Genomic DNA, 43,202 nt, shown 5'->3' on the forward strand with positions numbered 1-43,202 from the left:
GGCATGGTCGGGCTCGGGGCGTGGGACGCCGCGGGCGTCGGGGGTGACTCCGTGCAGGCCAGGCAGGCAGCGAGGAGACAAGCGGATAGCAGGGGAGCGCGGTTCATGTCCCCGGGTCTAGTCCATCACAGCGGGCAGACGGGGAGGGGGCGCGGGTCCTCTGTGCAGGAGCCATCACGCGGGCCCTGACCGCCCGGCGACGCTCCAGCGGGAGGTCAGGATTGCGTGCTTGCGTCGTCTGGGGACTTCGGTTACTCCTCCGGCACCGGAATTGGTTCTGCGCGATTAGCTCAGCTGGATAGAGCGTTGGCCTCCGGAGCCAAAGGCCGCAGGTTCGAATCCTGCATCGCGCGCAGATGGAAGGGCCCGGAATCACTGGGGAAATCCCAGAGGTTCCGGGCCTTTGCTTTTGGCGGCCAGGGCCCTCGCGACAGTATGCAGGCGGGGGATGGACGTTCCAGGTGATGGCTTTTCCCCAGCCCACCAGGCGTCTGGATCATGAGCCCCCAGAAGACGTCGTCGCCCCGTGCGGTCTGCCTGCTGGCCATCCCTGGCCTGCTCTTGACGGGCATGGGCTGCGCGGCCCAGCGCCAGCAGGCCGCGCTGGAGGATGAGGTTCGCGAGAGCCGGACTTCGCCCAATCCCTCGCGGCGAAACAGTAGGGATGCAGGATCAGCCGGTCGGAGCGGGCCAATCCCAGGTCCGCCCGAAGCGGGCCACGCAGTGCCACAGCTTCTTGAGTGGCTGGGGCTCCACCGTCGTGTCCGAACGCGCCCTGCCAAGGACGAACGGCGTGAGCCTTGCGTCGTCCGCGATCCGCTCCGCGAGCCGGAGGATGTCGTCACCCCGGTAGCCGGGGTGCTGGCTCAGCACGTCCAACGTGACGGCGTAACCCGGATGCCATTCCAGGCGGATGCCCAGCGCGTGGGCTTCACCTTCGACGAGGGTCCCACGGTAGCTGGGGTCCAGGACCAGGGCCTCCACGTCGTCCGGAAGGCGGAGGTCTCCGTGGACGTGGGCTTCGACATACCAGTCCAGTGGATCCGCGAACGCCGTGGCCTCCGCCAGGCCCATGAGCGCCATCCGTCCGGAGGTCCCGAAGGACGTGGGCTCGAAGACGCTGTCCGGGAAGCAGAAGCTGGAACGGTCCAGCACCTCCTCCGTCAGCCGGAAGTAGCTGGAGCCGAAGCGCGGCGAGCCGCCGTAGGCATCACCGCGGAAGTTCAGCGAGCCGTACTTGGGACGCTCGCTGCCGTCGCGCTGATCATAGAACCCGTTGAAGAGACGGCTCTCCCACTGCCACCGCGCTCCCTGGGGAAAGGCCGTGAGGCCGCCATTGCTCGTGCGCGTCTCGAACTGGGAACGGTACCTGCCGTCACGCCGCATCGCGGCCAGGATGCCGCCGCCTTCGAAGCGGGCATCCGGATGGAAGTGCAGGGTGACCCGGAGCTGGCGATCCATCGGGCCGCCCCGGGCCTGCTGGTGGACATGCTCCAGGGCGGGATGGCGCGAACGCATGTCCCGCTCAGACCCCCGTTACCTTCCGGATGAACGCGAGCATCCGCGAACACGTCGTGTCCAGGTCCATGTGGGCCTCGGCCATCCGGCGGGACTCCTGGCCCATGGCCGCCAGCGTGTCCGGCTGCTGCACCAGCGTGTCCAGCGTGTTCGCCAGCGCCCCGTAGTCACCCACCGGCACGATGCGCCCGTCGACACCGTCGCGCACCAGCTCCCCCACGCCGCCCGCGGGCGTCGACACCACCGCGAGGCCCGCGGCCTTCGCCTCCGCGATGGCCCAGGAGGACATGTCCGCCATCGTGGGCAACACGAAGAGGTCCGCCGCCTGTGCCAGGCCAATCAGCTCCGGCGAGTTCGGCTGCACGCCCACGTGCACGCGCACCCCCGGCGGTGCCTCGAAGGGCGTGGACGTCACCAGGTCCAGGTGCCAGTTCTTCCGCCGCGTCTCCCGCGCCCAACGCAGGAGCAGCTTGCCGCCCTTGCGCCCCAGGTCGCCGCCCACGAAGAGCAGCCGCACCACGCCGTCCCGGGCCTTCTTCTCCGGCGCGGGGCGCCACAGCGCCGTGTCCACGCTGGGCCACACGACGTGCACGCTCGCGTCGGGCACGCCGTACTCCTCCACCAGTGAGCGCTTGGTGAACTCCGAGAAGGACAGCATCCCCTTCGCGATGGCGTACGTGCGCCGGTGCAGCGCGTTCTTCGCCCGGCCCATCCAGCCCGCGTGCTGCGTGCGCAGGCCGTAGTAGCGCAGGTAGTCCTCCAGCCCGCTCGGCGTCGCGTCCGTGGAGATGACGCTCGGCACCCGTCGCATGAAGTCGTGCGCCAGGTGCGCCATCCGCTGCGTGTGCACCACCGCGGCCCGCACCGGCTCCCGGGCGAAGGCCTGGTTCAACGCGCTGCGGGCCCGCAGGCCTCCGCGCACCGACAGCCGCGAGCGCACCAGCGGCAGCTGCTCCCAGACGTCATCCGCGTGCTCGTCGATGGGCAACCACACCGGCGTGATGTCGTTGCGACGCGCCATCGCCCGCTTGAGGTTGTCCAGGAACACCGCGTTGCCGAGCGTCGTCTCGATGGCGAACGCAATGCGTGGGGCTGGTGACGACATCCGCTGCGCGATCCTCCCGGGGCCGTGGCGTCCCTGCCGGGTTTATAGCGACCCGTCGCGTCATCACCAACGACGCGATGGGTCCCGTCCGGATTCGCACGGAGGGGGGCACTCCGGGCCGGAGTCACGCCTCGGGTTGCGTGGCCGGTTCCGGCAGGAGGAAGCGCACCTCGCGCACCCGGCGCGGCGACGCTTCCATCACCTCCAGCACCGTGCCGTCCGGCAGGGACAGCTTCGCGCCCGGCTCCGGGATGGCGCCCCCCGCCAGCGCGATGCACAGGCCCGCGACGGTGGAGTAGTGCTCGCTCTCCTCCAGCTCCAACCCCAGCGTGCGGTTCACCGCGCGCAGGCTCGCCTCGCCCTGCACCACTGCGATGGAGGGGCCCTCGCGCCGCACGAGCTCCTCGGGCGTCTCGGACTCGCTGAGGATGTCCCCCACGAGCTCCTCCACCAGGTCCTCCACCGTCACCAGGCCCACCACGCCGCCGTGCTCGTCCACCACCACGGCCAGCTGCATCCGCCGGCGCTGCAGCTCCTTCATCGCCGCGATGGCGCGCATGGACTCCACCAGGAACAGCGGCGGGCGCAGCACGTCCTCCAGGACAATCAGGTGCGCCTCCCAGGCCACGCCCAACAGGTCCTTGGCCACGATGTAGCCCACCACGTTGTCCAGCGTGCCTTCGTACACCGGCATCCGCGAGTGCCCGTGCTCCAGCAGCACCTGGCGGATCTCCTCCGTGTTCGCGTGGCGGCGCAGCGCGACGATGTGCTCGCGCGTCACCATCACCTCGCCCAGCGTCAAATCCCCCAGCGCGAAGGCCCGGGACGCAATCTCCCCCGCGCGCGGATCCAACGTGCCCTGCTTCGACGCCTCCTCCACCAGCTGGAGCAGTTCGTCCGGTGACAGCCGCGACTCGGAGAAGTTCGTCCGGTCCCCGAAGAGCTTCAGCACCAGGTTGGAGCTCGCGGTGAGGAACCACACCAGGGGGCGCATCACCCACGCCAACGCCTTGAGCGGACGGCCCAGCGTCAGCGCGTACTGTTCGGAGTAGCGCAGCGCCAGGGACTTGGGGACCAGCTCCCCCAGCACCAGCGACAGGTACGACACCAGCGCGACCACCAGCGCGAACGACACCTGGCTCGCGGTGGTCTCCGGAATGCCCAGCCCGGCCAGCACTCCGGCCAGCCGCAGCGCGATGCTCGCGCCACCGAAGGCCGCGGCCGTGGAGCCAATCACCGTGATGCCAATCTGCACCGTGGCCAGCAGCCGCTCCGGATCATCCCGCAGCGCCGACACCGCCTTCGCGGACTTGCTGCCCTGCTCCAAGAGCTCCTTCAGCCGCGTCTTGCGCACGGACAGCAGGCCCAGCTCGGCGCCCGCGAAGACGCCGTTGGCCAGCACCAGCAGAAGGATGATGACGAGCTCCGTGACGATGGCGGACCTCCGGGCTGGACCCCCCCCGCCTCGGGGGCGGCGGGTGACGCCTCTGTCCTACACCCCCAACGATTGCAGGAGGAGCGACAATTGATCGCGGCTCGCTCCCTTGGGCAGGTAGTAGTGGGGACCGGACATGAGCGCGCTGCCCACGTCCTGGGCCGCCGCCGAGGTGAGGAAGACGATGCGCGGGTTGGTCGACGCGCGCGGCAGCTTCTCCACCACCTCCAGGCCGCTCATGCCCGGCATGTTCAGATCCAGCAGCATGACCCCGAAGCGCTCGCCCCGCTTGAGCGAGTCCAGCGCTTCCTGGCCGTCCGCCGCCTCGGTCGTCTCATAGCCGAGGTCCTCCAGGCTCACCCTGAGGAATTCCCGCCAGTCCGCGTCGTCGTCCACGACCAGGACCTTCCGCGCTCCATCATCCACCGCGAGTCGCCCCAAGCATCCTCCTGACCTGGGGAGAACCTTCCGGGGCCCCGCTGGCATTCGCGACACCTGCGTGAAGCCTTGTCAGCGAGCAGGCAGCCAGACAGGCCCTAGAACAGCGCCATGCCCAGCTGGCCCACCAGGTACTGGAGGGCGGGCCTGACGTTGTGGACCGCCGTGCGCGGCTTCGCCGGCTCCGACGCCTGGCACCACGCGGGCTCGCCCACCAGCTGGCCAGCCATGTGGCTGAAGACGCGGAAGCGGCCCAGGTCCGTGCTGCTGCCTGAGTTGTAGACGCGCATCGCGCGCTCACCCGGGCGGCCCAGATCCGCCGCGCTCGGGATGTGACGGTGGCCGTGCAGCACCAGGTCACACCGGCCGCCCACGCGCTCCAGCAGTTGCCTTCCCAACGCGAGCTCCGACGCGTGGGGCAGTCCGACCTTCGTGGCGATCCACTCCGGGAAGCTCTCCAGGGGCAGCGGCAGCACGTGGTGGTGCAGCAGCACCGCGACCAGCGTGTCCCTGGGGGCTGCGTCCAGCGCGCGGTCCACTTCGTCCACGACGCCTTCCGTCAGTTCTCCATGGCTGTGGAAATAGTTGCGGTTGTGTTCACCGGTGGAGTCCACGCACACCAGGAAGAGTCCCGCCTTCTCCACCGTGTGGACCTTACGGCCCTCCATGAACCCGCTGCCGACATCCTCGCCGGGCCGGTCATGGTTGCCGGGGATGAAGGTGAGGCGTCCAGTCTCCATCCAGGGCGCGAAGTGTTCACGGAAGCGCTGGAACTCGGCGTGGGATCCGCGGTGCGTGAGGTCTCCCGTCACCACCACGTGATCCACTGCCTGCGCCGCCAGGGCCTTCACCAGGGAGGACGCGGAGGCATCGCTCTCACGGCTCATGTCCAGATGAAGATCCGAAAGATGTGCCAGCTTCAGGGAGGCCATGCTGAAGGAGATAGGCATCGCGTCTTCGGGCGGCGAGGGTTGGCGTACGAAGGATCGTCAAAAGTTGGGCCAGCGTCGTTCACCCCACCCCGTTGCTGGGGATCCACTCCGCCGCGGTCGTGTTGCGAGCACGCATCGGTACCAGGCGCGTGCCTGACACCACGCGCAACCGCGTGCCGCGCCAGTCCACCGTGCGCCTGAACGCGCCGTGCCACCATGCGGCGAAGAGCAGCGCGTCCTTCACCAGCACCGCGGGCGCGGCGCGCAGGCCCACCGGCTGGGGCCGCAGCGCGCGGAACACCGCCACGTCCACCCAGACCTTGCCCAGCGCCACCGCCAGCGCCGCCAGGCCCGTGAGGGCGGACGGGTGGATCAGCGCGCCCAGCACCGCGAGCGGAACCGGGTTGAGGAGCGCCTGCGCCGCGTACGTCGAGGGCGATACCGCTGTGCGGTGGATGACGCTCCAGCGCAGGTAGCGCTGGAAGAAGGCGTCCACGCTCTTGCGCAGCGACACGTTGAAGACAGGGGCGTGCGCCAGCACCACGCGCTTGCCCAGCTTGCGCGTCACCCACTGGCCAATGACGTAGTCCTCCGCCAGCACGTCCTTCACGGAGAAGAAGCCGCCCAGCGCCTCCACGTCCTCGCGGCGCAGCGCCATGGACTTGCCCACCACGATGTCCCGGTCCGCCACGTGCTTCGCGGCGATCATCCCCGCCGCCGCGCTGGAGGACAGGTGCAGGTTGTCCAGGAGCGAACCGAAGGTCTGCTCACCCAGGCCCGCCACCGGGTGCGTCACGCAGCCCACCGTGGGGTCCTCGAAGGCGGCGGCGATCTCCTCCAGGTAGCCGTCCCCCACGCGGGTGTTGCTGTCGCTCACCACCCAGAGGTCGAAGCGGGCCTCCGCCGACAGCGTCACCAGCTGGTTCACCTTGGGGTTCAGGCCGGGCTCGCCCTCCTGGAGCACCACGCGCATGACGTGGGGCCACCGCGCCTCCGCGGCCCGGGCCACCGCGTAGGCCGGGTCGCGGGCGTCCTTCACGCCCAGCAGGACTTCGTAGTGGGGGTAGGGCAGCCGCGCGAACTGGGCGAGGTTCGCCTCCAGGTCGTCATCCACGCCGCACAGCGGCTTGAGGATGGACAGGCCGGGGCGCTGCGTGGGGCCCGCGGGGACGGTGCGGCGGTGGCGGCGCACGAACAGCGCCTGGAGGAGGAGGGCGACGAGGCCCACTGCGGACGCGGCCAGGAGGAGACTGGAGGCGATGAGCATGTCGCCACCCTAGAAGCCCCACAAGGCGGGACCGGGGCGGCGGGACGGCGGGAAGGCCAACTCGCCGTGACACGCCGGTGAAGCCGCCCGGCGCTCGTCGCCGGACGGCTACTCCAGGTCGCGGCTTCGCGGGTGGCGCACGTCCTTGCCGCGCACCATGTAGATGACCATCTCCGCCACGTTGAGCGCGTGGTCGCCAATGCGCTCCAGGTGCTTCGCGATGAACATCAACGCCGTGGCCCGGCGGATGTTGCGCGAGTCCTCCATCATGTAGGCCAGCAGCTCGTTGAAGATCTTGAGGAAGAGGGCATCCAGCAGGTCGTCCCCCTTGAGGACGTCCTCCGCCTTCGCCGCGTCCCCGGACACGAACGCGTCCAGCGCCTTCTTCACCTGCTGCTGCGCCAGCTCCGCCAGCTTCGGCGTGTCCACGTAGGGCGCCAGCGGCGGCACCTGGTTCAGGTCCATGGCGCGCTCGGCGATGTTCACCGCCAGGTCCCCGATGCGCTCCAGGTCGGTGACGATCTTCAGCGCCGTGGTGATGAGGCGCAGGTCGCTGGCGGCCGGCTGGCGCAGCGCGAGGATGCGGCGGCACAGGTCGTCGATGTCGACCTCCAGCCGGTTCACCTCGCGGTCCGCGCCCACCACCTGCTCCGCCAGGGCGGAGTCGCGGTCGGTGAGGGCGCGGGTGCTCTGGGCGATGAGGGTCTCCACCTTGGCCCCCATGGCGAGCAGCTTTTCGCGCAGGTTGCGCAGGTCCTGCTCGAATGCCTTGTCCGTGTGCGTGGCCGCCATGTCGTCCTGTTCCGTCGCGCGGGCGTTCAGCCGAACTTCCCGGTGACGTAATCCTCCGTGCGCTTCTCGTGGGGGTTGGTGAAGATCTGCTCCGTGGGGCCGCACTCCACCAATTCCCCCATGTAGAAGAAAGCCGTCCGGTCGCTCACGCGCGCGGCCTGCTGCATGTTGTGGGTCACGATGGCGATGGTGTACGTGGCCTTGAGCTCGTGGATGAGCTCTTCGATCTTCGCCGTCGCGATGGGGTCCAACGCGGACGCGGGCTCGTCCATCAGCAGCACCTCCGGCTCTATCGCGAGCGCCCGCGCGATGCACAGACGCTGCTGCTGGCCGCCGGACAGACCCAGGGCGCTCTCCTCCAGCCGGTCCTTCACCTCGTCCCACAGCGCCGCGCCGCGCAGGGACTTCTCCACCCGCGCGGCCAGCTTCGCCTTGTCCTTGAGGCCGCCCACGCGCAGGCCGTAGGCGACGTTCTCGAAGATGGACTTGGGGAAGGGGTTGGACTTCTGGAACACCATGCCCACGCGCCGGCGCAGGTCCACCACGTCCAGCGAGCGGTCGTGGATGCTGCGGCCGTCCAGGAACACGCTGCCGTCGTGGTGCGCGCCCGGGATGAGGTCGTTCATCCGGTTGAGCGAGCGCAGGAACGTGGACTTGCCGCAGCCGGACGGGCCGATGAGCGCCGTCACCTTGTGCTCGGGGATGGCCAGGCTCACCTGCTTGATGGCCACCTTGCTGCCGTAGCGCAGGGTGAGCTCGCGGGCTTCCATCTTGTTGCGCGGCGTGGCGGAGGGGATGGGCATGGGCGGAGGGACGAGCGTCAGTGGCCGGCCGCGGCCTTGCGGCGCGTGCGCGTGCGGATGAGGACCGCGACGAGGTTCAGGGCGAAGGTGAGCAAGAGCAGCACCAGCACCGTCGCGTACAGCAGCGGGCGGGTGGCCTCTACGTCCGGCGACTGCGTGGCCAGCACGTAGGTGTGGTAGCCCAGGTGCATGAACTGCGAGTTCAGGCTCGTGGGCAGGTCCGGCAGGAAGTAGGCGGCGCCGGTGAAGAGGATGGGGGCCACTTCGCCCGCGCCCCGGGAGATGGCCAGCACCGCGCCGGTGAGGATGCCCGGCAGCGCGCCCGGCAGCACCACCCGCGCCAGCGTCTGCGACTGGGTGGCCCCCAGCGCGAGGCTCGCGGTGCGGTGCTCCTGCGGCACGGCGCGCAGGGCCTCCTCCGTGGACACGATGACGACGGGCAGGGTGAGCACCGCCAGCGTGAGCGACGCCCAGAGGATGCCCGGCTGGGCCCAGTGCAACTGCTCATAGCCCAGCGCGTGATCCAACCCCTTGCCCACGAAGAGGATGAAGAAGCCCAGGCCGAAGAGGCCGAACACGATGGAGGGCACGCCGGCCAGGTTCGCCACCGCCACGCGCACCGCGCGGGCAAGGAAGCTGCTGGGAGGCGCGTACTCGTGCAGGTACACCGCCGTCAGCACGCCCACCGGCATCACCGCCAGGGTCATGAGCAGCGTGAGCGCCGCGGTGCCGAAGAGGGCGGGGAAGATGCCGCCGCCCATCATCCCGTCCGTGGGCGCCTGGGTGAGGAACTGCCAGGACAGGTGGCTCCAGCCGCCCCGGACGACGTCCAGGAGGATGAGGGCCAGCATGGCCACCATGATGAACGCGGCCAGCCCCGTGAGCGACACGAGCGACAGGCCCACGACCTTGCGCGTGGCGTGCTTCACCCCGCACCTCCCTTGAGCCGCTGGATGACCTTCTTCGTCCACACCCCCGCGAGCATGTTGAGCACGAAGGTGAACAGGAACAGCTCCACGCCGATGAAGAAGAGCAGCGCGTAGTGCGGGCTGCCCACCACCACCTCGCCCATCTCCGCGGCGATGGTGGCGGACAGCGAGCGCACGGAGTCCCCCAGGTTCGCGGACACGATGGCCGCGTTGCCGGAGGCCATGAGGACGATCATCGTCTCACCGATGGCGCGCCCGAAGCCCAGCACGCACGCGGCGAGGATGCCGGGGGCCGCCGCCGGGAGCACCACCTTCCACGCGGTCTCCCAGGGCGTGGCGCCCAGCGCCAGGGACGCCTCGCGGTAGCTGCGCGGCACGGCGGTGAGCGCGTCCTCCGTCACCGTGAAGATGACCGGCACGATGGCCAGCGCCAGGCCCAGGCCCGCCACCACCGCGTTGAGGCGGGAGGTGAAGCCGAAGGTCTCCTGGAGGAACGTGGCCATCACCATCAGGGCGAAGAAGCCCAGCACCACGGACGGGATGCCGGCGAGCAGTTCGATGGTGGGCTTGAGCACTTCACGCAGGCGCCGGGGGGCGAACTCCGCGGCGAACAGCGCGCCGAAGATACCCATGGGTACGGCCACCACCATGGACACGGCCGTCGTCTTCAGCGTGCCGATGAAGAGCGGAATCATGCTGACCTTGGGCACGCCGGACACCGGCTGCCACACGTAGGCCAGGGGCTTTCCCTTCCGCACCAGCTGCGGGAGGAACATCTTGGCGAAGCTCGCTTCTTCACGCGCCGACGCGTCGGTGACGAGCGTCAGCGCCTCCTTCGCCACGAAGACGAGGATGAGCACCAGCGCGGCGATGCCCGTGAAGGCCACCGCCGTGATGATCGCGGCGATGGCCTTCTCCTTCAGCTGCCGCCGCCGGGCCGCGGGCGACAGCATGGGCAGCGCCACCGGGGGCGCGAGGTCCTGCTCCTGCATGACGGCCTGTCTATCCAACATGGGACCCCCGCGCCGGGTGACAATCGTGTGACGCCGACTACTTCACAGGGAAGTAGCCGACCTGGGTGACGATGGCCTGTCCCTCGGCGGACAGCGTGAAGTCGATGAAGGCCTTGGCCTCACCGGAGGGCTTGTTGCGCAGGTAGAAGAACAGCTCGCGCGACAGCGGGTACTTGCCGCTCTTCACGTTCTCCGCGGTGGGGGCGAAGGCCTCATTGCCCTTCTTCACCTTCAGCTCCTTGATGCCCTTGGCGTACGCGGCACCGCCGTAGCCGATGCCGTTCTTCTCCTTGGACACCGCGTTGACGACGGCGGCGGTGCCCGGGAGCGTCTGCGCGGCGGAGGCGAAGTCGTCCCCGCCCAGCACGGTGTCCTTCACGAACACGTAGGTGCCGGAGGAGTTCTCACGCGAGTACAGGACGATGGGGGCATCCGCGCCGCCCACGGCCTTCCACGACGTGGTGTCGCCCAGGTAGATGTCCTTGAGCTGCTCCACGGAGAGCGCGTCCACCTTGTTGGACTCGTTGACGTAGAAGGTGACGCCGTCCTTCGCCACGGCCACCGAGGAGGGCGGGGTGTTGTAGCGGGCGCGGAGCTTCTCCTCCTCCGCCTCCTTGATCTCCCGGCTGGACATGGCGATGTCGGTGGTGCCGTTCTGCAGGGCCGCCAGGCCCGTGCCCGAACCGCCGCCCGTCACTTGAATCTTCGTGGCGGGGTTCTTCTTCATGAACGCCTCCGCCCAGCGCTGGGCGAGGATGACCATGGTGTCCGAGCCCTTCACCGTCACCGTGCCTGCCTGGGCGGTGAGCGGGAGGACGGCGAGCCCGAAGGCGACGAAGCTTGAGAGCAGAGTCTTCTTCATGGGGTGTCTCCTCTAGAAACGTGCCTGCATCTGCAGGGTGAACAGGTTGTCGTGCGGGTCCAATGCCTGGGCCACGGCGTGCGTCATGGGGATTTCGTAGACGGCGGAGACCTTCAGGTTCTCCCCGAAGTGGTGCTGGACGACGAAGCCCACGGTGTCGACGGCGTTGTCGGCGCCCGGCACCTCGCCCGCGGCCAGGTCCGTCTGGCCGTTGTGCGGGTCGAAGGTGTCGTAGCGAACGGCCACCGCGTCGTTGAGCCCGATGTTCTGGACGAGCAGCAGGTACCAGCCGTGCGCGGGCACATCCAGGTGGGTGGCGTTGTTGGCGGCGCCGTAGGTGCGGCCCGCGATGAACTCGCCCTTGATGGAGGTGCCGCCCAGGGGCACCACGTCGAAGTAGGCCTGGAGGTCCGCGCCGATGCGCGTGCGGTCGTACGCGTGGCGGAAGGTGTCCGTGGGCAGCCGGCCCATGTCATGGCCGTACCAGCCGGAGATGCCACCGGCGATCCACTTCAGGTCGAAGCCCAGGTGGCCGACGAGGTCCTTCTCCTTGTCGTTGTCCTGGGTGGTGCCGCTGTCCGTGCCGTTGCCGTCGAAGACGCCCACGGCGAGCCGCAGCCACTTGTAGCGGCCGTTCACCTTCGCGCCGCGGTCGCGCTCGCTGGGGAGCATGTTGCGCACCACGCGGCTGCGCTCGGGGAACTCGCGGTCGCTGGAGGACTGCGGGCCTTCGTAGCCGAAGGGCCACTTCATCTGGCCCAGCGTGACGGACAGCTGCTGCTTCGTGCCGGGGACGAAGAGGGTGGCCTCCGCGTCCTTGAGCGTCACGCCCGCGGGCACCGCGTCGATCTGCAGCATGAACTGCGAGAGGTCCGTGGTGTACGTGGCCTTCAAGCGGCCCCGGCGGACGCCGAAGCGGCTGTAGCCGCCCGCGCCGCTGTCATCCAGGTCCTGCTGGTACTGGTAGCGGGCCTGGATGTAGCCGGAGATGCGCAGCTTCTTGAGCGCGGACAGGTCGTTCTTCGTCTCCGTGTTCTGCTCCTCCAGCGCCTCCACGCGGTGCTCGTCGGCCGTGAGCCGCTCGTCGATGGAGGGCGACCCTTCCGGAACGGTGGGGGCGTTGGCGCGGGGTGGGAGTTGCTCGGAGGACTGCGGGGCCGAGGCCGTGGCGGAAGGCTCCACGGCCTCGCGCGGCTCGGAGGCCGGCGGGGTGGGGAGCGCTTCCTGGGGCGTGGAGGCCTGGGCCATGGCGGCGCTGGAGGTCAGCAGGGTGAGGGCAACGAGGAGTGGGCGCATAGAAGGTCGGCGGGTGTCTCGGGGGTGTCGAGAACGCGTGACGATCTACGGGGCGGAGATGGCTGTTTGACGGCCCTTGCGTGACAAATGGGTAACGGAAGGGGCGGCGCCTGCCTACCCGGCCGCTGGGTCCACGATGCGGTAGCCCACCCCGCGCACCGTTTCCAGGAGGGCGCGTGCGGGGCCCAGCTTGTCGCGCAGGCGCATCACGTGCGTGTCGATGGTGCGCGTCTCCAGCGCGCTGGACAGGCCCCAGACCTGCTCCAGCAGTTGCTCGCGCGTCTGCACCCGGCCCAGCCGGGCCATGAGGTACTCCAGCAGGCGGAACTCCAGCGCGGTGAGAGGCGTCTCCTTCTCCTCCACGAAGAAGCGGTGCTGGGTGACGTCCAGGCGCAGGGGGCCCAGGGCCAGGGGGGGCGAGCCCTCCTGGGGCGCGGACGTGCGCCGGAGGATGGCCTTGAGCCTGAGCACCAGCTCGCGCACGGAGAAGGGTTTGACGACGTAGTCGTCCGCGCCGACCTCGAAGCCGCGGATGCGGTCCGCCTCCTCGCTCTTCGCGGTGAGCATGACGATGAGCACGTCACGCAGGCGGGGGTTGGCGCGCAGGTGGCGGCAGACCTCGATGCCGGACAGGTCCGGCAGCATCAGGTCCAGCAGCACCACGTCCGGGGACTGCTCGCGCGCGGCGGAAATCGCCGCCTCCCCGGTGAAGGCCACGCGGGTGGTGAAGCCCGCGCCGCGCAGGTTGAAGTCGATGAGCTCCGCTAGGTCGCGCTCGTCGTCGACGATGAGTACGTGGGACATGGCGGGCACGTACTGTGCGCGCATCGCTTCGCGGCCACGTGACGCGCCGGCAACAAGTGCGTCACGTCCGTCACGCGCGTGCGGCGGTCATCCGACGCACCCGTCACGCGGCGCTGGAAGGCGCGGTCCCACGCGGAAGAATGCCCTGCGATACGACAGGCGCGGACGGGCCCCGGGAAGAGAGGGGACGGGGCCGTCCGCGCCGCTTGTCCTCGCCTGGGTTGCGCGAGGCCACCTTCGGCGTGCGCTCCAGCGCATCCGCGCCGGCGCCGCCATTCTGTCTGTCGGGCTCCACGAGCATCGCGGCGTCCACGTTGTGCCTCTGACCCTCCGCGAAGCCCGTGAAGGCGCTGGTGCGGTGCGGGCGGAAGTGGGCGGGGACGAAGACACAACGGGGAGGCCCGTCCCGTGCGTGCACGCCGGCACCGGCGGACACGCCGGAGACGAAGGAACGCGACGGAGGAGAGGGACCCGGTCAGGTCCAGACACCGCGCACGAGGGACCACGCCAGCGCGCCCGTGGCATCACGGGACGGCGTGCGGGCACTCACGCGCGGGGGACGGCTGAGGTCAGACGGCGGGATCTTCGTCCGGACCGCCGCGCCTGGGCAGCTGCTGCCGGCGCAGGGCGATGCCCAGCGCATCCGGTACGTCGGGCGCGGCCACGGGGGCCGCGTCGCGCGCGAGGACGGGCCGGAGGGAGGCGAGGAACGCGTCCAGGGTGCACGGCTTGGGGCTCCGCTCGAAGAGCAGCCCGCCCGTGCGCCGGTGCTTCTCCGCGAAGACCTTGAGCTCGACGTCCGCGCGGTGGGGGTCTTCCTCGAAGGGGCCCTGGTTGTCCTGTCCCTGGCTCAGGGGGACGACGGGCGCGAACGGCCGTGGCGGCGCCATCACCCCGGGCAGGAACCCGAGTCCGATGATGACGAGCGCGATCCAGGGCAGCCGCAGCAGGCTGGCCACACGCATCCCCACCCCGGCGCGCACGTCATCCATGCCGTGCATGGCGAAGGAGCGCGGAACGGCTGTGGCCTTGGGGGAACCCATGAGTCGCTGGAACAACGAACACGCTGACGCTCCGCATATTCGTGCATGGCCCCGGCGGGATTCGCAAGCCCCCGCGCATGGAACCGCGCCGCCTGGACACGGCGTCACCTGGTGGAAGCAGGGCCGCGTCTCCTCGCGCGCACCCCGTCATCCGCGAGGGTGAATCACGGGCGCCGCAGGGAGCGTCCCGGGGACGCCATCCATTGCAGGGAGAACTCGCGTCCCTCGGGCCGCAGGGCGACCGCGCAGCCCTTGCGGAGCTTGTCCGGCAAGGCATGGCCCAGCGCGAGCGCGGCGGCGCGCTCCAGGGAGGGGTTGTGCCCCACCAGGGCCCATCCCGGCCCGACGTCCCGCGCCAGCTTCAGCACGTGGCGGCCCGCGCCCTTCATGGGAACGAGCGCGGGGTGGACCTCCACGTGGGACAGGCCGAGCGCGTCCGCGAGCAGCTCCGCGGTCTGCACCGCGCGCACCAGGGGGCTGGTGATGATGCCCATGAGCGGCGTGAGGCGCGCCAGCTTCTTCGCGTGCTGACGGAAGGCGGCGCGGCCCTGCGGGGTGAGCGCGCGGGCCTCGTCGCCCAGGGCGTGGGAGTCCTCGGCCACGGCGTGGCGCACGAGGAGGAGGGGCAGGTCGCGGTCGGCCATGGGCGGGCCTTGTAGTGCGTTTCCGGGCCGCGTGGATGTGACGAACGGGTGGACTGCCGTGTGGATTACTCCACACCGCCCAGGAGGAAGGCGAGCAGGAGCAGCGCGAGCACGCTGGTGGTGATGGCCGCGAAGGTGCGGTCCTTCTGCGCGCGGAAGATGCCCAGCGACAGGGCCACGCGCAGCACGGGCACGGTGATCATCACCAGCAGTCCCGCCATCACGAAGGACTGGCCGCGCACGGCCATGACGCCCTCGAAGACGTCCGGCAGCCGGTGCGGCGCGGAGTCCGGAGAGGTGAGGCGCTGGAGCGCGTCCGGCGACGAGAAGTAGTCCGGGTGGCGGAAGAAGGTCATCACCATGCCGCAGATGACGAGCGACAGGCTGAGCAGCACGCCGCCGCGCAAGAGCTGGCTGATGAGCAGCTCCGGCGTGAGGGGAATCACCTCCGAAGGAACGGCGGTGGTGGCGGCGGCCGTCTCTTGGAGAGACGGAGGCTCGGAGGGCGCTGGAGTCATCCGTGGATTCCCTTGGACAGCATCTCGTACGACACCCACAGCAGGACGGCGACGAAGAGCCTGCGCAGCGACCCGCTCTTGAGCTTCGTCATGTAGCGCGAGCCCGCGAACGCGCCCAGCGTGACGCCCACGCAGACGGGGCCGGCGATGAAAGGGTCGATGTCGCCGCGCGCGAAGTAGATGCCCGCGCTGGCCGCCGCCGTGACGCCAATCATGAAGTTGCTGGTGGCGGTGGAGACCTTGATGGGCAGCCCCATCGCCAGGTCCATGGCCGGCACCTTCAGCGCGCCGGAGCCGATGCCCAACAGGCCGCTCACCGTGCCCGCGATGTACATGAGCCCCAGGCCCGCGAGCGGACGGTGCACGCGGTACGCGACCTCACCGCCGGTGGACACGTCGTAGTAGCTGCCGTGCAGGCCCAGCCGGTCCGCGAGCGCATTGGGTGGCGGCTCTTCACGGGGGCTGCCGTCCTCGCGCAGCTTGCGCAGCATCGCGAGCGCCGAATAGGCCATCACCGCGCCGAAGAGGAAGTACAGCGCGCGGCCGCCCACCACGCCCGCGAGCATCGCGCCCGTGACGGCGCCCGCCACGGTGGCCAGCTCCAGGAACATGGCCACGCGCATGTTGGCCAGACCGTCGCGCACGTACGCCGCCGCCGCGCCGCTGGACGTGGCGATGACGGACACGATGGACGCACCCACCGCGTAGCGGATGTCCACCTTGAGCGCGAGCGTGAGGACGGGGATGAGGATGAGGCCACCGCCCAGGCCCAGCAGCGAACCCAGCAGGCCCGCACCGAAGGAGACGCACAGCACGATGGCGACGAAGTTGAACGGAGTGGCGTCCAAGGCGGCGGCCATCTTCCTCTTGGCCCTCCCGCATGCAAGCAGTTCGCTCGGAGCCCGTCTGGTTGCCTGCCCGTGACCGTCCCCGGAGGCTGAAAGGAAGGTGGACCTTCAACGTTGCCGGGGCGCGTCGGAGGGCTTCGTGTCCGGAGGCTGGGGCATGGGCCAGCCCTGGAATAGGGGCCAACCCCGGTATGGATTGCCCCGGGTGGGTTCTTCCACGGCTTCCGGCCGCTCTGGATGCGGGCCGGGGTGCGGTGGCGTGCGCAGCAGCACCCACGACAGCACGATGCACAGCAGGCTCATCGCGACGATGCTCCACGCGCGCGTCCGGGGCTCCAGCTCCATCTAGAAGCGCCCCCGCTTGAGCAGGTCGCCCTTGGAGAGCGAGCCCAGCAGGTGCCGGCGTCCGTCCACCACGGGCAGCCGCTCCAGCTCCGTGTGGCCGAACCGCGCGGCCACCTCCGCCAGGGACAGGTCCGGGGTGATGGGTTGCACGCCGGTGTCCATCACGTCCGCGGCCACGGTGGCCTGGAGCAGCGAGTGGTCCGGCAGATGGCCCTTGAGCGCGTCCAGGGTGATGACGCCCAGGAGGCGCCCCTCCGCGTCGGTGACGTACAGGTCCGCGCCCGCGGGCTGTTCCAGCAGCAGCACCACCACCTCATCGAAGGGCGCGGAGGGAGGCACCCGCTGCGTCGCCGGGGACAGGAGCGAGCGCACCCCTTCCTCCCGCAGCCAGTGCGGCACGGAGTCCGGCACGCGCACGTCGCGCTTCACGAGCACCGACGTGTAGAGCGACTCCGGCTCCAGCCGGCGGCTGACGACGGCGGCCACCACCGCGGCGAGCATCAGCGGGAGGATGAGGTCGTAGTCGCCGGTCATCTCGAAGATCATCAGCACCGCGGACACGGACGCATGCGTGGTGCCCGCCAGCACCGCGCCCATGCCGAGCAGCGCATAGGCCCCGCTGGGCGCCGCGCCGCCGGGAAGCACGTGCTCCACCAGCATCCCGAACGCACCCCCCAGGAGCGCGCCGAAGAAGAGGGACGGGGTGAAGAGCCCGCCCGGCACCCCCGCGCCCGCGCACAGCGACGTCACCGCCAGCTTCGCCAGGGGCAGGATGAGCAGCAGCGCCAGGGGCAGTGTCCCGTGCAGCGCCATGTTCACGGAGTCGTAGCCGTTGCCCATGAGGTACGGCCCCGCGATGGCGGTGAGGCCCACCACCGTCATCGCGACCAGCGGCATGAACGGCGTGAGCCACGCGGGCAGCTTGTCCAGCAGGTCCGAGGCGAAGTTGATGCCGCGCACGTAGAGCGCGGAGGCCCCGCCCACGAGCACTCCCAGCAGGAGCGCTAGCACCAGCTCGCGCGGGTGGGTGAGGGCGTAGTGGGGGATGACGTAGCTGGGATGATCCGCGATGAGGGTGCGCGACACGAGCGTCGCGACCACGCACGACACGACGATGGGGCCGAAGAGCTCCAGCGCGAAGCTGCCCAGCAGCACCTCCAGGCCGAAGAGGGCCGCGCCGATGGGGACGTTGTACGCGGACGCGATGCCCGCGGAAGCGCCGCATGCCACCAGCACGCGAGCCTGGCCCGGCCCCAGCCGCAGCCACCCGGACAGCGCGGATCCGCTGGCCGCGCCCGTCTGGAGCAGCGCGCCTTCGCGGCCCAGTGGAGCCCCCAACGCCACCGCGATGATGGACACGAAGCCGCGCAGGAGCGCGCGAGGGAAGGGCAGCCGGCCGGACTTCACCCAGATGGATTCGATGATGCCCGCGGTGCCGTGGCCGCGCAGGGGCTGGCCCACCACCAGGGACACCAGCGTCACCAGCGCGCCGCCCAGCACCGGCACCAGGAACCGGCGCCAGCCCGGCGATGCGAGCGCACCCTCCAGGAAGTGCTCGGTGTTGCTCTGCCAGAACAGGTGCTGGGTGAAGCGCAGCACCGCGAGCAGCGCCACCGCGCCCAGGCCGGAGATGAGCCCCACGCCCACCACCAGCACCCAGAACCGCCGCTCCTGCCCCAGCAGGCCCCGGAGGATCCGCCGCAGCCAGGGAGACGGCGCCCCCGTCCTCAGGTCGGGATGCACTGCGCCGGCTGCGGGTTCGGGCATGACCTCCACACCTGTCCAATGTACGGAGCAGGGAAGGGCCTTCCCGGGACCGCACGCCATTTCCCGGGCGTCCTCCGTCCGGCGGGCTGCTCTCCAGACGGGCTACCTGCCCGACGGAGTCCTGGCCGCCTTGCCCTGCGTGCTGCGCGCGGGCTGGCGTGCGCCGGAGTCGCGAGGCGGCGCGCCCGCCGCGGGGGCCTGTCCTTCCGGTTCACCCGAAAGCCCCAGGTGGATGCCAGGAGGGGGCGGATTCTTCAGCACGGATTCCGTCCGCGTCGCGGGCTCGGTGGTGTCCGGCGCGAAGCGGTCCGCCAGCTCCGCCGCGGTGTCGCTCAGGTCGCGGTGCGCGACGATGGTGCGCTCCAGCGTCTTGCCCAGGCGGGACGAGGTGTCGAAGGTCTGCCGGGATTCATCCGAGCCCGGCAGCGAGTCCTGATAGGAGAACGCGAGCGTCGCGTCCCGGCGCAGCGCATCCAGCAGCCGGGCCAGTTGCTGTTGCAGCTCCGCGTCCTGCTCCGCGCGCGGGCGCTCCAGCAGGCCCCGCTCGCCTCCGAACCAGACGCGCCCCACCTTCCCGAAGCCCTCGTCCGCGGAGGCCACGGGCAGGTCCTCCATCACGAGCAGCGGGTGCACGCGGCGCGGGAAGTCCTGCTCGTACAGCGCGAAGAGCAGCGTGCCATCCGCGCGCGGGAACACCGCCGCGGTGCGCGAGCCGAAGGGGAAGAAGGGCGTGGCGGACACCTCCGCGCGCTTCGCCACGCGGGCGCGGGCCAGCGCGTCCAGCGGCGTCGTGCCCTCCAGGGCGCGCTTGGGCGTGCGGCGCAGGTTGGTCATCAGGTCGCGCGCCTGGTCGATGCCCACCACCACGTTGAGCGCGCTGCCTCGCGAGTAGCCGGCGTGGTAGACGCCCACCAGTTCGAACTCGCCCGTCTTGCAGGAGATGGCGAGCACGGGCGACCCCGAGTTGCCCTGCGACAGGAGCGCGTCGATGACGAAGTCGTCGTGGTACCACTCCTTGTACTCGTCGCGGTCGTAGGCGGAGATGACCTTGCCCATGTTGGTGGCGTTGAAGACGCCCAGCGGGAAGCCGCGCACGTCCACCACGTCGCGCTCGCGCACGGCGGCGCTCCGGCCCACCTTCCACGGCATCACCGTCAGCGGCGCCTTGGTCTTGATGACGGCCAGGTCCAGCTGCGGATCCACCACCGCCTTGGACAGTGCGATGTCGTCGCGGTCGTACTGGTCCGCCTCGTTCTCCACGATGCTCAGGCCGTCCTTCACGCGCTTGCAGCCGGAAGGCACGCCGTCCACCGGGTGCGCGTCGCTGGTGACGTCCGGCCACTCCACGACGTGCTCGTTGGTGAGCAGCAGCGTCTCCCCGGCCTGCTGCCGGTACGCGAACGCGGTGCCGTGCGCGGACACCGGCGTGCGCGTGCGGCGCACGTTGCCCTCCGCGCCGTAGGACAGGCACTCGTACACGGCGGTGCTGCGCACGCAGTACGTGTACTTCTTCTGCATCGCCTGTTCGAAGGCCCGCGCCTTGGGGGACAGCGCGGCGTAGCTGTCCGCGTATTCGCCCTCGCAGTACGGCGCGGGCGGTGGCGCTTCCACCCCGGACGCTTCCGCGGGCGGCGGAGGTGAGGGGGGAGCTTCTGCTCCGGAAGCGGTGAGGGACACCGCCACCACCGACAGTCCGACCATCCACCCGACCATGGCCCCTCCCGCGTTGTCGTCGCCTGTGGTGTTGCTAAGGCCCGCCGCGCCCTCGTGCATCTGTGCGTGCGGGAGGGCAGGCGGATTTCGCGGTGCGAAAAGCCCGCTGTCCGTCAGAAGTGACGGCGCGCCTGTCCATTCCCGGACGGGCCAGCCTCACGCGCACGCACCGGGTGGGCGTGGGCCTCACCCGTCCAGGTCGTTGAGCGCGTCCGGCGGCAGCGGGGAAGCGCCCGTCACCGTGCCGTCCATGTCCAGGGGCAGCGTGGACGGATCGACTTCCGGCGGCGGGCTGTTCTCGAAGGGCGCGGCGTGCGTGGGCCGTGAACCCGCGGCACCCGGCGGCGGACGCAGCACGGGCCCCGGCGGAGGCAGCCCCGAGTGCCGCCGCGCGGCCTCCATCAGGGCGTTGTGGTGGCGGTATCGCGCCTCCACGAGCTTGTGGATGAGCAGCGGCCCTCCGGGCACGCGGCGCGCGGTGAGGGCCTGGGTGGCCTTGCGCACCGGGTAGCGCACGCGGCGGATCTGCACGCGCCAGCCCTTGGGGGTGAAGGTGAAGACGCCGTAGGCGGGGCGCAGGTCGCCGTCGCGAGGAATCCCGGCGCTGGCCACGTCCGCGATGAGCATCCGGCCCACGCGCCGCCGGTAGGGGAAGTGCAGGTGCCCGAAGGCGCACGCGGCCGCGTCCAGGTGCGTGAAGAAGCGGCGCACCGCGTGGTCGTCCAGCGTGGGATCCAACGACTCTTCCAGGTTGCGCGGGTTCGCGTGGCAGATGAACAGGTCCTGCCCCTTGCGCGGCGTGTAGCGCAGGGAGAAGGGCATCTGTCCCAGCTGCTGGAGCAGCGCGTCGCCCAGCTGGTCGCGCGTCCAGCGCAACAGCTCCGTCTTCCAGTGGTCGCGCTCGCGGTACGCACCGCCCAGGTAGTTGCCGGCGAGGTACGCGTCCGTGTTGCCCATGATGAGCGCGTGGCAGCGGCTGAAGAGCAGCTCCACCGTCTCGCGCGGGTGCGCGCCCCGCAGCGCCAGGTCTCCGGCCGCGACGATGTAATCCGGCGCCACCGATTTGGTGATGTCGTCCAGCACGGCCTCGCAGGCCGGAAGGTTTCCGTGAATGTCCGCGAGGATGGCGACCCGCATGGCCGCCCCCATCCTAGCCCGTCGCCGCCGTCGGGCCAGCCGCCGAGGGTAGAAAAATGACAAAGGTACTGCCTGCGTTCGGCTGGCTCTCCACCTTCACCTCGCCGTCCATCGCGCCCATCAGATGCTTCACGATGGAAAGGCCCAGTCCCGTCCCACCCATGTCCCGGCTGCGCCCCTTGTCCACCCGGTAGAATCGCTCGAAAATCCGGGAAAGATGCTTGGGCTCGATTCCCACGCCTGTGTCGCGCACGCGCACGACGCACCGGCCGCCCTCGTACGCTCCGTCCACATCCACCCGGCCCCCCGCGGGCGTGTACTTCACCGCGTTGTCGAGCAGGTTGAGGAGCACCTGCTCGATGGCCCGCCCATCCCCCAGCGCCACCAGCCCCGGCGGCACGTGCAACCCGATTTGCTGGTTCTTGCCCTCGGCCTTGGGGCGCACCCCTTCGGCGGCGCGGGAGACGGCCAGGGCCAGGGGCACCTCCGTGCGCTGGAAGGTCATCTCGCGCGCCTCCAGGCGGGAGAGCTCCAGCAGGTCCTCCACCAGCTCGGAGAGGCGCTCGGACTGGCGGTGGATGATCTCCACCATCTTGGGGGCTACCTGGGTGTCCTGGAGCGCGCCGCCCTGGAGCGTCTCCGCGTAGCCCCGGATGGCGGTGATGGGCGTGCGCAGCTCGTGGGAGACGTTGGCCACGAAGTCCTTGCGCACCTTCTCCAGCCGGCGCAGCTCGGTGACGTCGTGGAAGACGGCGGCGCTGCCGGGCAGGTCGCGCCCCACGGGCGTCACGCGCACGGCCAGGGTGCGGGAGTACAGCCCCTCGAGCGTCAGCTCCAGCCGCGTGGAGGCGCCCTCGTGGCAGGCCCGGGCCACCGCGTCGTTGAGGGCCTCGTTGCGGATGAGCGCGAGCGGCCGCTGTCCCACGATGGCGCCGTGCGCGGGCAGGAGCATCTCCGCGAGCGCGTCGTTGTGGCGCACCACGGTGCCCTCCGCGTCCGTCACCCAGAGGCCCTCCGCCATACCGTCCAGCACGGCGGTGAGGATGCGCGCCTCCTGGTTGAGCGCGGCGGCGCGCATGGACAGCTTGTCGTCCAGCGTGTCGATGGCGTCTTCCAGCTGCGCCAGGTCGTCCGTGCGCTCCAGGCTCGCGGGAGGCGCCACGTCCATGCCCGCCGCCAGCGACTGGGTCTTCTGGGTCAGCGCGCGGAGCTGCCGCTCCATGGCCACGCGGCTGGTGCCCAGCGCGAGCGCGGAGCCCGCCAACGTGACGAGCCCCGCGGCGAGCGCGCCCGCCGGATGCCCGAAGAGCACGAGCAGCGTCGCGACCAGGAGGGGAGGAACGAGCAGCGCCAGGAGCGTGAAGCGCAGGGGCATGACGGCCTCACGGAGGGCTGAGCTTGTAGCCCACGCCGCGCACGGTCTCGATGATGTCGCCCGCGGGACCCAGCTTCTCGCGCAGGCGCTTGATGTGCGTGTCCACGGTGCGCGTGTGGATTTCGGCCTGGATGCCCCAGACGTCGGACAGCAGCACCTCGCGCGTCTGCACGCGGTCGCTTCGCTCCAGCAGGGTGCGCAGCAGGCGGAACTCCAGCGCGGTGAGGATGACCTCCTCGCCCTTCACCCGCACCTGGTGGCGCGACGTGTCCAGGCTGATGTCGCCCGCGGCCAGCACCGCGGCGGGGCCTTCCTCCGCGTCCGCGCGGCGCAGCACGGCCTTCACGCGCAGGAGCAATTCGCGCACGGAGAAGGGCTTCACCACGTAGTCGTCCGCGCCCAGCTCCAGGCCCTGGATGCGGTCCGCCTCCTGGCCCTTGGCGCTGACGATGACGACCGCGGCCTTCTTCATCTCCGGGTCGCTCTTGAGCATGCGCAGGACCTCACCGCCCGCCACGTCGGGCAGCATCAGGTCCAACAGCACCAGGTCCGGAGGATGGGCCCGGGCCCGGGCAAGGCCGCCCGCGCCGGTGTTCGCCGTGTCCGTTTCGAAGCCCGCCGCGCGGAGGTTGTAGTCGACGAGTCCGGCCAGGTCCTGCTCGTCCTCGATGATGAGGATGCGCGCCATGAAGGTGCTCCCGCGAAGGGATGGAATGCGTGGCGTCCCGTAACAGATTCGTTCCGGAGCGCTCGGGACATCCATGTGACATCCATGCGCCGTGCCCGCCCGTCTCCCCTCCAGGGTACCGGCGCCCGGCGGATCAGCGCGGAAACACCGGGTCACAGGCCTGGGGGGTCAGCTCGATGGGGGCCGCCACCAGGGTCGCGTTGGTCCCGGAGTTCACCTCGCGCAGGTAGTTGCACGAGCTGCCCAGGAAGCGCGTCGGGGTGTCGGCCGTCAGCGCCTCGATGACGAGCGCGTAGTCCCGGCCCACCGGCACGTCCACCGCGAGCCCCATGGCCGCGCCACCGGGGGCGGAGGGGAAGCGCAGCGTGCGTCCCGTGTTGCCGTCCGCGTCCTTCAGCTCCAGCAGGTCGCCCGGATCCACCTGCGTGGACAGGCAGGTGCGCTGCAGCTCCGTGCAGTTGCGCTTCGCGCCGTCCTTCAGCACCGCCACCTGGTAGGCGCCCACCTGATTGGCGACGGCGCGGCTCAGGGTGAGCTCCAGCCCCAGCGGCAGGGGCGCTGGAGCAACGTCCGGCCCGCAGCCGGAGAGCAGCGCCAGAATCAGCAATGCCGGTCGTCTCATGGCGTGGCGTCCTCCACGCGGATGGTGATGGGCACGCGGCCGCGCTCCTCGGAAGAGGACAGGGCCACCACCCCGGCCGTGCCGCCAATGGCCACCGCGCCCACGGCCACCCAGAGCCAGGGGCTCTTGTACCAGGGGCGGCTTGCGCCCTCCGTGAGGGCCGTGGCGGGGGCGGTCCGCGACGCCACCTGGAAGAGGAGCGGATGGAACGGGTCCCCGCGTCCGGCGAGCCGCCGCTGGGCCGCGTCCACGACCTCGACGTAGTACTCCACTTCATAGGGCGTGCTCTCCACGGGCAGCTCGTACGCGGGAAGCACGGCCAGGTAGTGCTCGGTGCGGGAGCGGTCGCGCACGAAGTCCACTGACGAGAAGCCCTGCGCTCCGGCGCGCCGGTAGAACAGCCGGGCCCTCGCGCCCAGCGCCATGTCCCGGAGGACGGCGTCCACCTCCACGCGCTCGCCGGGCGCCGGGTCTGGGATGGGGTCCACCTCCAGCGTGACGGGGTGGACGCGGCGGTGGCGCAGGTCCTCCTTCAGCTTCGCGAAGAGGTCGCGGACCTTGGGCGGCGCGGAGCGGGGCAGCTCGAAGTCCGGCCGGGCCTGGAGCAGCTTCTCGTACGCCCCGCGCGCCAGGGCCTCGTCGCCCAGGTAGAGGGCGGTGAGCCCCTGCAGGCGGTAGAGCTCCACCAGCTCGTCATCCGTGACGTCGGGCGCATCCAGCCCGCTGCGCACCACGTCCAGGGCCTCCTGGAAGCGGCCGGCCTCCAACAGGCCCTTCGCCGCGTCGATGGCGGGGCTCGTCGGGCCCAGCTGGAAGAGGAGGGGAGACAGGGGAAGGGGCACACGGGCCTGCGCCGGCAGGGCGAGCAGCAGCCCGAGCCCCCAGACACAGAGTGCGCCCCGCGAACGTCGAGCGGGGGAGCGCATCAGATGGAAAGCTACCAGAGCGGTGTTGAGGGGATCCACGCGGCACGGCTCAGGAGTCCAACCCGGCGTGTTGACTGACGGGGGGAGTCCCTCTATGTTGCGCGCCCTTTTGCCGGGAAGCCTTGTAGATGGTCGTAAAGATTGAACAAATCAAAGAAGCGGGGCTGAAGCTCGATGAGCCCATCGCTCCGGGGCTCCTCAAGGAGGCCCTGGAAGGCCAGGCGTCCGGTAAGGACACCGGCTTCCAGGCGACCGCTCCGTCGACGCTCCAGGCCACCCTCCGCAAGGTCAGTGGCGGCGTGCTGCTGTCGGGCGGCTTCACGGTCCACGTGGGCGCGCCCTGCAAGCGCTGCCTCGCGGACGTGAATCTGGACCTTCCCGTGTCCTTCACCATCAACCTGGTGCCAGAGTCCCTGGCCCGGGGCGATGACTTCAAGGACGACGACGAGAAGGCCATGGAGAAGAAGGAACGCACCCAGGGTGAATCCGGAGGCACCTTCGAACTGGACGACACGGACGAGCAGCTTTTCGATGGGAAGACGATCGATCTGGATCCGATCATCCGGGAACAGGTATTGCTCGCGCTCCCGATGAGCGCGGTCTGTCGGGAAGACTGCCAGGGGCTCTGCTCGCAGTGCGGCCAGAACCTCAATGAAAAGAAGTGCGGCTGCGAGCCGAAGGTCGTGGACCCTCGACTGTCGCCGCTGAAGAACATCAAGTTGAACTGACGGTCCCTATGCCCCTCGCAGGTCGCGAGGGGGGACGGGTCCGATGCCGAGGTGAGCCGTGGGAGTTCCCAAGAAGCGGACGTCGAAGATGCGCCGGGACCGTCGTCGGGCCGGCAACAACAACCTGCGGACCCCCGTCCAGGTCATCAAGTGCTCCAAGTGCAAGGAGCCCGTGATGCCGCACCGCGCCTGCGCGGCCTGTGGCAACTACGGTGGCCGTGAAGTCATCGCGACCGCCGCGGAGTAGTTGAAAGCGGAAGGCTGCCGGTGCGGCTCGTCCTCGACGCGATGGGTGGCGACCACGCCCCCGACGCCGTCGTGGAAGGGGGCGTGCTGTTCGCGCAAGCGTATCCCGGGCACGAACTCGTGCTGGTCGGGGACGCCACGCGTGTACGTCCCGTCCTGGAACGCGCCGGCGCGCCTCCCAACGTGCACCTCCACCACGCGTCCGAAGTGGTGGAGATGGACGACCCCGCCACCGCTGCGTTCCGGCGCAAGCGGGACTCCTCGCTCCGGGTGGGCTTCGAGCTCGTCCGGCAGGGGGAGGCGTCCGCCCTCGTGTCGGCGGGCAACTCCGGCGCGGTGATGGCAGGTGGCATGTTGACGCTCGGCCGGATTCCCGGCGTGGAGCGTCCGGCCATCGCGGCCCTGTTCCCGGCCCTCAAGGGCGAAGGCCGCTGCCTGCTGCTGGACGCGGGCGCCAACGTGGACTGCCGGCCCTCGCACCTGGCCCAGTTCGCCGTGCTCGGCGAGGCGTACTCGCGCACGCGCCTGGGCGTGAAGCGCCCCCGGGTGGCGGTGCTCTCCAACGGCGAGGAGGAATCCAAGGGCACGCAGCTCACGCGGGACGCGAGCGCCCTCCTGCGCCGCTCGGACCTGGAGTTCGTGGGCTACGTGGAGGGCAAGGACCTGTTCTCCGGTGACGTGGAGGTCGTCGTCACGGACGGCTTCACCGGCAACATCGTCCTCAAGACCTCCGAGGGCGTGGGCATGGGCATCACCGGCCTGTTGCGCTCCGCCATCGAGAAGCGCGGCGGCCTGCCGGAGAAGCTGGGCGCGCTGCTGCTCAAGCCCACCTTGTTGGGGCTGCGCCGCGTCATGGACTACGCCGAATACGGCGGCGCGCCGCTCCTGGGCCTCCAGGGAGTGGGCATCGTCGCGCACGGCCGCTCTTCCCCCCGCGCCATCCACAACGCGCTCGTCACCGCGCTGCAGCACGTGCGCGCGGGCGTGCAGGAAGAGCTGACGCGCTGCATCGCCAATGCCGCCGCCTGGCTTCCTCCCCACCAGCGGGGAAGGAAGGCGGAAGGGGACGAAGGGGCCGATTAGAGCGCGCGCGCCGGGCGTTGGACTCCGACGACTCCGGAGGCCCCTTGGCACGCACGCACATCATCGGTACCGGTTCCTATGCCCCCGCGCAGGTCCTGACCAACCAGGACCTGGAGCGCCTGGTCGACACGAGCGACGCGTGGATCCGCGAGCGCACCGGCATCCAGGAGCGCAGGCAGGCCGCCCCGGATGAGGCGACGAGCGACCTGGCGGTGCAGGCCTCGCGCAACGCGCTGGAGATGGCGGGCGTGGACCCCGGGGACCTGGACCTCATCGTCGTGGGCACCGTCACCGCGGACATGCCCATGCCGTCCTGCGCCGCGCTGGTGCAGGCGAAGCTGGGGGCGAAGCGTGCCTTCGCCTTCGACGTGTCCGCCGCGTGCGCCGGGGCCCTGTACGCGCTGAGCGTCGCGGACCAGTTCGTGCGCTCCGGCCAGGTGAAGCGCGCGCTCGTCGTGGGCGCGGACGTGCTCACCCGCGCGGTGGACTGGACGGACCGCAACACCTGCGTCCTCTTCGGGGATGGCGCGGGCGCCCTGGTGCTTGGCGCGGAACCGGACGTGGAAGCCGACGCCATGGCGCCGCGCGGCATCCTCTCCACCCACCTGCGCACCGACGGCGAGCTCGCGAACCTGCTCTGCATCCCCGCGGGCGGCTCCCGCACCCCCGTCACCGCGGACAACGTGGATGCAAATCTTCACAAGCTCAAGATGAACGGGAAGGAGGTCTTCCGCTTCGCGGTGCGCGCGCTGGTGGAATCCACCCAGGCCTCGTTGGGTGTCCACGGGATGGACACGACGCAGGTGGACCACGTCATCGCCCATCAGGCCAACCTGCGAATCCTGGAAGCCGTGATGGAGCGGCTGGAGATTCCCAAGGAAAAATGCTGGCTCAACCTGCACAAGTACGGCAACACGTCGTCCGCCTCGCTGCCCATGTCGCTGGACGAGGCGCAGCGCGCCGGCCGCCTCAAGCGCGGGGACGTCATCGCGATGATGGCCATTGGCGCGGGCATGGCGTGGGGCAGCGCGGTGGTGCGCTGGTAGGCAGGACGACACAAGGAAGGACCGCAACATGGCGAAGGTCGCGTTCGTGTTTCCCGGGCAAGGCAGTCAGGCCGTGGGGATGGGCAAGGACCTCTACGAGCAGTTCCCTGAAGCGCGGGCCGTCTTCGACGCCGTGGACGACGCGCTGCACGAGAAGCTCTCCACCACCTGCTTCGAGGGCCCGGAAGAGGCGCTGAAGCTCACCGCCACCACCCAGCCGGCCATCCTCACGGTGTCGGCCGCGGTTCACGCGGTGTTCCAGAAGCGCGGCCCGGCCCCGGCGTTCGTCGCGGGTCACTCGCTGGGCGAGTACTCCGCGCTGGTGGCCGCGGGCGCGATGAACCTCCAGGACGCGGCGCGGGCGGTGCGCGCGCGCGGCACGTTCATGCAGGAGGCGGTGCCCGTGGGCACGGGCGGCATGGCCGTCATCCTGGGCCTCACGCCGGACGCGGTGAAGGCCGCCTGTGACGCCGCGGCGGAAGGGCAGGTCGTCGCTCCCGCCAACTACAACTCGCCCGAGCAGACCGTCATCGCGGGCGACGCGGCCGCGGTGGAGCGCGCGGGCGCGAAGTGCAAGGAGGCCGGGGCCAAGCGCGTGATGCCGCTGCCCGTCTCCGCGCCCTTCCACTGCTCGCTGATGGATCCGGTGAAGCCCCGCCTGGCGGAGGTGCTGGCGGGCATGCGCATCCAGGCGCCCTCCGTGCCGGTGGTGAGCAACGTGGAGGCGAAGCCCAACGCGGACGCCTCCCGCGTGGTGCCGCTCCTGTTGGAGCAGGTGAGCGCGCCGGTGCGCTGGATCGAGTGTGTGGAATCGCTCAAGGCGAACGGCGTCACGCACGTGGTGGAGCTGGGACCGGGCAAGGTGCTGGGCGGGCTCATCAAGCGCATCACCAAGGACATCGAATCGTTCAACGTCGAGAACGCCGCGACCCTGGAGAAGGTGCTCGCCGCGCTGGGGGCAGCATGAGCGAGGGTTTCAAGGACAAGGTGGTGCTGGTGACGGGCGGCTCGCGCGGCATCGGCCGGGCGTGCGCGCAGGCCTTCGCGAAGGCGGGCGCTTCCACCGTGGTCATCAGCTACGTGGGCAACGAGGCCGCCGCGATGGAGACGGTGGGCCTGCTCCAGCAGTCGGGCGCGAAGGCGGAGGCCGTGAGGTTCGACCTGGCGGACACCGCCGCGTGCGCGGGCGCCATCGACGGCATCGTCAAGACGCATGGCCGGCTGGACGTGCTCGTGAACAATGCGGGCATGGCCATCGACGGCCTGGTGATGCGCATCAAGGACGAGGACTGGGACCGGCAGATGGACATCAACCTCCGGGGCGCCTTCGCGCTCATCCGCGCCGCCAGCCGGCCCATGATGAAGCAGCGGGCCGGGGCCATCATCAACATCACCTCGGTCGTGGGGGAGATGGGCAACCCGGGCCAGGCCGCCTACTCGGCCGCCAAGGCGGGGCTTATCGGCCTGACGAAGTCGGTGGCCAAGGAACTGGCCAGCCGGAGCATCCGCGTCAACGCCGTGTCCCCCGGATTCATCAGCACGGACATGACCTCCCACCTGGACGACGAGCTGCGCCAGAAGATGGTGGGGGGCATCGCCCTGGGCCGCCTGGGCAACCCGGAGGAGGTCGCCGGGGCCGTGGTGTTCCTCGCGAGTGATGCGGCGTCCTACATCACCGGCGAGGTCCTGAAGGTCAACGGCGGCATGTACATGTAAGCCAAGGTTGGATTGCCGCCGGGCGTGGGATATACCGCGCCCGCCTTGAAGACGGCCCGCGAGTCAACCGGCGGGTCCCATCTGGAGCTGGAGGGTTCTGCACGTATGTCCAACGCAACCGACGTGGAAGCCAAGATCAAGTCCATCATCGCCGACCAGCTCGGTGTGGGTGAGGATGAGATCAAGCCCGAGTCGTCCTTCATCGAGGACCTGGGCGCGGACAGCCTCGACATCGTCGAGCTGGTGATGGCGATGGAGGAGGAGTTCGAAGTCGAGATCCCGGACGACGAGGCGGAGAACATCAAGACCGTCGGCGACGCCGTGAACTACGTGAAGACCCACAAGAAGTAGGCAGGGCAGTCGCGACACCCGGGAGTGTCGGGGCCTTTGGGGAGCGGCCTTCACCGGCGCTCCGCGCCCCATCGCGGTCAGCGGAGAAGAACAGTGTCAAACCGTCGAGTCGTCATCACCGGCACCGGCATCATTTCAGCGCTGGGCACCGGCACCGAGAAGAACTGGCAGGCGATGCTGGCCGGTCAGTCCGGTATCAGCACGATCACCCGTTTCGACCTGGGGAAGCTCGACGCGCGAATCGCGGGCGAGGTGAAGGACTTCCAGCCCGAGCAGTTCATCGACAGGCGCGAAGTGCGCCGGATGGACCTGTTCGCCCAGTACGCGATGGCCGCGGCCGACATGGCGGTGAAGGAGTCGGGCCTGCCCATCGGCCCGGACGCGCCCCATGGCTACCAGCCGGAGCGCGTGGGCGTCATCGTGGGCTCCGGCATCGGGGGCATCTCCTCCCTGGAGGAGCAGCACCGCAAGGGGCTGGAGAAGGGGTTTGACCGGCTGTCGCCCTTCTTCATCATCCAGATGATCGTCAACATGGCGCCTGGGCTCATCTCCATGCGCTACAACTGCAAGGGCCCCAACTGGGCCCCGGTGTCGGCGTGCGCCACCAGCGCACACGCCATCGGCGAGGCCTGGAAGTCCATCCGCCTGGGTGAGACGGACGCGGCCATCGCGGGCGGCGCGGAGGCGGCCATCACCCAGCTGGGCATGGGCGGCTTCTCCGTGATGAAGGCCCTGTCCACGCGCAACGACGACCCTGCGCGCGCCAGCCGTCCCTTCGACAAGGAGCGCGACGGCTTCGTGATGGGCGAGGGCGCGGGCATCGTGGTGCTCGAGGAGCTGGAGGCCGCGAAGAAGCGCGGCGCCAACATCCTGGCGGAGGTGGTGGGGTACGGCGCCAACTCGGACGCGTACCACGTCACCCAGCCGGCGCCGGAAGGCGAGGGCGCGGCGCGCTGCATGCGCCTGGCCCTGGCGTCCGCGGGCATGCGGCCGGAGCAGGTGGGCTACGTCAACGCCCACGGCACGTCCACGCCCTTCAATGACGCCAACGAGACCAAGGCCCTGAAGGCCGTGTTCGGCGACCACGCGCGCAAGCTGGCGGTGTCGTCCACCAAGTCCATGACGGGCCACATGCTCGGCGCGGCGGGTGGCGCGGAGGCGGTGGTGAGCGTGAAGGTGCTCACGCAGAACGTGCTGCCGCCCACCATCAACATGACGTCGCCGGACCCCGACTGCGACCTGGACTACGTGCCCAACACGGCGCGCGAGGCCCGCGTCGACGCCGTGATGAGCAACTCGTTCGGCTTCGGCGGCACCAACGCGGTGCTGATCTTCAAGCGCTTCAGCTGACGGCCTTCCGGCCCGCTGCTCCCTGAAAAGGAGCGGCGGGCAGGGGCCCTCCTTCCCGGCCCCGCCCTCACGGCGCGGGCCCCTCCTTCCGGAGTCCGGCCGTGAAAGTCATCCTCGCCTCCGACCACGCCGGCATCGAGCTGCGCCAGGAGCTGGTGTCGCTGCTCAAGGAGCGCGGCACCGGCTTCCAGGACCTGGGCCCCCAGACGCGCGAGTCCGTGGACTACCCGGACTTCGCCTCGCAGGTGGCCCGCGCGGTTGTCGCGGAGGCCGGCACGCTGGGCGTGCTGGTGTGCGGCACCGGCATCGGGATGAGCATCGTGGCCAACAAGCACCACGGCATCCGGGCGGCCTTGTGCACCACGGAGTTCGAGGCGCGGATGACCCGCGCGCACAACGACGCCAACGTGCTGTGCCTGGGCCAGCGCGTGGTGGGCGCGGGCGTGGCGCGCGGCATCCTGGAGGCCTTCCTCTCCACCGCCTTCGAGGGCGGCCGCCACGAGAAGCGCGTCCAGAAGATTCGCGACGTCGAGGCCCAGCAGCGCTGACGGCCGTTGAAGCGTCCCTTCGCAGTCCCCTTCGTTCGTACGCCAGGAGGCAACCCCCATGGAGAACACCCGCACGCTGTCCCAGGTGGATCCTGAAATCGCCCAGGTGCTCCGGCACGAGACGGAGCGTCAGGAAGAGGGGCTGGAGCTCATCGCCTCGGAGAACTTCGTCAGCCCGGCGGTGATGGAGGCGGTGGGCTCCGTGCTCACCAACAAGTACGCGGAAGGCTACCCCGGCAAGCGCTACTACGGCGGCTGCGAGGTGGTGGACGTCGCGGAGAACCTGGCCATCGCGCGCGCGAAGGAGCTGTTCGGCGCGGACGCGGTGAACGTGCAGGCGCACTCCGGCAGCCAGGCCAACATGGGCGCCTTCATGGCGCTGATGAAGCCGGGCGACACCATGCTGTCGCTGGACCTCAACTCCGGCGGCCACCTCACCCACGGCGCGGCGTTCAACTTCTCCGGCAAGCTCTACAAGGTCGTCCACTACGGCCTGTCGCGCGACACGGAGACCATCGACTTCGCGCAGGTGGAGGCGCTGGCGCTGGAGCACAAGCCCAAGGTGCTGGTGGTGGGCGCGAGCGCGTACCCGCGCACGCTCGACTTCGCGAAGTTCCGGGAGATCGCCGACAAGGCGGGCGCCGCGATGCTGGTGGACATGGCCCACATCGCGGGCCTGGTGGCCGCGGGCATCCACCCGTCGCCGGTGCCCTTCGCTGAAATCGTCACCACCACCACGCACAAGACGCTGCGCGGCCCGCGTGGCGGCATGGTGCTGTCCCGCGAGGCCTTCGCGAAGACCATCAACAGCCAGATCTTCCCCGGCATCCAGGGCGGCCCGCTGATGCACGCCATCGCGGGCAAGGCGGTGGCCTTCAAGGAAGCGCTGTCGCCGGAGTTCAAGACGTACCAGAAGCAGATCGTCGCCAACGCCCAGGCGCTGGCGGAGGCGCTGAAGAGCGCGGGCCTGCGGCTGTGCTCGGGCGGCACGGACAACCACCTGATGCTGGTGGACCTGCGCGCCAAGAAGCTCACCGGCAAGGTGGCCGAGGACGTGCTGGGCAAGGCGGGCATCACGGTCAACAAGAACATGATCCCCTTCGACCCGGAGAAGCCCACGACGACCTCCGGCGTCCGGGTGGGCACCCCGGCCATCACCACGCGCGGCATGCGCGAGGCGGAGATGGCGGTGGTGGGCCGGCTCATCGGCCAGGCGTTGGATTCCGCGCAGGACGACGCGGGGCTCGCGCGGGTCAAGGGGCAGGTGAAGGAGTTGGCGCAGGGCTTCCCGCTGTACGCCTCGCGGTTGAAGTAAGCCGCCCGTGCGCTGCCCCTTCTGTCAGGACCCGGAGAACAAGGTCATCGACTCGCGGGAGTCGCACGAGGGCTCCGTCATCCGGCGGCGCCGCGAGTGCCTGGCCTGCAAGCGCCGCTTCACCACGTACGAGCGGGTGGAGGAGCTCTACCCGCTCATCGTGAAGAAGGACGGGCGCCGCGAGGCCTTCGACCGCGAGAAGATGCTCAACGGCCTGAAGAAGGCCTGTGAGAAGCGCCCGGTGTCCGCCGCGCAGCTGGAGGCGACGGTGGAGGACATCGAGCGGATGCTCCAGGGGATGGGGGAGAAGGAAGTGCCCTCCTCATCCATTGGCGAGCAGGTGATGCGGCGGTTACAGCAACTGGACGAGGTGGCCTACGTGCGCTTCGCGTCCGTGTACCGCAGCTTCCGGGACATCTCCGAGTTCATGCACGAGCTGAAGGACCTGCTCGAGGACCAGGAGCGTGAGCGCAAGGCGAAGCCGCCTGTGACTCCGCCCAAGGACGGTTAGGAAGGGCGGTATGCGCTTGCTCACGCGGTCACGGTTGCAGGCGGTGAAGACGCCCCGCTCCAAGCGCGCGGCGGACTTCGACCACGCGGTGGCCGAGTTCTTCATGCGCATCGCGCTGGAGGAGGCCGCCAAGGGGCTGGGCCGCACCAGCCCCAACCCCGTCGTGGGGGCGGTGCTGGTGAAGGGCGGGCGCATCATCGCGCGCGGCCACCACAAGAAGGCCGGCACGGCGCACGCGGAGGTCGTCGCGCTGGAGGCCGCGGGCTCCAAGGCGCGCGGCGCGGACCTCTACACGACGCTGGAGCCGTGCGACCACTACGGGCGCACCCCGCCGTGCAGTCTGGCGGTGCTGGAGGCCGGCGTGCGGCGCGTGTTCAGCGCGTCGTCGGACCCGAATCCGCTCGTCAGCGGCAAGGGCCTCAACCGGCTCAAGCGCGGCGGCGTGGCGGTGGTGACGCACGTCCTCAAGGACGAGGCGGACGCGCTCAACCGGCCCTTCTTCAAGATGATGCGCACGGGCCTGCCGTGGGTGACGCTCAAGGCCGCGGTGACGCTGGACGGGAAGATCGCCGCGCCCTCGGGTGACTCGCGCTGGGTGACGGGCGAAGCGTCGCGCGCGTGGGTGCACCGGCTGCGCGACCAGGTGGACGCCATCCTCGTGGGCGCCAACACCGTCCGCATGGACGACCCGCAGCTCACCACGCGGCTGCCCGGCGGCGGGGGCAAGGACCCCGTGCGCGTGGTGGTGGACTCGCACCTCAAGCTGTCGCCGGGGCACACCGTCTTCACGCAGCGCAGCCCCGCGCGCACCGTGGTGGCCACGCTGGAGGACCCGGAGGGACGGCGCGCCCGGCGCTTCCTGGCCCAGGGCGTGGAGGTGTGGAACGTGCGCGCGAAGCAGGACCGCGTGGACCTGAAGGCCGTGCTGAAGCGCGTGAAGAAGGAGGGGCTCAACCACGTGCTCGTGGAGGGCGGCGCGGGCCTGTACGGCACGCTGCTGCGCGAGCACCTGGCGGATGCGCTCGCCCTGTTCCTCGCTCCCAAGCTGGTGGGGGCCGGGGGGCTCACGTGGTCGGGCGAGCTGGGCGTGAAGGACATGGCCCAGGCCCTGGCGCTGAAGGACCTGACGATGGAGAAGGTGGGGGACGACGTCCTCCTGCGCGCCCTGCTCTGAAGGCCAGCGCCCGGACAGGGCTTCCGTTAAGGTTCCGGCCATGTTCACCGGCCTCATCCAGGACACTGGCACCGTTACCCGCGTCACCCCTGGCGCGATGACCGACTTCTGGATTCGCACCTCGCTGGGCGCGGAAGCCTTCGCCCTGGGCGAATCCATCGCCGTGGACGGCGCGTGCCTCACGGTGGTGGAGAAGGGCGGGGACACCTTCCGCGTGCAGGCGGCCCCGGAGACGCTCCGGCGCACCACCCTGGGGGCCCGGCGGACGGGCGACAAGGTGAACCTGGAGCGGGCGCTCGCACTGGGAGACCGGCTGGGCGGGCACCTGGTGTCGGGCCACGTGGACGCCGTCAGTGAGGTGCTGGAGACGTTCGCGGAAGGGGGCTCGTGGGTGATGGTGTTCCGGCTGCCCCCGGAGCTGGCGCCCTGCTTCATCGAGAAGGGCTCCGTCACCATTGACGGCATCAGCCTCACGGTGAATGCCGTGGAGGCGGACCGCTTCCGGGTCCAGCTGATTCCGGAGACGCAAGCGCGCACCACGCTCCACGGCAAGGGCCCCGGGGCGCAGGTGAACCTGGAGGGCGACCTGATTGGGAAGTACGTGGCCCGGCTGTATGCCCTCCGGGGCGCCCCGGAAGCGGCGGCCCAGGGGACGGGGCTGACGGAGGCGGTGGTGCGGGCGGCGGGTTTCACCCCTCGCGGGTAGGGGCTCGGGTGGTGTAAGGAGCGCGCCATGCCTCGCTATTTCGAAGGGGATTTCCTCCCCCCCCAGGGCCGGTTCGCCATCTGCGTGTCCCGGTTCAACAGCTTCATCACGGAGGAGCTCTTGAAGGGCGCCGTGGACACCCTGGTGCGCCATGGCGTGAAGGACGACGCCATCGACGTGTACCGCTGCCCCGGCACCTATGAGCTGCCGGGCCTCACCCGGCGCGTGTCGGAGGGTGGCCAGTACGCGGGCATCGTCGTCCTGGGCGCGGTGATTCGCGGCGGCACCCCCCACTTCGACTACGTGGCGGGCGAGTGCGCCAAGGGCATTGGTTCGGTGGCGTTCAGCGCGGCGGCCGGCCCCAAGCCGGCGGCGGTGACGTTTGGCGTCCTCACGTGCGATACCGTGGAGCAGGCCATCGACCGGGCGGGCGTGAAGGCGGGCAACAAGGGCGCCGAGGCCGCGGTGGCCTGCATCGAGATGGTCAACCTCTTCGCTCGCATGACGGGCGCTGAGCGAAAGGGATAACCGCGATGGGCGCGCGCAGAACGGCACGGGAGCGGGCGCTACAGGCGCTCTACCAATTGGAGATGGCCCAGGGCGCCACCTCGCGGGAGGCCCTGGACTCAGCGTGGGCCGCCTCCGCGGAGGACGGGAAGCCGGAGCCGGACGCGGTGAAGTTCGCCAAGGAGCTGGTGGAGGGCGTCGAGGCGAACCGCGAGGAGATTGACGGGCTCATCGAGCGCCACAGCCACAACTGGCGCCTGGACCGCATGTCCCGCATCGACCGGAACGTGCTCCGGCTGGGCATCTTCGAATTGAAGTACCGCCCGGACATCCCCCGCAAGGTGACCATCAACGAGGCCGTGGAACTGGGGAAGAACTTCGGCACCGAGGAGTCGAGCGCCTTCGTCAACGGCCTCTTGGACCGCGTCGCGGTGGCGCTCGGGAAGCCGTGAGCCAGACGCAGACCCTGGACGTGGGCCTGGAGGGCCTGGACGCGCTGACGGGGGTGGACGCCCTCTGCCTCTTCGTGGCCGAGGACGACCGCCCCCTGCCGTCCTCCGCTGGCTACGTGGACTGGCGGCTGTGCGGCGCCCTGTCGCGCGTGCTCCAGGGCGGGTTCTTCACCGGCGTGAAGGACGACTGGCTCCTCTTGCCGTCGGACGGGAAGCTGCCCGTGCCGCGCATCTTCGTGGTGGGGCTGGGCTCCCGGAAGCGCCTGGACGCGGCCTCGTTGGGTGAGGCGCTGGCGGGCGCGGCCAAGGTGTTGAGCCGCGCGAAGGTGGAGGCGGTGGCCTTGGAGGTCCCCCAGGGGGCTTCCCTGAGTGATTCGGCCCGTGCGGAGGCGTACCAGCGGCAGTTCCTGCCCGCGTTCAAGGGGGGACGGGTGTCCCTCCTCGCGGACAAGGGGCTTGTCGGGTCGCTGTCATCCCGGAAGGGCTGACGCGCAGCGACCTGGCGGGGGTTCTGCTAGCATCCAGCCCTTGAGGCGCGCGCGATGAAGTTCAAGGTGTTGATCGTCGAGGACTCCAAGGTGTCGCGCGAGCACATCGCCGCGACCGTGGAGGCCGTGGACGGCGTCGAGGCCGTCACCACCGCCAGTGGCTTCGAGGCGCTGAAGCTGCTGCCGCGCCAGCGGTTCGACCTGATCATCACCGACATCAACATGCCCGACATCAACGGGCTGGAACTCATCAACTTCGTCAAGAAGAACCCCAACTACCGGGACGTGCCGCTCATCATCGTCACCACCGAGGGGCGTGAGCAGGACCGCTCGCGGGGCATGGCGCTGGGCGCGGCCGGCTACCTGGTGAAGCCGTTCCAGCCGGAGGACCTGGAGGCGCTCCTGCGGCGCTTCCTGAAGCCGCTGTGACGCCCGGGGGCAAGGCGCTGGCGGAGTTCGTCGCCGAGGCCACGGAGATCCTCGATGCGCTGGGCCGTGACCTCCTGGCGCTGGACGAGGCGCGCGGCCAGGAGGCGGACCCCGAGCACATCAACGGCATCTTCCGCGCGGCGCACTCGCTGAAGGGGCTGTCGGGCCTCTTCGGCCAGGAGCGCATCAGCCAGCTGGCGCACGCGGCGGAGGACCTGCTGGACCGGCTGCGGCTGGGCCGGCTGACGCTGGACGACCAGGTCCTGGACACGCTGGTGGACGCGCTGGACACGTTCCAGGCGCTGCTCGGCGAGGCCTCCCGGACCGAGGAGGGCGCGGACCTCTCCCAGCGCACGCGGGACATGGAGGACCGCATGGCGCGGCTGGGTTCGCCCCCGCCGGCCGTGGAAGAGGATCCGCTGGAGCGCCTGGAGCTGGACGCGACGGTGCGCGCCGTCTTCACCGAGTACGAGGAGCACCGGCTGCGCGAGAACGTGCGGCGCGGGGTGGCCCTGTGGCGGGTGCGCGCGGCGTTCGACCTCACGGATTTCGATCAGGGGCTGGCGGACCTGAACGCGCGCCTCAAGCCCCTGGGCGAGGTCATCAGCACGCTGCCCTCGTCGCGGCCCGGCGGCAGCACCGGCATCGCGTTCGACCTCATCTTCGGCGCGAAGGTGGCCGCCCATGCGCTGGAAGCGGCGCTCCGGGGCACGCCCGCGGAGCTCGCGCCGCTGGCCGTGCGTCCGCCGGTGGAGGGTTCGCCGGGGCCTGCGTTCGACATGCCCCCGCCGCCTTCCGGGCGTGAAGAGACCGACGCGGAGCTGCTGCTTGCGGCGGACACCGACGAGGAAGAGCCCGATGAGGGCTCCGCGCCGCCGGGGGGCTCCACCAGCCTCGCGACCGTGCCGGTGACCCCGGTGGGAAGTCCTCCGCGCATGCGGGCGGTGGCGCCTCCGTCCACCGTGGTGGGGCTCCAGGCCGCCGCGTCCGCGCCCATTCCCGCGGGCCGTCCCAAGGTGGAAGAGACGTCCCTGCGTTCGCTCACGCAGACGGTGCGCGTGGACATCGGCCGGTTGGACGGGCTGATCAACATGGTGGGCGAGCTGCTGCTCATCAAGGCCAACCTCCAGCGGCTGGCGGAGACGTCCCGGCAGGACGGCACCGTCGCGCTGTCCAAGCTCTTCGGCCAGGAGCTCTCGCGTGAGACGCGGCAGCTGGAGCGCAAGCTGGAGGCGCTCCAGGAGGGCCTGCTCGAAGCGCGCATGGTCCCCGTGGGCCAGGTCTTCGACAAGCTGGCGCGGCTGGTGCGGAAGATCGCCCGCGAGGCCGGCAAGGAGATCGACTTCGTCAGCTCCGGCGGCGAGGTGGAGCTGGACAAGCTCATCGTGGAAGAGCTCAGCGACCCGCTGATGCACCTCATCCGCAACGCCATCGACCATGGCGCGGAGGGGCCGGAGGCACGGCTCTCCGCGGGCAAGCCCCGGCGCGCGGTGGTGCGGCTGCGCGCGGAACAGAAGGGCAACCACGTCGTCATCAGCGTGTCCGACGATGGCTCCGGCATCGACGAGGTGCGCGTGCGCGAGGTGGCGCTCTCGCGCGGGCTCGTCACCCCGTCGCAGGTGAGCGAGATGACGCGGCGCGAGCTGCTCAACCTCATCTTCCTGCCGGGCTTCTCCACCCGCTCCAGCGTCAGCTCGCTCTCCGGACGGGGCGTGGGCCTGGACGTGGTGAAGAACAACCTGGGCAACCTCTCCGGCATCATCGACGTGTGGAGCGAGCGCGGGAAGGGCACGGCCTTCCACCTGACGCTGCCGGTGACGCTGGCCATCGTGCGCGCGCTGGTGGTGGGCGTCAGTGGCCGCACCTACGCGGTGCCGCTCAACAGCGTGCTCGAAATCCTCTCCGTGCAGCCGCGCGACATCCGCACCGTGGAGCGCCGCGAGGTGCTGGACCTGCGCGGCCAGACGCTGCCCTTCCTGCGGCTGGGGCGCCTGTTCCACCTGCCGGAGCGCGAGGTGAACCGCCACTTCGTCGTCGTGGTGGGCCTGGCGCAGCAGCGGCTGGGCATCGCGGTGGACGAGCTGTTCGGCCAGCAGGACATCGTCACCAAGCCCCTGGGCGGCCGGCTGAGCCGGGTGAAGGGCATCTCCGGCGCCACCGACCTGGGCAACCGCCGCACCGTGCTGGTGCTGGATGTCGCGGAACTCCTGGAAGAGGGCATCGCGCAGGAGCGGCGCCGCGCTTGAGGCGGTTGCGCCGGGGGCTGCTATCCTCCCGGCCGTGTCCCGTTTCGAAGCCCTGCTCGACGCGTTCTTCTACCGCCCGGACGAGGACGTCGGCGGCCTGCTGGACTTCGCCGCGGGCAGTGACGACCTGGCGCAGCCGCTCCTGGAGGAGGAGCCCGTCGAGTACCTGGCCTTCCGCCTGGAGGCGGAGTGCTACGCGGTGCCCATCCTCTCGGTGAGGGAGATCTGCAAGGTGCCGCTGCTCACGGAGATTCCGCGCGCGGAGCCGCAACTGCTGGGCGTGATGAACCTGCGCGGCGAGCTGTTGCCCGTCTATGACGTGAAGCTGCGGCTGCGGCTGTCGGAGGTGCCGCCGCTGGTGGCGGGGCCGGACGCGGGCCTGCCGCCCCGGGCCGCGCGCATCCTCGTGCTCAAGACGGACGACGGGCCCGCGGGTGTGTGGGTGGACTCGGTGGCGGGCGTGGTGCGGCTCAAACCGTCCATGGTGGAGCTGTCGCCCGCGGGGCTGCGCGGGGACCGTGACTGCGTGGCGGGGCTGGGGCGCAAGGGCTCGCAGCTCTACATCCTGTTGGATCCAGAGCAGGCGCTCTCCCCATGACGGACCCCGTGAACCTGCTGGCCCGCCGCCCGCGCGGCGACATGGCGCGAGAGACGTCAGCGGCCGACGCGGAGGTGCAGCTGTGCGCCTTCTTCGTGGGCAACGAGGAGTACGTGCTGGACATCATGCGCGTGGAGGAGATCCTGCCGCCCCAGCGCGTGATCCCCATCCCGCACGCGCCCGCCTTCGTGGAGGGCGTGCTGCACCTGCGCGGCGCGATGCTGCCCGTGGTGGACCTGCGACGGCGCCTGCTGGGGCAGCCCGCGCAGGAGACGCGGCGCACGCGGCTGCTCGTGTGCCGGCTGGGAACGCGCCGGGTGGTGGCGCGGGTTGATCGTGTGGCGGAGGTGCTGCGCGTGCGCCGCGGCGACATCAAGCCCGCGCCGGCGCTCATGTCCGGGGGCCGCACGCCGTTCGTGGTGGGCGTGTGCGGACCGCCGGAGCGGCTGCGGCTGCTGTTGGATTTGAAGGCGCTCCTGCGCGCGGAGCTGGAGCGCGACTCGCGCCCTCCGACTGCCGGCTGAGCGCGCCGTGTTCATCGGACGCACCGCGGGTTTAGGAGGGGTGCCATGCGAGACCTGAGCGGGCATCGGAAGCCGCTGGGGTTCCTCTACGTGTTCGTGCACGTGCTGGTGCTGGTGGGCGCGGGTGGGTTGGGCTACGTCACCTGGATCGTGGCCCACCTCGCCACCTCCGGGAGCTCCAAGCCGTCCGCGCAGGACTGGAACAATGGCGTCTATTCCCTCTGGTTCTTCGGCCAGGAGGGGTGGGACGCGGAGCCCCGGGGGGCCTGAGCGGACTCACGCGCCTTCGCCCGTGCTTCCTTCGCGGTCGCGAAGGGTGCGAAGGTGAACGTTCCCATCCGACGCCAGGCTGCCCTCCGGCGCGGGGAGTGCCGTGGGAATGAGCCTGGCGGGCCCTCGTTCGGGCCTCGTGGAGCGCGACTCCCCTCGCGGCTTCAAGCAGGATGCGGACTTCCCGAGGAACGGAGCCCCGAAGGAGGACGGCGGATGAGCGACACGGTGCGGTCCCCCGCGGGGCAGGAGGAGGCGAGGTACCGGGCGTTGCAGGCGGTGGATCCGCGCGCGCCCGGGGCCTTGGAGACCTTCACCACCGGCCTGCATGACGAGAGCTGGCGCGTGCGCCACGCGGCGGCGGAGGGCTTGCGCCGCGTGCCGGACGCGATGGGCGTCACCGCCCGGCTCATCTCCGTGCTGGGGGAGCGGGGCGAGACGGGCGCTCGCAACGCGGCGGCCGAGGCGCTGGCCGGCATGGGGCCCGTGGCGATGCAGCCGCTGGTGCGCCTGCTGGAGCACGAGGATCCGGATCAGCGCAAGCTGGCCGCGGACATCCTGGGACAGCTGGGCCAACCGGACGTGGAGGCGGTGCTGCTGCGCGCGCTCTCCGACGACGACCTCAACGTGCGCGTGGCGGCCGCGGAGGCCCTGGGCCGGATGGGCGGGGATGCGGCGGCGCGAGCGCTGGAAGGCCTGCTGGACACCCCGACGTCCCTGTTGCGGCTGGCCGCGCTGGAGGGCCTCGCGTCGCTCAAGCGCGCTCCCCCATTGGAGCGGGTGATGACGCTGGTGGAGGACCCGGGGTTGCAGCGCAGCGCCCTGCGGCTCCTGGGCCTCTACGCTCCGGGCGTGTCCACGGAGCGCATCTGCCGCGCCCTGGCCTCGCCGGTGCGCTCGGTGCGCGAGGCGGCCCTCGTCGCGCTGGGGACGCAGGCCGCGGTGCTGGGCCCGTATGAGCGCGGCGAACTGGACGCGGTGGCGCGCTCGGTGCTTGGCGGCATCCCGGGGGTGACGGAGCACGTGGCGCAGGCGCTGGACGGCGAGGACGTCCAGGTGCGGGCCGGAGCGCTGGTGGCCGCCGGAGCCCTGGGCGAGGCGTCGCTGGCGGTGGCGGTGGCGGAGGTGGCGCGCGAGGACCGGCTGCTGCGCGAGGTGCTCTTCACGCTGGGCCAGCTGGGGCCTGACGGACGGCGCCTCCTGCTCGGGAGCATGGGCACGCTGTCGCTGCCCGCGCGCACGGTGGCTGCCGAGGCGCTGGTGCTGCTGGTGGACGCGACGTCGGTGCCGGAGCTGTGCGCGCTGCTGGAGTGGGCGGAGGACGACCTGCGCGCGGTGGTGGTGCGGGCGCTGGGGCGCACGCGCTCGCTGGAGGCCGTGGCGCCGTTGGTGGAGCTGCTCGCGGACACCTCGCTGTCGGGCATGGCGGCGCGAGCGCTGGAGCAGCTGACCGTGGCCCACCCGTTGGCGGCGCTGACCGCGCTGGAGGCGGCGGTGGAGCAGCGCACGACGCCCGCGGCGGTGGCGGTGCTGGGCCGGCTGGGCGGTGCGCGGGTGCTGCCCGTGCTGCGAAGGATCGCGCGCGATGAGGACGCTGCCTGGCGCGCGGCGGCGGTGGAGGCGGCGGGCCGCGCGGACGGAGAGGCGGGCCTGGAGCTGGCGCGCGGCGCGCTGGCGGACGAGTCCCCCAAGGTGCGCATCGCCGCGGTGCGCTCCCTGGGGCAGCAGGGCGGCAAGGAGGCCGCGACGTTCCTGGGGCTCGCGCTGAAGGACGAGGACCGGGGCGTGCGCGTGGCCGCGGTGGAGGCGGTGGGCCACGCGGGCGCGAAGGAGCGCTCGGCGGACCTGGAGTCGCTGGTGCGCCACGGTGACGGTGCGCTCGCGATGCTGGCGGTGCGCGCCCTGACGAAGCTGGGTGCGGTGGGCGCGGGCGTGCTGTGGGACGCGCTCAGCCATCCCGACGCGGAGGTCGTGAAGGCGGCGCTGGCGGCGCTGGCGTCGGCGGAGGCGTCCGCGGACGGTGTGTCGCTGGCGGTGTCGCTCCTGGGCCATCCGCGCTGGGACGTGCGTGCGGCGGCGGCGCGGGTGCTGGGG

The 43,202-nt window shown here is 70.7% G+C and carries 47 protein-coding genes and 1 tRNA gene; 23 read left to right on the forward strand and 25 right to left on the reverse strand.

Annotated features, from left to right (window positions below):
• Positions 1-279: 279 nt before the first annotated feature.
• A tRNA-Arg gene (locus D7X32_RS19860) sits at positions 280-353 on the forward strand.
• A 319-nt stretch (positions 354-672) separates the two neighbouring features.
• Here the strand turns inward: D7X32_RS19860 and D7X32_RS19865 are convergent.
• From D7X32_RS19865 to D7X32_RS19985, 25 genes are all read right to left on the reverse strand, one after another.
• On the reverse strand, positions 673-1,518 hold the full coding sequence (locus D7X32_RS19865) for a DUF3626 domain-containing protein (protein WP_120604136.1): 846 nt from the start codon (positions 1,516-1,518) through the stop codon (positions 673-675).
• A gap of 7 nt (positions 1,519-1,525) precedes the next feature.
• Positions 1,526-2,623 (reverse strand): glycosyltransferase family 4 protein, encoded by a 1,098-nt coding sequence (locus D7X32_RS19870; RefSeq protein WP_120604137.1) that lies wholly within the window; start codon positions 2,621-2,623, stop codon positions 1,526-1,528.
• Between the two features lie 124 nt (positions 2,624-2,747).
• Positions 2,748-4,031, reverse strand: a complete 1,284-nt coding sequence (locus tag D7X32_RS19875; protein ID WP_120604138.1) for a hemolysin family protein — start codon at positions 4,029-4,031, stop codon at positions 2,748-2,750.
• Between the two features lie 84 nt (positions 4,032-4,115).
• A complete protein-coding gene (locus D7X32_RS19880) occupies positions 4,116-4,544 on the reverse strand; it encodes a response regulator (RefSeq protein WP_120604139.1) in 429 nt (142 codons plus the stop codon).
• 50 nt (positions 4,545-4,594) lie between these two features.
• A complete protein-coding gene (locus D7X32_RS19885) occupies positions 4,595-5,446 on the reverse strand; it encodes a metallophosphoesterase family protein (RefSeq protein ID WP_120604140.1) in 852 nt (283 codons plus the stop codon).
• A 61-nt stretch (positions 5,447-5,507) separates the two neighbouring features.
• Positions 5,508-6,695, reverse strand: coding sequence for a ceramide glucosyltransferase (locus D7X32_RS19890; protein WP_120604141.1), 1,188 nt, complete (start codon positions 6,693-6,695; stop codon positions 5,508-5,510).
• A 108-nt stretch (positions 6,696-6,803) separates the two neighbouring features.
• Entirely contained in the window at positions 6,804-7,487 is a 684-nt protein-coding gene (gene phoU, locus D7X32_RS19895; protein ID WP_120604142.1) for a phosphate signaling complex protein PhoU, read from the reverse strand.
• 26 nt (positions 7,488-7,513) lie between these two features.
• Positions 7,514-8,257 carry a phosphate ABC transporter ATP-binding protein PstB gene (pstB, locus tag D7X32_RS19900; protein ID WP_120604175.1) on the reverse strand — a complete coding sequence of 248 codons (744 nt, stop codon included), beginning with the start codon at positions 8,255-8,257 and terminating at the stop codon, positions 7,514-7,516.
• Positions 8,258-8,307: 50 nt separating this feature from the next.
• The gene (gene pstA, locus D7X32_RS19905) at positions 8,308-9,219 is read right to left on the reverse strand and encodes a phosphate ABC transporter permease PstA (protein WP_120604143.1); all 912 of its coding nucleotides are present in this window, start codon (positions 9,217-9,219) and stop codon (positions 8,308-8,310) included.
• Positions 9,216-10,211: a phosphate ABC transporter permease subunit PstC gene (gene pstC / locus D7X32_RS19910; protein ID WP_171448300.1), complete on the reverse strand. Its 996-nt coding sequence runs from the start codon at positions 10,209-10,211 to the stop codon at positions 9,216-9,218. Before pstC ends, pstA begins: the two co-directional genes overlap by 4 nt.
• Positions 10,212-10,269: 58 nt before the next feature.
• Positions 10,270-11,094 carry a phosphate ABC transporter substrate-binding protein gene (locus D7X32_RS19915; protein ID WP_120604144.1) on the reverse strand — a complete coding sequence of 275 codons (825 nt, stop codon included), beginning with the start codon at positions 11,092-11,094 and terminating at the stop codon, positions 10,270-10,272.
• Positions 11,095-11,106: 12 nt separating this feature from the next.
• Entirely contained in the window at positions 11,107-12,390 is a 1,284-nt protein-coding gene (locus tag D7X32_RS19920; protein ID WP_120604145.1) for a porin, read from the reverse strand.
• A gap of 114 nt (positions 12,391-12,504) precedes the next feature.
• Positions 12,505-13,194, reverse strand: coding sequence for a response regulator (locus tag D7X32_RS19925; protein ID WP_120604177.1), 690 nt, complete (start codon positions 13,192-13,194; stop codon positions 12,505-12,507).
• Between the two features lie 569 nt (positions 13,195-13,763).
• Positions 13,764-14,237, reverse strand: a complete 474-nt coding sequence (locus tag D7X32_RS19930) for a hypothetical protein (protein ID WP_147450195.1) — start codon at positions 14,235-14,237, stop codon at positions 13,764-13,766.
• A gap of 164 nt (positions 14,238-14,401) precedes the next feature.
• A complete protein-coding gene (locus D7X32_RS19935; protein ID WP_120604147.1) occupies positions 14,402-14,881 on the reverse strand; it encodes a SixA phosphatase family protein in 480 nt (159 codons plus the stop codon).
• A 65-nt stretch (positions 14,882-14,946) separates the two neighbouring features.
• The gene (locus D7X32_RS19940) at positions 14,947-15,399 is read right to left on the reverse strand and encodes a DUF1634 domain-containing protein (protein WP_120604148.1); all 453 of its coding nucleotides are present in this window, start codon (positions 15,397-15,399) and stop codon (positions 14,947-14,949) included.
• Positions 15,396-16,259, reverse strand: a complete 864-nt coding sequence (locus D7X32_RS19945) for a sulfite exporter TauE/SafE family protein (protein ID WP_120604149.1) — start codon at positions 16,257-16,259, stop codon at positions 15,396-15,398. Before D7X32_RS19945 ends, D7X32_RS19940 begins: the two co-directional genes overlap by 4 nt.
• A gap of 96 nt (positions 16,260-16,355) precedes the next feature.
• The gene (locus D7X32_RS19950) at positions 16,356-16,592 is read right to left on the reverse strand and encodes a hypothetical protein (RefSeq protein WP_120604150.1); all 237 of its coding nucleotides are present in this window, start codon (positions 16,590-16,592) and stop codon (positions 16,356-16,358) included.
• Complete coding sequence (locus tag D7X32_RS19955; RefSeq protein ID WP_120604178.1) at positions 16,593-18,359, reverse strand: chloride channel protein; 1,767 nt, start codon at positions 18,357-18,359, stop codon at positions 16,593-16,595.
• A gap of 102 nt (positions 18,360-18,461) precedes the next feature.
• A complete protein-coding gene (locus tag D7X32_RS19960) occupies positions 18,462-20,072 on the reverse strand; it encodes a S1C family serine protease (RefSeq protein ID WP_158625720.1) in 1,611 nt (536 codons plus the stop codon).
• A gap of 186 nt (positions 20,073-20,258) precedes the next feature.
• Positions 20,259-21,209, reverse strand: a complete 951-nt coding sequence (locus D7X32_RS19965) for a metallophosphoesterase family protein (RefSeq protein WP_120604179.1) — start codon at positions 21,207-21,209, stop codon at positions 20,259-20,261.
• Between the two features lie 13 nt (positions 21,210-21,222).
• Positions 21,223-22,584 carry a sensor histidine kinase gene (locus D7X32_RS19970; RefSeq protein WP_120604152.1) on the reverse strand — a complete coding sequence of 454 codons (1,362 nt, stop codon included), beginning with the start codon at positions 22,582-22,584 and terminating at the stop codon, positions 21,223-21,225.
• Between the two features lie 7 nt (positions 22,585-22,591).
• Positions 22,592-23,272, reverse strand: coding sequence for a winged helix-turn-helix domain-containing protein (locus D7X32_RS19975; RefSeq protein WP_120604153.1), 681 nt, complete (start codon positions 23,270-23,272; stop codon positions 22,592-22,594).
• Positions 23,273-23,405: 133 nt separating this feature from the next.
• Complete coding sequence (locus D7X32_RS19980; RefSeq protein WP_120604154.1) at positions 23,406-23,894, reverse strand: hypothetical protein; 489 nt, start codon at positions 23,892-23,894, stop codon at positions 23,406-23,408.
• Positions 23,891-24,820 (reverse strand): tetratricopeptide repeat protein, encoded by a 930-nt coding sequence (locus D7X32_RS19985; protein ID WP_120604155.1) that lies wholly within the window; start codon positions 24,818-24,820, stop codon positions 23,891-23,893. Before D7X32_RS19985 ends, D7X32_RS19980 begins: the two co-directional genes overlap by 4 nt.
• Before the next feature lie 128 nt (positions 24,821-24,948).
• Between D7X32_RS19985 and D7X32_RS19990 the strand changes: the two genes are divergently transcribed.
• The 22 genes from D7X32_RS19990 to D7X32_RS20095 form a co-directional block, all read left to right on the forward strand.
• Positions 24,949-25,548 carry a YceD family protein gene (locus tag D7X32_RS19990; RefSeq protein ID WP_120604156.1) on the forward strand — a complete coding sequence of 200 codons (600 nt, stop codon included), beginning with the start codon at positions 24,949-24,951 and terminating at the stop codon, positions 25,546-25,548.
• A gap of 58 nt (positions 25,549-25,606) precedes the next feature.
• Entirely contained in the window at positions 25,607-25,795 is a 189-nt protein-coding gene (gene rpmF, locus D7X32_RS19995) for a 50S ribosomal protein L32 (RefSeq protein ID WP_014395447.1), read from the forward strand.
• 20 nt (positions 25,796-25,815) lie between these two features.
• Positions 25,816-26,877 carry a phosphate acyltransferase PlsX gene (plsX, locus tag D7X32_RS20000; protein WP_120604157.1) on the forward strand — a complete coding sequence of 354 codons (1,062 nt, stop codon included), beginning with the start codon at positions 25,816-25,818 and terminating at the stop codon, positions 26,875-26,877.
• A gap of 44 nt (positions 26,878-26,921) precedes the next feature.
• Positions 26,922-27,923, forward strand: coding sequence for a beta-ketoacyl-ACP synthase III (locus tag D7X32_RS20005; RefSeq protein ID WP_120604180.1), 1,002 nt, complete (start codon positions 26,922-26,924; stop codon positions 27,921-27,923).
• Between the two features lie 28 nt (positions 27,924-27,951).
• A complete protein-coding gene (fabD, locus tag D7X32_RS20010) occupies positions 27,952-28,890 on the forward strand; it encodes an ACP S-malonyltransferase (protein ID WP_120604158.1) in 939 nt (312 codons plus the stop codon).
• Positions 28,887-29,639: a 3-oxoacyl-[acyl-carrier-protein] reductase gene (gene fabG / locus D7X32_RS20015; RefSeq protein WP_120604159.1), complete on the forward strand. Its 753-nt coding sequence runs from the start codon at positions 28,887-28,889 to the stop codon at positions 29,637-29,639. The genes fabD and fabG overlap by 4 nt, the downstream gene beginning before the upstream one ends.
• 105 nt (positions 29,640-29,744) lie before the next feature.
• Positions 29,745-29,990, forward strand: coding sequence for an acyl carrier protein (gene acpP, locus D7X32_RS20020; RefSeq protein ID WP_120604160.1), 246 nt, complete (start codon positions 29,745-29,747; stop codon positions 29,988-29,990).
• Between the two features lie 93 nt (positions 29,991-30,083).
• A complete protein-coding gene (gene fabF / locus D7X32_RS20025) occupies positions 30,084-31,340 on the forward strand; it encodes a beta-ketoacyl-ACP synthase II (protein ID WP_120604161.1) in 1,257 nt (418 codons plus the stop codon).
• 101 nt (positions 31,341-31,441) lie between these two features.
• Positions 31,442-31,888, forward strand: a complete 447-nt coding sequence (gene rpiB, locus D7X32_RS20030; protein WP_120604162.1) for a ribose 5-phosphate isomerase B — start codon at positions 31,442-31,444, stop codon at positions 31,886-31,888.
• Positions 31,889-31,946: 58 nt separating this feature from the next.
• Entirely contained in the window at positions 31,947-33,203 is a 1,257-nt protein-coding gene (gene glyA, locus D7X32_RS20035; protein ID WP_120604163.1) for a serine hydroxymethyltransferase, read from the forward strand.
• Positions 33,204-33,210: 7 nt separating this feature from the next.
• On the forward strand, positions 33,211-33,714 hold the full coding sequence (gene nrdR, locus D7X32_RS20040) for a transcriptional regulator NrdR (protein ID WP_120604164.1): 504 nt from the start codon (positions 33,211-33,213) through the stop codon (positions 33,712-33,714).
• Positions 33,715-33,724: 10 nt separating this feature from the next.
• A complete protein-coding gene (gene ribD, locus D7X32_RS20045) occupies positions 33,725-34,888 on the forward strand; it encodes a bifunctional diaminohydroxyphosphoribosylaminopyrimidine deaminase/5-amino-6-(5-phosphoribosylamino)uracil reductase RibD (RefSeq protein WP_120604165.1) in 1,164 nt (387 codons plus the stop codon).
• Between the two features lie 40 nt (positions 34,889-34,928).
• Positions 34,929-35,594 carry a riboflavin synthase gene (locus D7X32_RS20050; protein ID WP_120604166.1) on the forward strand — a complete coding sequence of 222 codons (666 nt, stop codon included), beginning with the start codon at positions 34,929-34,931 and terminating at the stop codon, positions 35,592-35,594.
• A 27-nt stretch (positions 35,595-35,621) separates the two neighbouring features.
• Positions 35,622-36,122 (forward strand): 6,7-dimethyl-8-ribityllumazine synthase, encoded by a 501-nt coding sequence (ribH, locus tag D7X32_RS20055; protein WP_120604167.1) that lies wholly within the window; start codon positions 35,622-35,624, stop codon positions 36,120-36,122.
• 5 nt (positions 36,123-36,127) lie between these two features.
• Entirely contained in the window at positions 36,128-36,553 is a 426-nt protein-coding gene (gene nusB / locus D7X32_RS20060) for a transcription antitermination factor NusB (RefSeq protein WP_120604168.1), read from the forward strand.
• Positions 36,550-37,041: a M17 family peptidase N-terminal domain-containing protein gene (locus D7X32_RS20065; protein ID WP_120604169.1), complete on the forward strand. Its 492-nt coding sequence runs from the start codon at positions 36,550-36,552 to the stop codon at positions 37,039-37,041. The genes nusB and D7X32_RS20065 overlap by 4 nt, the downstream gene beginning before the upstream one ends.
• A 54-nt stretch (positions 37,042-37,095) precedes the next feature.
• Positions 37,096-37,470 (forward strand): response regulator, encoded by a 375-nt coding sequence (locus D7X32_RS20070; RefSeq protein ID WP_120525327.1) that lies wholly within the window; start codon positions 37,096-37,098, stop codon positions 37,468-37,470.
• Entirely contained in the window at positions 37,467-39,716 is a 2,250-nt protein-coding gene (locus D7X32_RS20075) for a chemotaxis protein CheA (protein ID WP_120604170.1), read from the forward strand. The genes D7X32_RS20070 and D7X32_RS20075 overlap by 4 nt, the downstream gene beginning before the upstream one ends.
• A gap of 34 nt (positions 39,717-39,750) precedes the next feature.
• Positions 39,751-40,314, forward strand: coding sequence for a chemotaxis protein CheW (locus D7X32_RS20080; RefSeq protein WP_120604171.1), 564 nt, complete (start codon positions 39,751-39,753; stop codon positions 40,312-40,314).
• A complete protein-coding gene (locus tag D7X32_RS20085) occupies positions 40,311-40,838 on the forward strand; it encodes a chemotaxis protein CheW (RefSeq protein WP_120604172.1) in 528 nt (175 codons plus the stop codon). The genes D7X32_RS20080 and D7X32_RS20085 overlap by 4 nt, the downstream gene beginning before the upstream one ends.
• A gap of 45 nt (positions 40,839-40,883) precedes the next feature.
• Positions 40,884-41,108, forward strand: a complete 225-nt coding sequence (locus D7X32_RS20090) for a hypothetical protein (protein ID WP_120604173.1) — start codon at positions 40,884-40,886, stop codon at positions 41,106-41,108.
• A gap of 216 nt (positions 41,109-41,324) precedes the next feature.
• Positions 41,325-43,202: HEAT repeat domain-containing protein (locus D7X32_RS20095; protein ID WP_120604174.1), on the forward strand; the 1,878-nt coding region annotated here is incomplete at its 3' end.

This window comes from Corallococcus carmarthensis, from assembly GCF_003611695.1.
Taxonomy (GTDB): domain Bacteria; phylum Myxococcota; class Myxococcia; order Myxococcales; family Myxococcaceae; genus Corallococcus; species Corallococcus carmarthensis.

What these genes read in the sequence shown, in the direction of transcription:
- D7X32_RS19960 (WP_158625720.1), bottom strand. Translation starts at nt 20,072, where the DNA reads ATGGTCGGGTGGATGGTCGGACTGTCGGTGGTGGCGGTGTCCCTCACC.
- phoU (WP_120604142.1), bottom strand. Translation starts at nt 7,487, where the DNA reads ATGGCGGCCACGCACACGGACAAGGCATTCGAGCAGGACCTGCGCAAC.
- D7X32_RS19930 (WP_147450195.1), bottom strand. Translation starts at nt 14,237, where the DNA reads ATGGGTTCCCCCAAGGCCACAGCCGTTCCGCGCTCCTTCGCCATGCAC.
- D7X32_RS19920 (WP_120604145.1), bottom strand. Translation starts at nt 12,390, where the DNA reads ATGCGCCCACTCCTCGTTGCCCTCACCCTGCTGACCTCCAGCGCCGCC.
- glyA (WP_120604163.1), top strand. Translation starts at nt 31,947, where the DNA reads ATGGAGAACACCCGCACGCTGTCCCAGGTGGATCCTGAAATCGCCCAG.
- fabG (WP_120604159.1), top strand. Translation starts at nt 28,887, where the DNA reads ATGAGCGAGGGTTTCAAGGACAAGGTGGTGCTGGTGACGGGCGGCTCG.
- D7X32_RS19950 (WP_120604150.1), bottom strand. Translation starts at nt 16,592, where the DNA reads ATGGAGCTGGAGCCCCGGACGCGCGCGTGGAGCATCGTCGCGATGAGC.
- D7X32_RS19940 (WP_120604148.1), bottom strand. Translation starts at nt 15,399, where the DNA reads ATGACTCCAGCGCCCTCCGAGCCTCCGTCTCTCCAAGAGACGGCCGCC.
- D7X32_RS20085 (WP_120604172.1), top strand. Translation starts at nt 40,311, where the DNA reads ATGACGGACCCCGTGAACCTGCTGGCCCGCCGCCCGCGCGGCGACATG.
- D7X32_RS19970 (WP_120604152.1), bottom strand. Translation starts at nt 22,584, where the DNA reads ATGCCCCTGCGCTTCACGCTCCTGGCGCTGCTCGTTCCTCCCCTCCTG.
- D7X32_RS19965 (WP_120604179.1), bottom strand. Translation starts at nt 21,209, where the DNA reads ATGCGGGTCGCCATCCTCGCGGACATTCACGGAAACCTTCCGGCCTGC.
- ribH (WP_120604167.1), top strand. Translation starts at nt 35,622, where the DNA reads ATGCCTCGCTATTTCGAAGGGGATTTCCTCCCCCCCCAGGGCCGGTTC.
- D7X32_RS19870 (WP_120604137.1), bottom strand. Translation starts at nt 2,623, where the DNA reads ATGTCGTCACCAGCCCCACGCATTGCGTTCGCCATCGAGACGACGCTC.
- D7X32_RS20050 (WP_120604166.1), top strand. Translation starts at nt 34,929, where the DNA reads ATGTTCACCGGCCTCATCCAGGACACTGGCACCGTTACCCGCGTCACC.
- D7X32_RS19955 (WP_120604178.1), bottom strand. Translation starts at nt 18,359, where the DNA reads ATGCCCGAACCCGCAGCCGGCGCAGTGCATCCCGACCTGAGGACGGGG.
- D7X32_RS19985 (WP_120604155.1), bottom strand. Translation starts at nt 24,820, where the DNA reads ATGCGCTCCCCCGCTCGACGTTCGCGGGGCGCACTCTGTGTCTGGGGG.
- D7X32_RS19865 (WP_120604136.1), bottom strand. Translation starts at nt 1,518, where the DNA reads ATGCGTTCGCGCCATCCCGCCCTGGAGCATGTCCACCAGCAGGCCCGG.
- pstC (WP_171448300.1), bottom strand. Translation starts at nt 10,211, where the DNA reads ATGCAGGAGCAGGACCTCGCGCCCCCGGTGGCGCTGCCCATGCTGTCG.
- pstB (WP_120604175.1), bottom strand. Translation starts at nt 8,257, where the DNA reads ATGGAAGCCCGCGAGCTCACCCTGCGCTACGGCAGCAAGGTGGCCATC.
- fabD (WP_120604158.1), top strand. Translation starts at nt 27,952, where the DNA reads ATGGCGAAGGTCGCGTTCGTGTTTCCCGGGCAAGGCAGTCAGGCCGTG.
- nusB (WP_120604168.1), top strand. Translation starts at nt 36,128, where the DNA reads ATGGGCGCGCGCAGAACGGCACGGGAGCGGGCGCTACAGGCGCTCTAC.
- D7X32_RS19885 (WP_120604140.1), bottom strand. Translation starts at nt 5,446, where the DNA reads ATGCCTATCTCCTTCAGCATGGCCTCCCTGAAGCTGGCACATCTTTCG.
- D7X32_RS19890 (WP_120604141.1), bottom strand. Translation starts at nt 6,695, where the DNA reads ATGCTCATCGCCTCCAGTCTCCTCCTGGCCGCGTCCGCAGTGGGCCTC.
- D7X32_RS19980 (WP_120604154.1), bottom strand. Translation starts at nt 23,894, where the DNA reads ATGAGACGACCGGCATTGCTGATTCTGGCGCTGCTCTCCGGCTGCGGG.
- D7X32_RS19925 (WP_120604177.1), bottom strand. Translation starts at nt 13,194, where the DNA reads ATGTCCCACGTACTCATCGTCGACGACGAGCGCGACCTAGCGGAGCTC.
- D7X32_RS20070 (WP_120525327.1), top strand. Translation starts at nt 37,096, where the DNA reads ATGAAGTTCAAGGTGTTGATCGTCGAGGACTCCAAGGTGTCGCGCGAG.
- D7X32_RS20090 (WP_120604173.1), top strand. Translation starts at nt 40,884, where the DNA reads ATGCGAGACCTGAGCGGGCATCGGAAGCCGCTGGGGTTCCTCTACGTG.
- ribD (WP_120604165.1), top strand. Translation starts at nt 33,725, where the DNA reads ATGCGCTTGCTCACGCGGTCACGGTTGCAGGCGGTGAAGACGCCCCGC.
- D7X32_RS19935 (WP_120604147.1), bottom strand. Translation starts at nt 14,881, where the DNA reads ATGGCCGACCGCGACCTGCCCCTCCTCCTCGTGCGCCACGCCGTGGCC.
- D7X32_RS19945 (WP_120604149.1), bottom strand. Translation starts at nt 16,259, where the DNA reads ATGGCCGCCGCCTTGGACGCCACTCCGTTCAACTTCGTCGCCATCGTG.
- D7X32_RS19990 (WP_120604156.1), top strand. Translation starts at nt 24,949, where the DNA reads ATGGTCGTAAAGATTGAACAAATCAAAGAAGCGGGGCTGAAGCTCGAT.
- acpP (WP_120604160.1), top strand. Translation starts at nt 29,745, where the DNA reads ATGTCCAACGCAACCGACGTGGAAGCCAAGATCAAGTCCATCATCGCC.
- D7X32_RS19975 (WP_120604153.1), bottom strand. Translation starts at nt 23,272, where the DNA reads ATGGCGCGCATCCTCATCATCGAGGACGAGCAGGACCTGGCCGGACTC.
- D7X32_RS19915 (WP_120604144.1), bottom strand. Translation starts at nt 11,094, where the DNA reads ATGAAGAAGACTCTGCTCTCAAGCTTCGTCGCCTTCGGGCTCGCCGTC.
- D7X32_RS19880 (WP_120604139.1), bottom strand. Translation starts at nt 4,544, where the DNA reads ATGCCAGCGGGGCCCCGGAAGGTTCTCCCCAGGTCAGGAGGATGCTTG.